Below are 55,490 nucleotides of genomic sequence, written 5' to 3'. Positions count from 1 at the left end.
GTCACCTTCGACATCGACGCCAACGGCATAGTCAACGTCTCCGCGCAGGATAAGGGCACCGGCAAGGAGCAGAAGATCACCATCACCGCCTCCAGCAATATGAGCAAGGACGACATCGAGAAGGCGGTTCAGGAGGCCGAGAAGTTCGCCGAAGAGGATAAGAAGAACAAGGAGGCCGCCGAAACGCGCAACAGCGCCGACCAGTCGGTCTATCAGATTGAGAAGTCGCTTAACGACTTCGGCGACAAGGTCACCGAGGACGAGAAGAAGGCCGTCACCGCCGAGCTCGAGAAGACCCGCGAAGCCCTAAAGGGCACCGACAACGACGCCATCAAGGCGGCGGAGGAGGCGCTCCAGAAGGAGTTCTACAAGGTCGCCGAGCGTATCTACAAGGAAGAGGCCGCGAAGGCGCAGGCCGAGCAGCAGCAGAACGGCGGCGCTGAAGGCGGCGAAGGTCCGCAGGGCGGCGACAACAACTTCACCGACGCCGACTACAAAGACGTCGAGTAATTGCGACTAAACTAACACGAACGGAAGATTGCCGTGGCTGACAAAAGAGATTACTATGAGGTCCTGGGCGTAGACAAGACCGCCGGCGAAGAGGAGATAAAGCACGCCTACCGCAAGCTGGCGAAGAAGTACCATCCCGACCTCAATCCGGGCGACAAGGACGCCGAAGCCAAGTTCAAGGAAGTGAACGAGGCATATTCGATCCTGTCCGACCCGGACAAAAAAGCCAAATACGATCAATTCGGTCACGCCGGCGTCGACCCCAACTTCGGCGCGGGCGGAGGCGGTTTCGGCGGAGGCGGTTTCGCCGACTTCGACCTGTCCGACATTTTCGGCTCGTTCTTCGGCGGAGGCTTCTCCGGCGGCAGAAGGAACGGCCCCGTGCGCGGACGCGACGTCGAGGCCGCGCTCGCGCTCACCTTCGAGGAAGCCATCTTCGGCTGCGAAAAGACCGTTGAAATCGGCAGAGTCGAGTCCTGCGGCGACTGCAAGGGCAGCGGCGCGGCGGCGGGAACGCAGGCGGAGACCTGCTCCGTCTGCCACGGCACCGGCCGCGTGATCCGCCAGCAGCGCAGCGTCTTCGGCATGACGCAGGTGCAGACCGCCTGCGATGCGTGCCGCGGCACGGGCAAGATCATCAAGACTCCCTGCAAGACCTGCGGCGGCAAAGGCAAGGTGCGCCGTCAGCGCAAGATAACCTTCAAGGTACCCGCCGGTATCGACGATAACCAGGTCATCACCCTTTCGGGCGAAGGCGACGCCGGCGCCAACGGCGGCGGCAGCGGCGACCTGAACATCATCATCAGAGTCAAGCCGCATCCGGTCTTCAAACGCGACGGCTACGACCTGCATATCGAGGTCCCCGTGACCTTCGCGCAGGCGGCGCTCGGCGCGGAGCTGACCGTGCCCGTCCCGGACGGCAAGGTCAAGTATTCGATACCCGAGGGGACGCAGAACGGCGACGTTTTCCGCCTTCGCAACAAAGGCGTCCGCAAGCGCGGCTCCGTCGGCGCGAACGGCGACGAATACGTGCACATCAGGGTAGTCGTGCCGAAGAATCTGAACAGAAAGCAGAAGGAGCTTGTCCGTCAGATGGCGGAAGGCATCGGGGAGGAGAACCATCCCGAGCGCGGCGCCTTCAAGAGCAAGTTCAAGGATATCTTCAAATAAAAGCAAACGCGGGACGGCCCGTTTCGGTCCGTCCCGATTGTCATATCCGGAGGTATTATGGAGTATTATCTCGCAGTCGATATCGGCGCTTCGTCCGGCAGGCACGTCCTCGGATCCGTCGAGGGCGGGCGGCTGAAGCTGCGCGAGGTCTACCGCTTCAACAACGGCATGGAGCGGGCCGGAGATCGCCTCGTCTGGAACGCCGAAAAGCTCGTTTCCGAGGTCGTCGAGGGTATGAAGCGCTGCGCTGCGCTCGGCGTGAAGCCGAAGAGCGTCGCCGTCGACACCTGGGGCGTGGACTACGCGCTGCTCGATAAGGATAACGCGCTCATCGCGCCCGTTTACGCCTACCGTGACGGCGGAACGGCGGCAGCCGTTCCCGCGGTCGAAGCGATAACGCCGCCGGAGGAACTCTACGCGCATACCGGCATACAGAAGCAGCCGTTCAACACGGTATACCGGCTTTACGCCGACAAGCTCGCCGGCCGTCTCGACCGCGCGGAGCGTATGCTTATGCTTCCGGCGTATATAACCTACCGCCTTACCGGCGTGATGAAAAACGAATACACCGACGCGACGACGACGGGGCTCGTCAACGCGCAAAGCGGCGAATGGGACGCGGAGCTTATCGAAAAGCTCGGCCTCCCGAAGCGGCTTTTCGGCCCGCTTGCCGAGCCGTGCGCACTTATCGGGCGGCTCTCGCCGGAGATCGCCGAAACGGTCGGCTTCGACTGCGAAGTCGCCGCCGCACCGAGCCACGACACCGCCTCCGCGGTAGCGGCGTGTCCTCTCGGGGAGGGCGACGTCTATATCTCGTCGGGAACGTGGTCGCTAATCGGTGTGGAAACGCCTTCGCCGATCCTGACCGAAGCGGCGCGGAGCGCGAACTTCACCAACGAGGGCGGGGTCGGGCGCCGTTTCCGCTTTTTGAAAAACTACATGGGTATGTGGCTTTTCCAGTGCATCCGCCGCGATATCGGCGAATCGATGACCTACGACGAGATGATGGAGGCCGCCCGCGCCTGCGGCGGACACGCCCGCATCGACGTGACGGACGCCGCGTTCCTCGCGCCTGCGAATATGCTCGAGGCGGTGCGCGCTTTCACCGGCGAGCCGCAAATGGGACTTGACCGCGCGCTGAATATGGTGTATCATTCTCTTGCGGAGTCATACGCCGAGGCGGTTTCGGAAATAGCCGCGATAACCGGCGTCAAGCCGCGCGCGATACGCGTCGTAGGCGGCGGCAGCCGCGACGTTTACCTTAACGAACTGACCGAAAAATACACCGGACTGCCGGTGAAGGCGGGGCCCGTCGAGGCGACCGCCGCCGGCAATCTGCTCTCGCAGATCATCTGCGATAAAAGGATAACTCTCGCGCAGGCGCGTGAGCTTATCGACGGAAAGGGAGAAGACGAATGAGCTATACAGAAGCGAAAGCGAAATACGCCGCGCTCGGCGTCGATACCGAAGCGGCGATGGAAAAGCTGCTTTCCGTCCCGATTTCGCTCCACTGCTGGCAGGGCGACGACGTCATCGGTTTCGATAACGGCGGCGGACTGACCGGCGGCATACAGACTACGGGGAACTACCCCGGCAGAGCGCGTACTCCCGCCGAACTCGCGGCGGATATCGACGAGGTCGTCCGCCTCGTCCCCGGCAGGATGAAGCTGAACCTGCACGCTTGCTACGCCGTCTTCGGCGGCGAACGCGCCGACCGCGACGCGCTGAAGCCGGAGCACTTCGCCTTCTGGGTGAACTTCGCGAAGGAACGCGGGATGGGCATCGACTTCAACCCCACCTTCTTCTCTCACCCGATGGTGAAGGATAACCTGACGCTTTCCTCGCCGGACGAAACAGTCCGCGCGTTCTGGGTGGAGCACGGCAAGCGCTGCCTCGAGATCGCGGAATACTTCGCGCGCGAGACGGGCGAGCCCTGCCTCGTCAACTTCTGGATACCGGACGGCTACAAGGATATCCCCGCCGACCGCATCGGCCCGCGCGAACGCTTCAGAAAGTCGCTCGACGAGATCCTTTCCGTCCCGTACGACAAAGACAAAGTCTTCGTTTCGCTCGAGTCGAAGGTCTTCGGCATCGGGCTGGAGTCATACACCGTCGGCAGCGCGGAGTTTTGCCTTTCCTACGCGGAAAAAAAGGGCATAGTGCCGCTGCTCGACAACGGGCACTACCACCCGACCGAGCTCGTTTCGGATAAGCTTTCGTCGCTGCTGCTTTTCAACCCGCGCATCGCGCTGCATCTGACCCGCGGCGTCCGCTGGGACAGCGACCACGTCGTGCTTTTCGACGACGAAACGAAGGAGATAGCCCGCGAGCTCGTCCGCTGCGGCGGACTTGACCGCGCGTTCATCGCCACCGACTACTTCGACGCCTCGATAAACCGCGTTTCCGCGTGGGTGACCGGCGTCAGAAGCGTCCGCAAGGCGCTGCTGCTGGCGCTGCTCGAGCCGTCCGCGGAGCTGAAGAAGCTGCAGGACGCCGCCGACTTCACCGCGCTGATGGTGAAGCGCGAGGAGCAGAGCGTGCTGCCCTTCGGCGACGTCTGGGAAGAGCTCCTGCGCCGCGCGGGCGTTCCGTCCGACTATCTGACGGAGATAAAAAAATACGAAAAAGACGTTTTGGAGAAGAGGATATGAAGGATATACTTTCCGCGCCGTTCCTGCGCGAGATATGCGAAACGGCCTCGAATATGTACCGCCTCGGCTGGGACGAGCGCAACGGCGGCAATATCAGCATGCTGCTTGACGAAGCGGAGGTCGCCGAATATCTCGACCTAAGCCGCGTTCTGCGCCGCATCCCGACGGGCTTCGACGCGAAGGCGCTCGCCGGCCGGATCTTCATCGTGACCGGCACCGGCAAATACTTCAAGAATATTGAAAAGCAGCCGGAGAAGGACCTCGGCGTGATCCGCATTTCCGCGGACGGCTCCGAAGCGGAGCTTCTCTGGGGCTTCAGCGACGGCGGTAGCTTCACGAGCGAACTGCCGGCGCACCTGATGACGCACGTTTCGCGCCTTGCCGCCGATCCGCTTCACCGCGTCGTCACGCATTGCCATCCGACGAATACCGTCGCGATGACCCGCGTCCACCCGCTCGACGAGCGCTCCTTCACCCACACGCTCTGGGAGCAGTGCACAGAGTGCGTCATCGTTTTTCCGGACGGCGTCGGCGTCATGCCGTGGATGGTCTGCGGCACGAACGAGATCGGCGAAGCGACCGCCGCGAAGATGAAGGAATACCGCCTCGTCGTCTGGGCGTCCCACGGCATTTACGGCACCGGACGCAGCCTCGACGAAGCCTTCGGCCTGATCGAAACGGTGGAGAAGGCCGCGCAGCTCTATATGCTTACCGCGCACCTGCCGATCGTGAACACAATCACGGACGAGCAGCTGAAGGCTGCCGCCGAACGCTTCGGCGTCGATTACCGCAGGGATTTCCTCGATCTGTAAAACCAAAACCCATATAAAAAACCCTCCCGCTTGGGAGGGTTTTTCGTTTTTATCCTGAATCACAAACTCGTTACAAGCTTCGCGGCTACGCGCAGGATGGACAGCGCGTCCGCTACCGTGATCGCGCCGTCGCCGTCGATATCGCCGGCGGCGAGCATTTCCGGCGTCGAAGGCGCGAGCCTCGCCGCGACGCGGAGCACCGAGAGCGCGTCCGCAACGGTGATCTCTCCGTCGCCGTCGACGTCGCCCTTCATCTGCTGCGCGGCGTTTATCGTGAAGGTCAGCGTGACCGCCTTGCCGCCGTTGACGACCGCGAGAACGTGCTCGCCGGGGTCGGAAACGGTTCCGCCGTTATCGAAGGGCGAGCCGTCGAGCGTTCCTTCGCCGACGTCCCAGCTTATCGTTACGGGCGCGTCGTAAACGCCGCCCTGTTCGACTCCGCTGACGACCGGTTCGGCGTCGGCCGAAGCGGCGTAACGGTAGGTGTAGTATTCCTTTTCGGTTTCGTTGCGGAGGTTCGGCGTGGCGGCCGCGAGACAGGTCAGGAGTCCGTCCTCCATCGTGAAGCCGTAAACGGAGAAGTAATCGTGTCCGGACATATTCGGCGTGAAGAAGGTTTCGACGCGGTCTCTGGCGGGGTCGTAGCGGTATATGCCGTCCGGCAACGAGAAATAGAGGTATTCACCGTCGCAGGCGAGGCGGGAGTAGTTGCCGTTCCACGCGGAATACGGGCCAGCCGGCCAAAAGTAGTCGGAAAGGTCGAGAATGTACGTGGACGCGTCGTAATCATAATCATATGAGCAGAGCGCCGCGGCAGTGTTATCGATGTAATACAGTTCGCCGTTGAGCAGGCAGAACTGCGACTGCGAACCGTACCATGAGCGGTTGTTGTAAAGCACGGAAACGGGGGAGACGTCGTAGTCATCCGCGTTGTGCGCGGTGGGATAGGAGGCGTAGAGCTTGTCGCTCGACGAGAGCAGGTTCCAGTGTCCAACTTTGCCGGGAATATCGAAAAGAGGATCGTCCCACGTGGCGTCGACGTGGTATTTCTCGCCGTCGACGATAACTATGTTCCAGGCGTGGAGGAGTCTGTCGGAGGCGCAGGTGTAACTGTTTATCCCGACGTAGTCCAGCAGGTACGAAAGCCCGAGCGTGTAACCCTGACATATCGCCTTGCCGCCCACGAGCGCGCCGTAGGCGTTGTAGTCGTCGTCGGCGTATCTGCCGTTCTCGTAGTCGTAGTCCTCGGAATAGTGGCAGTGGGTTATCAGCCTGTCGTGAACGAGCAGTACCTTCAGAGCTTCCGGCATATCGGGCGTAATGCCCTCGGTGAGCCGTTCGGCTACGGCGTCGCATTCCGCGAGCTGCTCGAGGTATCCGTTTATGTCGGTCTTGTATGAAATGATAAAACTTACGATTTTGCCGCCGGAGACCGCATAGCGCACGTTGGAAACGTGAAACGCCTTCGGGTTATCGGAAATAAAATCGCGGATCATGATCACATTTGCCTGGTTGCTGTCTATGCCGTATGATGAAACGTCAAGCCTTATGCGGCAGGCGGCGAGCGAATCGTTTAAGTATCCGACCAGCTCCGTCAGCTGCTCCTCCGTGATGCCGAGCGAAGAGGCGCGTTCTTCTATGTTGTTTATATAAATACTTCCGTCATACGCCGCAGAGCGCAAGGCGGGAAGCGCCGGCAGCAACGCGGCGCATATCAGGATCGCTATGAACGTTTTGAGTTTTTTCATCTTCGCTCACCCCTCGCACATATCTATACAAATACATTATAGCACATATTCGCGGGCAGTCAAGAGTTAATTCGCGCAAAAACGCGCCGCGTTCGGTTTGAACGCGGCGCGTGTGCGTGCAGGTATCAGAGCACCGAAATCAGCAGGCCTATGTATCTGACCGGCGCGACGTAGCCTTCGAGGAAGCTGAACAGGCGCGGGTAGTTGTCATTGAAAAGCATCATCCCGAGCGAGAAGAGTATCGCCGCAACGACTACCGCGAGCGCGACGACCGTGAAGCCGACCGCCCAGTCGCGGAGCGCGGGATCGCCCTTCTTGCGGAGCGCCCATACCGCGAGGCATATTATCTGCAGCAGAACGGAGGCGCAGATCACCGCGAGGATGACGATGGCGATTGTTCTCGCTTCCGGAGCCCATGATGAAAGCACGAGATTCGGATTCATCGGCAGCAGCGAGCCGGGCCAGATTATCCCGCTGACGAAGAGCGCCAGATAGGTCAGCAGCAGCGGCAGGCAGGAGATGACTATACGCGCGATCCATTTGCCGACGCCGCTCTTCTTTTTGAGCGTGACGGGTGCGGCAGCCGGCGCGGAGTATTCCTGCTGCATCGGCGGCTGATAGACCGGATACCCGGAATACGGTTGCTCGGCCTCGGGAGCGGCAAAGGGCGGCTGCAAGGATACGGGCTCGTCCATAGCGGTTTCTTTGGCGGCTTCGGCCGCTTCTTCTACGGCTCCGGAGACCTCTTCCGCGGTTTCTTCAACCGCTTCCGCGGCGGGTTCTTCGATAACGGGCTCTTCGATAACGGGAGCTTCGGCGACGGGCTCTTCCGCGGCGGGAGCCGCTTCGAGCTGCGCTCCGCAGTTGTTGCAGAAGCGCTGGCCGTCTTCACATTGGTTTCCGCATTTTGTGCAAAACATAACGCATCCTCCGTGTTTTTTTAATATTCATGCGGCGCGGGCCGCGTATTGACTCAGAGTCTGTCGAGCCAGACCGACGCGCTTTCCGTCCAGCCGGTGATCCACGGGATCGCGCGTTCGCGCGGGATATCGACGGCGGGATCGCAGAGCGAAAGCCCGTGATCGCCCTTCGGCAGAATATGCAGCTCGAAGGGTATCTTGTGCGCCGATAGCGCGGAGGCGAAGAGCAGGGAGTTCTCAACCTTGACGCAGGTGTCGTCGGCGGTGTGCCAGATGAACGCGGGCGGCGTCGTGTCGTCGACGGCGTTCTCGAGCGAAAGCCGCGCCATCAGCGCGGGATCGGTCTCCGCCTTGCGTTGGGTGAGGTTCATTATCGAGCCCCACTCGATGAATTCTCCGGTGGAGATGACGGGGTAGGCGAGGATCATCGCGTCGGGACGCGCTTCGCCGTTTTTGAAGCCGAGGATATCGCGCACCTCGGGCGCGTTCCACATCGTGCCGACCGAAGCGGCGAGGTGTCCGCCGGCGGAGAAGCCGCAGACGGCGATCTTATCCGGCATGATATGCCACTTTTCCGCGTTCCTGCGGACAAAGTCGACAGTCCAGGCGGCTTCGAGCAGCTGGGAGGGGAACTCGCCCGTTTCGATTGAGTAGTTCAGCACGAAGGCGGCGTAACCCCTGCGCGCGAACGCGATCGCGATCGGCTCCGCCTCGCGCGGACTGCAGAACCAGTAGCCGCCGCCGGGCAGAACGACGACCGCGGGGCGGGGCAGAGGGTCTTCGGTGCAGGGCTCGGTGACGTACAGATCGACGTAAACGTCGCGGCTGCCCTTAACGAGACCGTATTTTTCATAGTCGATCTGAGGATATACGCGGTCGGTGATCATTGCTCCTCGCTCCTTATCTGAGTAATGTATTCCATGCAGTATTCGTCTTTGCCGGTGAACGCCTCGCAGGCGGTCAGCGCGGCCTTCAGCGAGGGGGAAGCGGCGTCGCAGATGAAGCTGTCCGCGCCGGCTTCCGCGAGCAGCGTCGCGGCGGCGGCGTTCAGACGCGCGCGCTTCGGCAGACCGAAGGAGACGTTTGAAAGTCCGCAGATGACGTGTACGTCCGGCAGCTCGCGGCGCAGCAGGCGCGTCGTTTCGAGCAGCGTCCTGCCGGCGTCGCCGCCCATGGCGACGGACTCCGCGAGCGCGTCGATATAGATGCGCTCGTCGGGTATTCCCGCGGCGTTCAGGCGCGCGCGTATCGCGAGCGCGTTTTCAAGCCGTCCCTCCGCGGTGGAGGGTATCGCGCCGGACCGTATCGGCAGTCCGACGACTCCCGCGCCGTATTCGGCGGCGGCGGGTACGAGCTCCTCCAGCCGCTCGTCGGCGGTGACGGAGTTGATGATCGTTTTTCTGCCGCGAAGGTGCGGCAATACCGCGATTATCGCGGCGGGATTCGGGGAGTCGAGCATGACGTCGCAGTTCGTTTTTTCGACCGCGAGGTCGGCGACGCGGCGGAGCATATCAATCTCGTCCGCGCCGCAGAGCGCGGTGTTTATGTCAAGGCAGGACGCTCCCGCCTCCGCCTGCGCCAGCGCGAGCGCCGCGAGTCTGTCGAAGTCGCGCGCGAGCATCGCCTCGCCGGTGGAGGGGACGGAGCTGTTGAGTTTTTCGCCTACGAGGTAAATCATATCAGTTGCTTCTCCTTGAGCTTTTCGAGCAGCGCGGCGACGATATCGACGCGCTTCAGGGGCGTCATGATATAGAAGCCGCGGCAGTAGGGAGCGGCTTTTTCGGCGACCGAAGCGGCGTAGCGGACGGAGATCTCCGCGGCTTCCCCGCGGCTCTTGTCTTTGAGTTCGGCGATGAGCGAATCGGGGACGTCTATGCCGGAGACTTCGTTTTTCAGGAAGAGCGCGTTTCTGTATCCGGCGACGGGGTATACGCCCGCAAGCACCGGCGCGTCAAGCTCCGCGTGCGCTTTTTTGAGGTTTTCAAGCGCCCGCTCCGAGCCGACCGGCTGGGTGAGGAAGTATTCCGCGCCGCGCGCGGCCTTCTCCTTCGCTCTCGCGAGCTCGGCGTCGAAGTTGGCGGCGCCGATATTCAGCGCGCCGCCTATGCAGAAGGGCGCGGAAGCGAATTCGGCGGAGTTCAGTCCGGCGAGGTAGCCGATAAGGTTATACGAATTGAGGGCGAAAACGCCCTTGCTTTTCATTTCGTCGTTGGAGAGCGGATCGCCGGTCACGGCGAGCACGTTGCGTACTCCCATCGCGTTCGCGGCAAGCAGGGAGGACTTTATCGCGAGGTGGTTCCTGTCGCGGCAGGTCAGGTGCGGCATGACCTCCGCGCCGGTGCGCCAGTGAACGCAGGCGGCGGTCATGAAGCTGTCAGCGCGGGCGCGGGAAAGGGGGTTGTCCGCGAAGGTGATCACGTCCGCGCCGGCGTTTTTCAGCAGCGCGGCCGCGTCCGTGACGTCGGAAAGTCGCGAATCCGCGGGCGGATCGAGCTCGACCGCGACGACGCGTTCGCCGCCGCGAAGCTTCAGCGCGAAGGCGCCCTCCTCGCGCACGGCTCCGGTTTCCGCAGAGGGACGCGCGGGAGCGTTCGGCGCCGGCGCGCTTTTCAGCGCAGCAACGCAGGCGGCGATATGCGCGGGAGTCGTTCCGCAGCAGCCGCCGACGAGCTTCGCGCCGTTGGCGCAGATCTCTTTTATCCTTTCGGCGAAGTAGTCGGCGTTGTCGTTATAGACCGTCCTGCCGCCGACGTCGACGGGGTAGCCGGCGTTTGGCATGACGCAGAGCGGCTTTGAAACGCGCAGTTCGGCGGCGAGCCTTGCGGCGTGCGCCGGACCGCAGACGCAGTTGAAACCGACGGCGTCCACCGCCGGATGCGCCGCGGCCTCCGCGACGAGCGCGGTCAGCGCGTTGCCGTGCCGCGTGAAGCCGTCGGGCGCGGCTCCGAAGCTGACGATGACGCCCGCCTCGGGCAGTTTTTCTCTGACGCGCGTCAGCGCGTCATTGAGCGGATCGAACTCCGCGAAGGTTTCGAAAAGGAAGTTTTCCGCGCCGCGGCGTATGAAGATATCGACGAGGTCGGCGTAGTCCGCCGCAGTTCCGTCGGGGATCGGGCCGATATCCGCGAAGACGGCGGCCTTTCCGGCCGCGGCGGCGTTCGCGCAGCGGATCGCGCCCGCGACGAGCTCTTGAAGCAGCGCTTCGTCCGGGAAATTGACGCGATTGAGCGTGAAGGAGTCGGTCTTTATACCGTCCGCGCCGGCGGCGACGTACTGTCTGTGCAGCGCGATAACGCGCTCCGGATGCCTGACGTTCGCCAGCTCGCATGGGGTGTCCCCGTGGTAAAGGCCGGCGTAGCAGGTTCCGAATGCGCCGTCGAATATGAACGGGCGGTCGGGATAGAGCCGTATCATACGTTGCGTTCCTTCATCTTTCTGTCGATCGTGCGCTTGGCGTCGCGTTCCGCGGCGGCGGCGCGTTTGTCGTAGAGCTTTTTGCCTCGGCAGAGGCCGACTTCGAGCTTCACGCGCCTGCCGGAGAAATAAGCGGAAAGCGGCACGACGGTGAGTCCATCCTGCCGCACGGCGTTGAAAAGCTTCAGTATCTCCCGCTTGTGCATAAGCAGACGGCGGTCGCGCAGGGGGTTCTTGTTGAAGATGTTGCCCTGCTCGTATGGGCTGACGTGCATCCCGACGACGAAAACTTCGCCGCCGCGGAAGTCGCAGTAGCTGTCCTTGAGGTTGCACTTGCCGAGGCGAAGGCTCTTGACCTCCGTGCCGGCAAGCTCTATACCCGCCTCGTAGGTCTCCTCGATGAAATAATCGTGATAAGCCTTCTTGTTGCGGGCGATGAACTTCTGTTCGTTTTTGTCCTTTTTGGCGGTCATATCTCACGCCTCCCCTCGATGGCGCGGGCGATCGTCTCGCCGTCCGCGAACTCGAGCTCGCCGCCGACGGGTATGCCGTAGGCGATGCGGGTGACCTTCGCCCCCAGCGGGCGGAGCAGACGGGATAGATAAAGCGCGGTCGCGTCGCCCTCAACGTCGGGGTTGGTCGCCATGATGACCTCGGTCCCGGGATTCTGCGAAACGCGCGCGAGCAGCTCCTTTACCGTCAGATCGTCGGGGCCGACGCCTTCGAGCGGGGAGATGCTGCCGTGCAGAACGTGATAGAGCCCGCGGTATTCGCCGACCGCTTCGAGCGCGACGACGTCCTTCGGCTCCTCAACGACGCAGATGGTCGCGCGGTCCCGCGAGGGATCGCCGCAGACGGAGCACTTTTCGCCGTCGGTCAGGTTGCAGCATTCGCTGCAGCGGTGGATCTCCGATTTCGCGCTGACAAGACAGTCGGCGAAGCTTTTGACTTTTTCTTCCGGCTGATTGAGCACGAAGAACGCCATTCTCTGCGCGGTCTTGCGCCCGATGCCGGGGAAACGCTCGAAATGCTCGATGAGCTGTTCGAGCAGCGGTGCGTAATACTTCATAGAGTGAAAAACTCCGTTCAGCCGCGAAGGGCGGCGAAAGTTACATAAGTCCGGGTATGCCGAGACCGCCGATGCCGCCGGTGATCTTGCCCATTTCCGCGGCCGCGTCCTCCTCGACGGTGCGTATCGCTTCGTTTACGGCGGCGGCTACGAGGTCCTCGAGCATCTCCACGTCGTCCGGATCGACGACGGAGGGATCTATCGTGACCTTGGTGATCTCCTTTTTGCCGTTGATGTTGACCTTGATCACGCCGCCTCCGGCCGAGGTCTCATACTCTCTTTCCTCGAGCTCGGTCTGAGTCTGTTGCATCTGTTCCTGCATTTTCTGCGCCTGCTGCATGATGTTGCCCATGCCGCCGGCTCCGGGGATTCTCGCTTTCATATTGTAGCCTCCTAATCAAAGAGTTGTTTTAATCTTTCGTCGAGTTCGTCTATCTTGCTGAAGGGCGGTTCCTCCGCGTCCGTCACGACGTTGTAGCGTATGCCGCTCGCGCTGAAAAGCGCGTCGGATATAAGCTTCGTGTTTGAAACGACGCAGTCGGCGGAGGAGTGGATGGTGAAAACGTCGCCTTCTGCATTGCATCTCGAGCCGCTGAGCACGGCGCCGAGCATCGGCGAAGCCTTGCGTATTTCGGGAAGCGCCGCCGCGAGCATTCCGGCCGCGCCTGACGAAGCGGGCTCGGGAACGGGCTCGGGAGCAGGCTCGGGAGCCTTCCCCTCGAGGGGAAGGTGCCCCGAAGGGGCGGATGAGGTGTTGCTGTCTTCCGCAGAGGGCTGCGTTTCTGTAATTCCGAGGATTTCGCGCGAGGAATCCGCCTCATCCTGCGGGACGTCTGCGGAAGGCGTGGGATCCTTCGCTTCGCTCAGGATGACGGGGGGCGCGATTTTTTGCTCGGGCTTGGTTTCGGGTTTCGGCTGCACCGCGGGCTGCGCGGGTTCCGCGCAGACGGCGCCGGAGGCGACGCAGAGCGAAACGAGCAACATCTCCGCCTCCGTCTTCTTGTCGAAGGCGAAGCGCATACGCGCGATTGCGTCGTTGACCGCCGCGACGGAGGACATTATCCTGCCGAGCGTGAAGCGCTTCGCTACGCGTTTTATGCTTTCGAGTCCGGCGGGATCGGTGTTTATCAGAGAAGCGGCGTTATCCGCCGTTTTCATTATGAGCACGTTGCGCAGGGCGGCGAGCAGCTCTTCGCAGAGGCGCTCCGGCTCCTTGGAATCGGCGTAGAGCGCGGCGAGCGCGGAGAGGCATCCGGAAATATCGCCGTCCGCTATCAGCCCGCAGAGCTCGAGCACGCGCTCGCTGCCGGAAAGTCCGACCGCGCGCGCGACTACGGAGGCGTCCACCGTGTCGCTCGCGGCGCGGCAGACGTCGAGCAGGCTTATCGCGTCGCGCATTCCGCCGTCCGCGGCGGCGGCGAGCATGCGCAGCGCGTCGTCGGTAACGGCGAAGCCTTCCGCCTGCGCGATATGCGAGAGGTAGGCGGCGAGGGCTTCGGCGTCGATGCGGCGGAAATTAAAACGCTGGCAGCGCGAAAGTATCGTCGCCGGCAGCTTGTGGACTTCGGTGGTCGCGAGGATGAAGACGGCGTGCTCCGGCGGCTCCTCGAGCGTTTTCAGCAGCGCGTTGAAGGCGCCCGCGGAGAGCATGTGCACTTCGTCGATTATGTATATCTTGTATTTCGCGCGCTGGGGGAGATAGCTTATCTCTTCGCGCAGCGCGCGGATGTTGTCGACTCCGGTGTTGGAGGCGGCGTCGATCTCTATGACGTCGGTCAGCGTGCCGCTGTCAATCGCGCGGCAGATCTCGCATTCGTTGCAGGGGTTGCCGTCCTTGGGCGAAAGGCAGTTGACCGCCTTGGCGAGTATTCTGGCGCAGGAGGTCTTGCCCGTGCCGCGCACGCCGGTGAAAAGATAGGCGTGCGAAATATTGCCGCCGGCGACCTCGTTTCTGAGGGTGACGGTGACCTGCTGCTGGCCGGCGACCTGCGAGAAGTCGGCCGGGCGGTATTTGCGGTAAAGCGCCTGTTTCATACTGCCTCCGTTGGAGAGTTCGTGATGATTTATGAATAAACTGACGCGGGTGTCCCGAAGAAGGACAGCCCTACGGCTGCACGAGACGGGTACCGTTTAATGCTGCTCGGTTCCCCGCCTGACATGATTCGCGGCCGGTCCCCGCAGCGTTCATGCCGCCCTTCTTCGGAACACCCGCTGTCTGTTCCTGCGGATATTTTAACATATCCCGCGCGGATATGCAAGTTTTTTTGCTCCGAAATTGATATTTTTGCGCCGAAAACACAACTAATTATTGAAATATGACCGCCGCCGTTGTATAATTATAATGGTTTATAATTTCGGAATACCATCCGACGCGAACGACGCCTTGTTATCGGACGGCGTTTGCCCAAAACAAAAAGCCGCACCGATACGGCAGAAGGAGAGTAAAAAATGGAAATCAGAGTCGAAAAAGTCGCGCAGAGAAAGCAGAAGCCGGATTACAGCAATCTGACCTTCGGCGATTACTTTACCGACCACATGTTCATCATGAACTACACCGCCGGACAGGGTTGGCACGACGCCAGGATAGTACCTTTCGGCGACATATCCGTTTCGCCCGCGGCGATGTGCCTGCACTACGGCCAGGAGGTCTTCGAGGGCATGAAGGCGTACCACGCCGCCGACGGCAGAACGCTGCTCTTCCGTCCGCGCAAGAACTTCGAGCGCATGAACGTTTCCAACGAGCGCCTCTGCATCCCGCCGATCGACGTCGATTTCGCGCTCAAAGCGCTGAAGGAGCTCATCAAGCTCGACGCCGAGTGGATCCCGCAGGAGCCCGGCACTTCGCTTTACATCCGTCCGTTCATCATCGCGGTCGACCCGCACCTCGGAGTACGCGCCGGTCACGAATACCTGTTCATTATTATTCTCTCGCCCGTCGGCTCTTATTACAAAGAGGGCCTGAACCCCGTCAAGATCTGGGTCGAGAACAAGTACGTCCGCGCCGTCAGAGGCGGCATGGGCTTCGCGAAGACGGGCGGCAACTACGCCGCTTCGCTGAAGGCGCAGGAGGACGCGCACGAGTTCGGCTACTCGCAGGTGCTCTGGCTCGACGGCGTCGAGAGAAAGTACATCGAGGAAGTCGGCGCGATGAACGTCTTCTTTAAGATCAACGGCGAATACGTCACCCCCGCCCTGCAGGGAAGCATCCTGCCCGGCATCACGAGAATGTCCTGCATCGAACTGCTTAAGCACTGGGGCGAGCCCGTCGTCGAGCGCCGCCTTTCCGTCGACGAGCTGGCGGAAGCCGCCGAGAACGGAGCGCTTGAGGAAGCGTTCGGCAGCGGCACCGCGGCGGTCATTTCGCCCATCGGCGAGCTTCACATCGGCGACCGCGCCTACACCATCAACGGCGGCAAGATCGGCGATATGTCCCACAAGCTCTACAAGGAGCTGACCGACCTGCAGTACGGCAGAAGCGAAGACGTCCTCGGCTGGACCGAAGAAGTCAAGCTGTAATCCCCGATACGTAATAACACACTTCAAGGAGACACTTCTTATGGAACGATTTGCGACAGAGAAGGCGCTGCTTTGCTCCGGCATAGCCGAACGCGGCAGGAAGAACCTGCGCCGCTGCATAGCGGAGGCCGAAAAAGCGTCCGGCGACCGCGCCGTTTTGAACGGGCTTCACCGCGCGGTGAACAGCGTCCGCCCCGCGAAGACGAAGCGGACGGAAGGCGCGCTGCCTGAAATCATCACCGTCGCCGCCGGCGGCAGAAAGTCCGCCGACTTCCCGATGCGTGAGGCCGCGCCCTGCGACGGCATCGCGCTCGAGGTCGAGTACGACGGCAGAAGCGGCGACGCGACGCTGACCGTAGGCGTCGGTTCCGACGCCGGATTCTCCTATATCGAGGGCATCGGACTTTCACAGGAGAAGACGACGTTTTGGCTGACTTACGATCTTTTCGTTCCCGCGGTCAGGCGCGCGGAGCGCATCGTCGTCGCGCTTGAGTCCGACGAGGACGTCGAAGTGCGCGTAACGCCGCTCTGCTTCTTCAGCGAGCAGGTAGAGCCGGATCTCCGCACGCCTTACTCCGAGGATCCCGTTACGGAAACGCGCAACGACAGGTTCTATAAGATCGTCGATATAGCGACCGGACGCGCCCTCGCGCTCGTCCCGCGCATAAAGGAGACCGACCTGCGCTGGGAGCAGTCGCTGATCCACACCGACAAGGGACAGCACCTCGCGCTTGAGAAGCGCGCCCGCGACTATACGCAGGAGTGGCAGCTCTATAAGACCGAATACGGCAAATACCACGTTATCAACAAATCCAACGCCAATCATATCCAGCTCGACGAGCATGGCAAGCCCTTCCCGACGGACGTCAATATGAACTGTCCGTCGCAGGATTTCGACCTGCTGCCCGCCGGCCCGGGCAAGTTCTCGATAATAGGCGAGGGCGGCAGGCCACTGACCTGCGAGAACTGCAAGGACGGCGTTTGGGCGCTCTTCGAGATCGCCGAGGACGAATGGGTGGAAACCTTCCGCGACGACTTTGACGGCGAGGAGCTCGACAGGAGCGTATGGGGCGTCTATAACAAAAAGATAAGGCCGGATACCGAGCCGGTCTATTTCCTCGACCGCAAGGAGAACTTTTGGACGGAAGACGGCAACCTCGTCATCCGCACCTCCGGCGACGGATACGACGGCATCCCGCAGACCGGCGCGTATATGGATACGCGCGGGCTCTACGGCGTTACCTACTGCAAGATGGAGATGCGCGCGCGTCTCGCCACCGGCGCGTGGATATGGCCCGCGTTCTGGTCGATGGGCATCGTCGGCAACTGGCCGTACCAGGGCGAGATCGACGTCATGGAGCTCGTCGGCGGAGGCGAACACGGCGAGCTGGACTCCAAGCTCTTCGGCACGCTCCACTGGGCGACCGAGGTCAGCAAGCACATGGAGAAAGGCGTCGACTTCTGCTTCAAGGATTACGAGAATCTCAACGACCGCTACCACACATACGCGGCGGAGTGGGAATACGACCACCTGCGCCTTTACACCGACGATATGCTCTATATGGCGATGCACCTCGACTCCGACGGCAAGAAATGGGGCTTCGGCGACAACCCGCACTACCTCATTCTCAACACCTCCGTCAGAGGCCCCGGTGAAGAGAAGGCGTATCCCGAAACGCCGGCCGAATCGCTCTATTATATCGACTGGGTGCGCTGCTGCAAGCGCGCCGGAGAAGTGACCTGCGCTGCCGAACCGGTCGAAGACGCGAAAGCGCCCGACTACGTCAACGGCGCGGCGCGCGAATGGCTCAACAAGGTCTGCGCCTCTCCGGACGGCAGATACGCCGCCGCCGCGGGGCAGGGCGGAGAGGTCTTCGTCTACGGGCAGCATAAAGACGAGCTGCTCTTCACGCTGCGCGAGCCGGAGGTCGCCGTCGAGGCGATCACCTTCACTCCGGACGGGAGCAGGCTCTGTGTGCCGAACCGCGACGGAGAAATATTCATCTACGACTGCGCCGACTTCACGAAGGCGCCGCTAGTCATCGACGACGCCGGCACCTTCAACGAGTTCGCCGCCTTCACGCCGGACGGCAAGGCCTTCCTCGCCGGCGGCAGAGACACGATCGAGCGCGGCAGGCCGAACGCGAAGGAAAGCCGCGTCCTGCGCCTCTGGGGCGTAGACGGAGCGCTGATTTCAGAAGCCGCGACCGGCAGCGACGTGAGAAACGCCGCGGTTTCCGCGGACGGCAAACTCGCCGCCGCTGTCTGCTCGGACGGCAGCGCGCGCGTTTACGAGCTGCCGCTGCTGACGCAGGTATTCCGCTTCGATAACGAAGACGGCGCCGCGATGCGCGGAGTCGACTTCGCGCCGGACGGTTCCCTCGCTTTCTCCGACGAGGCGGGCAGAATATACCTCTGCGACCTGAAGAAAAAGAAGGTGTGCGCCGCCGGCAAGGTCAACCCGTCCTCTGTGCGCCGCGTGCGCTTCTCACCGGACGGCTCGAGTCTGCTCGCGGTCTGCGCGGATAACTGCGCCCGCCTGTTCGACTCCGCGACCGGAACTCAGTCCGCGACGCTCGGCGGCTTCGCCGAGCTCGTCAGCGAGGCGAAGTTCTCGCCGGACGGAAAGCGCATCGCCGTTTCTTCCTACGACGGCAGCGTCAGACTTTTCGACGGCGACGGAGCTTATCTGACTGCGCTCCGCACCGACAACCCCAAGGGCAGATGGGTCATGGATATTGCCTTCTCCGCCGACGGCTCGCGTTTGTTTGCGGCGATGGGCATTCTGAATACCGACTACTGCGTCTGGAATATTTGACAAGGAGAACGAGATGAGAAGATTTACAGCCGCGCTCCTCGCGCTGATAATGTGTTTATCCTTTGCCGCCTGTTCCGCGAAAGAGGGAGGCGGCAGCGAAAGCGCCGCGTCCTCCGGTGAGGAACAGCAGGTAAAGCCCGTCGACGACAAAGCGCCTCTCGCCGCGAAGATCGCGGAAGCGGAGCCGCTTATCTTCGGCAACGCCGACGAGCAGACGAGAAAATACCTGACCGGCGCCGTGGATAACGCGAAACGCCATTACGACGACCCCGAATGCAAGTCCTCCGATATGGAGAACTCCATCGCCGATATCGGCCGCGCCGTCGCCGCGCTGAAGGACGGCGCGTTCGAGTCCGTCGGGATCCCCGGACTCGCGGCGTTCACCGCCGCGGAACGCTCCGCCGCTCCGGACGGCACCGCCGACGCGGTTAAGTTCACCGGCAGCGCGGCCTCCGACGGAGACCCCTTCGGCGGTGCGCTCGCGAACGCGGAGGGACTGACGTTTCACTTTGAAGCCGCCGCCCCGTCCGGCAGACTTACCGTAACGCTGAAGGCGGGCGAGACCGCCTTCGCCGCCGACCTGCCCGTTCCGGCGCAGGCGTCGGATATCCGCGTTTCATTCGATCTATTCAAGGGCGCGGAGGGAACGTATCTCATCGATGTGCTGCCTTCGATAAACTCGATCGCCTTCGCGGCTGACGGCGAGTGCTACGTATCGAACCTCGCGGCGTACGCCGAAACGCTGGAGACCGCGAAGGGCGGCGTCTACGTCCACACGGCTTCCTCCGTTTCAAACGAAAAGTTCTATAAGATAACCGATTCCCGCGGCACCGTTCTGACCTACGGGCCCGCGATAACCGAGCGCCAGCTCAAATGGGCGGAAACGCTCGTCATGCACGACGATAACCAGGCGCTGACCTTCACCCAGGACGTCGGCGACGACACCCAGCTGTGGCAGATATACAAATGCGCCTCCGGCGCCTACCGCATTGTCAACAAGGGCACCGGCCTCGCGCTGACCACCAACGTCGAGTTCGACCTCTTCATGAAGGAGGCGGATATGACGAACGCCAAGCAGGAATTCGGCGTCAAGCCGCTCGGCGGCGGAAACTTCGCGATAACCTACGCCGACGCCTACTCGCTCGCGACCTTGAGCGCCAAGGCGGTGCTGAAGAAGGGCACCGGCGGCTCTATGAAGCTGACGGAGTACGACTACGGCGCGTGGGAGCTTGTCAAGGCGGACGAGTTCGACGGCGAAAAGCTCGACCGTTCGATGTGGACTCCCGCCGACGGCAAAACGCGCGGCGATACCGAGCCCATCTATTACCGCGACAGCGAGAACAATCACTATATCGAAAACGGCAACCTCGTCATCAAGAGCAAGATCGAGGAATACAAGGGCTACCACGCCACCAGCGCCTCGCTCGAGACCTCCGGCAAATACGGTCAGTCCTTCGGCCGCGTCGACGTCAGGGCGAAGGTCCCGGGCGGCGCGTACATCTGGCCCGCGATCTGGATGATGGGCGCCGAGAGCATATGGCCGCACGACGGCGAGATAGACATTATGGAAAACGGCTGGGTCGACGCCGAGAACAGCACCGAGGAGGGCATCGTCAAGGGGCATAACCTTTACGGAACGCTCCACTGGTTCGGCGACGAGGGCTACCATATGTCGAAGAACTACAACTTCCCGATCTCGCGCGACAAGCTGCTCAGCGACGAATACCACGTCTACTCCGCGGAATGGGATTCCGAGCAGGTGAGGATACTCGTCGACGGGATGCTATATATGACGCTGAACGTCAACAGCGACTCCATGCGCTGGGGCTTCGGCGCTCAGCCGCACTTCCTGATACTGAACACCTCCGTTTCCGGCCCCGGCAACGATCAGCTGCCGGACGGTATGCCGGATACGTCGTATTATTACGTGGACTACGTCCGCTTCTACAAGCGCAGCGGCGAGGTTTCGCAGACCGCGAACTTCTCCGCCGACGCCGGAGCCGCCACCGTGCATAACCTCGGCAGCGACCGCGTCAAGGCTATAGTTACCTCGGCGGACGGCAAATACACCGCCGTCGTCGGCAGAGGCGGCGATATCAAGCTTTACAACGCCAAGAAGTCCGAGCTGCTCGGCGAGATGAAGGGAAAGGGCAAGATCTATACCTGCGCCGCCTTCTCTCCGGACGGCAAGATGCTCGTCGCCGGCTCCCGCGACGGCGTGCTGACTTTCTGCGAGACGGAAGACCTTATCGCGTGGGACGTCGATAACTACCACGTCTACCACGACGCGGTCGCCTTCACCGGCAACGGCGAATACGTCGTCGCCGGCGGCAGGAACTACGACGACCAGTCGAGCTATTCCCGCGCCATGTTCGTCTTCGACGCCTCCGGCAACAAGGTCAAGCAGGTCGATCTCGAGAGCGACATCCGCGCCGTCGCCGCGGCGGGCAACACCGTCGCGCTCGCGCTCGGCAACTCCAAAGTGCAGATTTACGACGCTTCGAGCTTCGCGCTCCGCCACACGCTGACCGGACACACGTCCGCCGTCAGAGGCATAGATCTGACCGCGGACGGCTCCCGCCTCGTCACCTCCGACGAGAACGGCAACGTCATCGTCTGGGACGCCGCTTCCGGCGCCCGCGTAAACAAGATGAAGAACACCCGCACCGCGCCGGTGACGAAGGTGCGCTTCCTTGACGGCGGCAGACGCGTAGTCTGCGCGTCCGAATCGGGAGACCTGCGTATCTTCACCGTTTCCACCGGCAGGCTCTATTCGCTGATGGGCGGCTACGGTTCCCTCGTCCGCGACGTCGACGTCTCCAAGGACGGCAGTATGATCGCCGCCTGCTCCTACGACGGCTCCGTCCGCACCTACCGCAGCGACGGAACGCTGCTTGAAGCGGTCACCGTCGCCGACGACTCGGGGAACTGGGTGGAGAGCGTTTCGTTCTGCTCCGGCAAGCGCGTTATGTTCGGTATGAATCAGCCCGCTACGGGACTTTACGTCATGCGCCTGACGAAGAAGTGACAAAACGGCCGCGGAAACGTTAAGGAGGAACGCCTATGAAAATCGCGCTCGCCATAATGCTTATATGCCTGTTTGCGCTCGGGTGCGTCGCGCTTCCCGCGCCGCGTACTCACGCGAAGGCGGAGGAGAAGCCCGACGCCTACGAGGGCTACGATTTCACGCCGTTTCCGGCGTTTGAACAGTTCGATAAGTCGGAGCTTTCGCAGCTGTATATGACGGGTTTTGATACGCGCACCGCGGACTTCACCGACGAGCTCGCCGGGCAGGGTATCCCGCGCGCGCTGAAGCTCAACGTATTATCGACCGGGCTGAAGGTGGTTTCGACCTCGCGCCACCTGCACGTCAAGGACGAGCTTTTTTACGACGGACTGGCCGACGTCGGCGGCAAGACCTTCAACGGCGGAATTGATATGAGCGCGTACGACGGTTTTATGTTCCGCGTGGACGGCTACGCCGACGACGTGGTCGTGATCATGCGTCATTCGCCCTGCGGCGGTCCATACGGCTTCGAGGGCGATGCGGAGCATCAGGCGATCTACGACCAATACGGCATCGGTCCGTACTACCGCACGTCAACGCTGTTCCCGGATAAGAACGGTTACGTCAAGGTGGAGTTCGGAGTCCTGCACGGCGGCTACGTCTGGTGGGAACAGGGGAGTCTTCGCGAGGAATTCTCAAAGTTCAACTCCATAGACATAATATTCGGCAATCAGAAGATAAACACCGGAGCAACCTATTACATATCCGACTTCAAGTTCTATAAGGAGCCGCCGTCCGGCAGAGGGCTCGATGAGCTTATAACGAAGCTCGAGGAATACGACGCCGACGGCAGTTACGCTTCAGAGCTCGCGACGGCGAGAAACGTTCTCGCGAACGGCACCGAAGCGCAGAAAAAAGAGCAGGTCAGAACGCTGACTCTGCTTCTCAAACCGGTATTGCTCCGCGAGCTTTACGTCAATTCGTATAACTCTATGAAAGACCGCATAACCGCGTCCGGCTACTCGCCGACGTCGGTAACGGGGCTTTACGACGGCATGTTCGTGCGCGACACGTCGATACAGTCGCTGATGCATACCAATCAGGGCGACACCGACCTTTCGCGCCGCCTGCTCAACTACGTCCTCGGGGTATACCGCTACAGCGGCATGGAGTTTCCGACGCATATAATCTCCGACCTGCGAGAAACCGAATACGGCAACAACGCCGGCGCGGGTCCGGGACAGTACAGCGCTCTGATAAAGCTCGGCGGAAGCGCTTACGCCTCGCAGGAGATAAGCGGCGCCGACGCGACGGTGACCTCTGTCGGCGTGTGGATGTCGCGCAGAAGGGGCGCCCGCGGTATGGTAAACGCAGAGCTGAGCCGCGACGGCTTCACCGTCGGAAAGGTGAAGCTCAAGGCCTCGGAGCTGCCCGAGTCAAAGGGCTACGTCGTGTTTGAATTCGGTCTGCCGCTTAACCCCGTCACGACCGGAAACTACACGCTGACAGTATCCGCGCCGGACTCCGACGAAGACAGCGTGGTGTGGTACGGCCGCAAGAATTACAAGGGACTGATAACGAAGGTCAACGGCGTCGCGATAAACGGAGAAGCGTCCTACGAGGCGTTCAAGACGGACGCCAAGTTCTGGAGCGATGAGGCGCAGACGGATACCATCCTCGTGCTCGCGCACGCGTGGTTCGCCTACGCGAACGCGGCTCCGGGAACGCCCGAGGACGCGGAGTTCATCGCGCAGTCCTATCCGATAATCAAGCAGTACGTCAACGCCTACGTTGAAGGCGGCTTCATAGACGGCGAGCTTGATCTCATCCGCAACGACTACCTCGAGCACACCCGCGACGGAAGGAAGTGGGAGTGCTACGACCTGATAACCAACGCCTACGCCTCGCAGGTATTCCACGAATTCGCGGAGTTCGACTCCGCGCTCGGCAACGCCGAAGAAGCGGCGAAGTGGAACGCGCTCTCCGAGCGCATCCGCGGCGGGATCAACGAAACGCTCGTCACCGAGGTCAACGGCAAGCGCGTTTACGCGGAGCTGATCGATATCGCGAACGGCGATAGATTCATCAAGGGTATGTCGTGGGTTAATCTCGCTCCGATCGCGGCCGGATGGTACGGCATGGACGAGCAGATAATGAGGGATACCTTCGCGGCGTACCGCGAGATCGCTTCTGTCAACTACGGCGCGTACCCGATGCTCGACGCCTGCTATTATATGGACAGCGGCCGCTACGGCAACCACGTCATCGGCAAGGGGTATTCGTGGGAACTGATGTTCAGCGCGGCTATAGGCGATACCGCGCGCGTCGACGAAATGACCGAGTTCATGCTCATGAACTCTCCGGCGAGCAATATGTACCCGGAGAGCTGGTGGTACCCGAACAGGTTCTCCGACGTCGGCAACCAGGAGCACTCCTCGTGGATCGCCTACGCGATGGCGACGGTGTATCCGGAGCTGAAGGACGCCGTCCGGCGTCCGGAGGGCGACGTTGACGGCGACGGCGAAGTCACCGTTACCGACGCGCTCGCCTCGCTCCGCATGGCTATCGACCCGAAGGAATACTACGATTCCGAAAAGCGCCTCGCCGATATTGACGGCGACGGCGAAGCGACTGTTTCAGACACGCTGCGCATCATGCGCCGCGCCGCGAAGCTCGCGTAGCTCCGCATATAACAGTTATTCTTCCGCGAAGGCGGATAAAAAATAAAAGGAGTAGACAACAAATGGAAAAGAAAAGCAAATCCAAGCTCATCAGACTTATAATCGCGCTCGTCGTGCTCGGCGCGATCGTCGGCATCGGCTACGCGACAAAGGTCTTCAGCTTCGACTTCAGCGGCGTTGAAATCAGCGGCAAGGTCATAGTCAAGCTGCTCGTTATGATCTTCGGCGTCATCGTTGTCGAATCGCTGCTCGCGTTCATCCTCTCGATCCCGAATCCGAAGAGCCACCGCGCGCGTTCCGTGCTCTCCGTTATCTCCAGCCTGCTGAAATACGTGGCGGCGATAGTCATTATCTGCTGGGGCCTCTCCATTATCGGAGTCAACGTCTCCACGATAGTCGCCAGCGTCGGCATTTTGGCATTGGTCGTCGGCTTCAGCGCCGAGAGCCTGATCGCGGACGTCGTCACCGGCGCGTTCATGATCTTCGAGAATCAGTATAACGTCGGCGATATCGTCGAGATCGACGGCTTCCGCGGCACCGTTACGAACATCGGCATCCGCACCACCTGCATCACCGATCCCGGCGACAACGTCAAGATAGTCAACAACTCCGCGATAAAGACGATCCTCAACCGTTCCGACAGACTCTCCCGCAGCGTCAGCGACATCGCGATCCCCTACGGCACCGACCTCGAGAAGCTCGAGGTCGCCATCCCCGCCCTTATGGAAGAGATCTATAACAACCACACCGATATGATGAAGCTGCCCCCGAAATACCTCGGCGTCCAGCAGCTCGCGGACAGCTCCGTCGTGCTCCGCTTCGTCGTCAACGTCGACGAAAAGGACCTTTACGCCGGAGCCCGCGTGCTCAACCACGATCTGCTTCTCGGCTTCCGCAAGCTCGGCGTCGAGTGCCCGTTCCCGCAGGTCGACGTTCACTCTTATTGATGATTGCGAGTTGATTGAATCGTGAAAAAGTTTTATGACAGCGAGTTTCACTTCTCGCCCGAAGAAAACGAGCTTGCGCGCACAGTCAACGACGTCGAGGAGCTGGCGAATCCGTTTTACGACGACTGCCTGATATCCAAAGAGCCGAAGCGCGTGATATACGACGAATACAAGCAAGGCAGCGGAGCCCTCGCCGACGACCGGAAGGACGGCAGGCGCGCGCGGCTGAAGAAGCTTATGCTTATGCAGGCGGCGTCCGTTCTGGCGATAGTGTCTGTGGTGACCGCCGCCGCGGGCGCGGACCCGCTCGGCAGCAACTCGCTTTTCGGAGGCGGCTCGTCCGTGACTCCGTCGCCCGGCGGTTCCTCGATCGTAACTCCGGTCACGCCTGCCGCGACGGAGGACGACACCGTCTTCCCGACGCTCGGCAATCTCAACCCCGATTTCGCCGGCGACTACGCATGGAGCGGCACCGGAACGGCGAACTCCGAGGAATACGTGCGCTTCTACTCTAAGGGCGACACTCGCTACACCTATCTTGTGATGGGCGGCGCGTGGTCGAAGATGGGCGTCTACGAGGACGACGGCACCTTCAGCCCGAACACCCTCGGCAGCAGCCCGAACGCCGTCTACGATAAGGAGACCAACACCCTCACGCTGACGAATTTCAACGCCTCCGTGCTCGATATGAACCTCATGGGCAACGGCTTCACCGTGAAGCTGGAGGGGGATAACTCCCTCGATCAGCTCGTGCTCTGGGGCGCGATGTACGGCGGCAGCGTGACCTTCACCGGCGACGGCTCGCTCACGCTCGGCAAGGCGGGCGGCGTAAACTACGGCCTGCTTATCAACGGCGAGAACAGCCAGTCCTGCGTCATGGTCAAGAAGGGCGTCAAGCTCGATATCTACGGCACCGACGGCGCGATAATAGTCGGAGACAGCACGATGGATCCCGCGATCTACGTTTCCGATTATCTCACGCTCACCGGCGGCGAGATAACGAGCGTAAAGAACGAGAGAGGCGCCTACGACTGCACCGTGCTCGGTGCGGACGGCAACCCCGCCACCCACGTTACCGTCGAATGACCTGACGGATAATAACAAAAAAGCTCCGGACTCGACTGAGTCCGGCGCTTTTCGTATGCGGTTTTATTCGTAGTCGACGACGTCGGCCCAGCGGTGGAGGAATTCGCGTTCGTCGGCGTTGCCCTTGACGCTCTGCGAAGCGGCGACGATGGGCAGCCATTTCTGAACGTACTGCCTTGCGGTGTCGCTCTTATCGCAGAAAAGGCGCATATACTTCTCCGCGAGCGCATCCTGCCCTTTCAGGCAGAAGAGCAGGTACGTCCGCGCCGCGTCGGCGGAGGCGTTGCCCTGCGTGGCGTGCGACCAGTCGAGGATATACGGCTCGCCCTCCGGCGTGATGATGATATTGGAGGGGCGGAAGTCGCCGTGACAGAGCTTCTTGTGCTTCGGCATCGCCTCAAGGCGCGTGTGAAGCTCGTAGCGCACCGTCGCGGAAAGGTCGGTCTCGCTTATCTTGCGGTTCATCTTGTCTTGCAGCTTATTGAGCAGCGGGCAGGTCTGCGCGTGCATTTTGAGCTGGAGGTCGACGAAAAGCGCGAGGTATTCGTCCTCCTTATCAGGGTGTTCGTCCATAAGCTGCGCGAGCGTTTTGCCCTCGATGAACTGCGAAACGATCGCCCATTTGCCGTCGATGACCGTAACCTCGAGCACCTTCGGTATATTCAGTCCGGTCTCCTCGACGCGCGCCTGGTTGAGCGCCTCGTTGAGGATGTCGGCTTTGGAAAAGTCGCTGTCGAAGACCTTTAAGCAGCGGTCGCCGTCGCGGTAGACCGTCTTGTTTTTTCTGACTGCGATGATCTCGTTAAGGTTCATACGCTCCTCCTTTACGCTTTGGCGCGGCGCGCGGGCTTCTTCGCGCCGGGGGTTTCTTTTTCGGTGAAGTGCCTGCCGTAATAGGCGTTGAGGTACATCTGCTTTATCTCGCTCATGAGCGGATAGCGGGGGTTGGCGCCGGTGCACTGGTCGTCGAACGCCTGCTCGGTCATCTCGTCGAGCCGGTCGAGGAAGTCCTTTTCGTCAATGCCGTAATCCCTGATGGTCGGCTTGATCCCGACTCTCGCTTTGAGGGCGTTGACAGCGGCGATGAGGTTCTCGAGCTTTTCGGAGTCGTTACTGCCGCCGAGCCCGAGCGCGTCGGCGATCTCGGCGTAACGCGCGAGCGCGTGCGGGTGCCCGTACTGCGGGAAGGTGCCCATCTTCGCGGGCGCCTCGGCGGAGTTGAAGCGGAGCACCTCTTCTATCATCAGCGCGTTTGCGACGCCGTGCGCGATATGGTGGAACGCGCCGAGCTTGTGCGCCATCGAATGGCATACGCCGAGGAAGGCGTTGGCGAACGCCATTCCCGCCATCGTCGCGGCGTTGGCCATCTTTTCGCGGGCCTCTACGTCGTTCTGCCCGTCGTCGTAAGCGCGGGGCAGGTACTTGAATATGACCTGCAGCGCCTGCTTCGCAAGGCCGTCCGTGTAGTCGGTCGCCATAACGGAGGCGTACGCCTCGAGCGCGTGCGTGACCGCGTCGATGCCGGAGGCGGCGGTCAGTCCCTTAGGAGCGCTCATGTGGAAATCGGTGTCGATTATCGCCATATTCGGCAGCAGTTCATAGTCCGCGAGCGGGTATTTGACTCCCGTCGTTTCGTCGGTGATGACGGCGAAGGGAGTGACCTCGGAGCCGGTGCCTGCGGAGGTCGGGATCGCGATGAAATACGCCTTTTCGCCCATCTTCGGGAAGGTGTAAACGCGCTTGCGTATGTCGATGAAGCGCATCGCCATATCCATGAAGTCGGCTTCCGGATGCTCGTAGAGCACCCACATTATCTTAGCGGCGTCCATCGCGGAGCCGCCGCCGATCGCGATTATGCAGTCGGGCTTGAAGGCGCTCATCTGCGCGGCGCCCTCCTTTGCGCTCGCGAGTGTCGGATCGGGCGCGACGTTGAAGAAGGTCGCGTGCGCAAGGCCGAGCTCGTCGAGCTTGTCGGTCACGGGTTTGGTGAAGCCGTGCTCGTAGAGGAAAGCGTCGGTCACGATGAAGGCGCGCTTTCTGCCGAGCGTGTTTTTGAGCTCGTCAAGCGCGACGGGCGTGCAGCCTTTTTTGATATAAACCTTTTCGGGAGCTCTGAACCAAAGCATATTCTCTCTCCTTTCGGCGACGGTCTTGATATTCAGCAGGTGCTTGACGCCGACGTTTTCGCTGACGCTGTTGCCGCCCCAGGAGCCGCATCCGAGCGTAAGCGAAGGCGCGAGCTTGAAGTTGTAAAGGTCGCCGATCCCGCCGTGCGAGGAGGGGGTGTTGACGAGCACGCGGCAGGTCTTCATCCTCGCAGCGAAGGCGTCGAGCCGGTCGCGGCAGGCGGTTTCGTCGAGATAGATCGAGGAGGTGTGGCCGTAGCCGCCGTCGGCGATGAGGCGTTCCGCCTTCGCGAAGGCGTCCTCGAGGTTTTCCGCCTTATACATCGCGAGCACCGGCGAGAGCTTTTCGTGCGCGAATTCTTCCGAAAGCTCGACGCTTTCGACCTCGCCTATGAGTATTTTCGCGCCCTCCGGCACCTTGACTCCGGCGAGAGATGCGATCGTGAAGGCGCTCTGTCCGACGATTTTGGCGTTCAGCGAGCCGTTGATGATGATCGTCTTTCTGACCTTTTCGAGCTCGCCGCCCTTGAGGAAGTAGCAGCCGCGGCGCGCGAATTCATCCTTGACCGCGGTGTAGACCTTTTTGTGAACGATGACCGACTGCTCGGAGGCGCAGATCATTCCGTTGTCGAAGGTCTTTGAGTGGATGATGGAATTGACCGCGAGGATAACGTCCGCGCTCTCGTCGATGACCGCGGGTGTGTTTCCGGCGCCGACTCCGATCGCGGGCTTGCCGGAGGAATACGCCGCCTTGACCATTCCGGGGCCGCCGGTGGCGAGGATGATGTCCGCCTCCTTCATCAGCAGGTTGGTCATATCCAGACTCGGCGCGTCGATCCAGTCGATGACGCCCTTCGGAGCGCCGGCGGCTTCCGCGGCTTCGCGGATGAGGCGCGCCGCCTCGGCAGTGCAGTTCTTCGCGCGCGGATGCGGGCTGATGATTATCGCGTTGCGCGTTTTCAGCGCGATCAGGCATTTGAAAATCGCCGTCGAGGTCGGATTCGTGGTGGGGATGACCGCGGCGACGACGCCGAGCGGCTCGGCGACGCGCGTGATCCCGAAGGCGGGGTCGCGCTCGATAACGCCGCAGGTACGGGTGTCCTTATATGCGTTATAGATGTATTCGGCGGCGTAATTGTTTTTGATGACCTTGTCTTCAACGACGCCCATTCCGGTCTCCGCGACCGCCTGCTTCGCGAGCGGCAGCCGCGCCTTGTTCGCGGCGGAAGCGGCGGCGGCGAATATCCTGTCGACCTGCTCCTGCGTGTAGGCCGAGAAGACGCGCTGCGCTTCTCTGATACGCGCTATCGCTGCCTCCAGCGCCTCGACGCTGTCTATGGGAACTCTTTCGTTCTTGCTCATAAGATTTCCTCCGTGGGAATTATTTTACACAACCGTATTATAACCCAAGAAACGCGAAACTGCAACCCGCTGAGGCGTATAATTTAATTTAATATCCGCTCCGCAAATGGACAAAATACACAAAACCGCGCTCCGCTGTTGCGTTTTCGGCAAAAAGGTGGTAAACTGTATAAGTTACAGAATATAAAGCATACCGGAGGTAAACCGCAATGAGCGAATGCACACACGATTGTTCCACCTGCGCGAGCAACTGCGCGTCAAGGCAGGAGCCGCAGGATCTGAAAGAAAAACTCAACGACCTTTCCGAAGTCAAAAAGGTCGTCGGTATCGTCAGCGGCAAGGGCGGCGTCGGCAAATCGCTGGTAACGTCCCTGCTCGCGACGGTAATGAAGCGCCGCGATTATCAGGTCGGCATCCTCGACGCCGACGTTACCGGCCCCTCGATACCTAAGACCTTCGGCATAAAGGGCAGGGCGCAGGGCGACGAAAACGGCCTCTATCCCGCCGAGTCCGCTACGGGCGTTAAAGTTATGTCCGTCAACCTGCTGCTTGAGAACGACAGCGACCCCGTCGTCTGGCGCGGTCCCGTCATCGCGGGCATAGTCAAGCAGTTCTGGTCGGACGTCGTCTGGGGCGACGTGGACTTTATGTTCGTCGATATGCCTCCCGGAACGGGCGACGTGCCGCTGACGGTGTTTCAGTCGCTGCCCGTCGACGGCATTATCGTCGTCACTTCGCCGCAGGAGCTGGTCGGAATGATCGTCGAGAAGGCGGTCAAGATGGCCGGCCTGCTCAACGTCCCCGTGCTCGGCGTCGTTGAGAATATGTCCTACTTCGAATGCCCCGACTGCCACGGAAAACACAGCATCTTCGGCGAGAGCCGCATTGACGAAACCGCGAAGAAGCTCGGCGTCGACACCGTTTCGCGCATTCCGATAAACCCGAAGCTCGCCGCCGCCTGCGACAAGGGCGCGATAGAGCTTTTCGAGGGCGACTGGCTCGACAATATCGCCGACAAGCTGGAGAAGATCTGACCGCTCCGCGAAAGGATTATTTGAAAGCAGGTGAGTTTATGAAAGCATATCTGAAAATAGTATCTCTTATTCTGATGAACTATTTATTAGTTGCGATAGGTGCGGCATTCCATTTTCTCGGTGCAGGCGCATGGATATTTCTGCTTGTCGGTCTGTTTGCACTTGCTTATGCCGATTTTCGTTTTTCGGAAAAACTATCGGGGCTTATAATTTTGTTTTTGAATTTATTATTGTCGAACACTATTGCAATTCAGCTCTCCTATTTGTTATACAATATAACAAATGGTATAAGAGAAGATCCGGAAGGAGATTTGCTCGCTTTAATGGCTCTGTCTGTCGGTATCATTATAACGCTTACGCTTTTCGGTATGGCGTGTTATATAAAGAGCAAAAAGTTGAAAGAAACGGAAAGCAAGGTCGTCATATAAACGTATGCGGTTTTCGCCAAGATAGAAACCGGCTGACAATTCTACGCATAAAGAGGTTGCTATGAGCAGAAAAGTTGAAGAGAGCGCCGCGGCGAAGCGGCTGCTGGAATACGTCAAATACCACACGACGAGCGACGAGGACAGCGAAACGTCGCCCTCGACCGCGCGGCAGTTCAAGCTTGCGGAGGCGCTGCGCGACGAGCTTATCGCGCTCGGCGTTTCAAACGTGCGCATAAGCGAGTATTGTTACGTTTACGGCGAAATACCCGCCTCCGCCGGCTGTGAAAACGCGCCCGCGATCGGCTTCATCGCGCATATGGACACCTCGCCGGACGCTTCCGGCGAAAACGTCCGCCCGCGCGTGTGGGAGGACTACGACGGCGGCGACGTCGCGATAGGGAACGGACTGACGCTTTCCGTCCGCGACTTCCCGCACCTGAAAGGGCTGGCGGGGCGCACGCTGATCACGACTGACGGAACGACGCTGCTCGGCGCTGACGACAAGGCGGGAGCCGCCGAAATAATGACGCTCGCCGAGCGCGTTTTGAAAGAGAATATCCCGCACGGGAAGATCTGCATCGGCTTCACGCCGGACGAAGAGGTCGGCAGAGGGCCGGATCACTTCGACGTCGAGGGCTTCGGCGCGGACTTCGCCTACACCGCGGACGGCGATATGGAGAACTGCATCGAGTTCGAGAATTTCAACGCCGCCGCGGCGAAGGCCGTCTTCACCGGCAAGAGCGTGCATCCCGGCACGGCGAAGAACGTTATGGTCAACGCCGCGCTGCTCGCTACGGAGTTCAACGCCGCGCTGCCGAAGGGGCAGACGCCGGCGGATACCGAGGGCTACGAGGGCTTCTGGCACCTGACCGATATGCAGGGCGACGTTTCGTCCGCCGTGCTGCAGTACATAATCCGCGATCACGACGCGGCTTCTTTCGCCGCCCGCGTGAAAACGCTTGAAAGTATAGCCGCCGATATGAACGCCCGCTACGGCGAGGGAACGGTCAAGCTGACCGTCCGCGAGCAATACCGCAATATGCGCGAGCGCATCGAGCCGTGCATGCACCTGGTCGAGAACGCTGAAGCGGCGATAGCGGAGGGCGGTATGACGCCGGTCCGCAAGCCCGTCCGCGGCGGCACGGACGGCGCGCGCCTCTCCTTCATGGGCCTGCCGTGCCCGAACCTCGGCACCGGCGGAAACGCCTTCCACGGCCCCTACGAGCACGCCACGGTCGAGGGCATGGACGCCGCCGTCTGCACGCTGGTCGGCATAGTGAAACGCTACGCCGCGTTAAAAAAATAGAACGCCGGATATACGCAAAAAAGCACCCCGCGAGGGAGACACTTCGTAAGGAAGTGCCTCCTTCACGTTTGAACACGAGATAATTGACCGCGCTAGGCAGCAATGGTACAATGATCGAAACAAATCGGGATTTATCTTAGAGATAATTGATGGACGAGAATTACCAGAATATATGACAATGAATAAGGGGAAGATATGTGGCTGATCATGGCGGCTTTGTCCGCGCTCTTTGCCGGACTTACGGCGATACTTGCGAAATGCGGGATCAAAAAGACTGATTCAAACGTGGCGACTGCTCTGCGGACGGTCGTTGTACTCCTTTTTGCCTGGATCATGGTGTTTATCGTTGGCTCTGCTGGAACAATCACGGAAATATCGGCAAAATCTATTATCTTCTTAATTCTGTCCGGCCTTGCGACAGGAGCCTCGTGGATCTGCTATTTTAAAGCCCTGTCCGTCGGCGATGTGAACAAGGTCGTTCCCGTCGATAAATCCAGCACGGTTCTGACAGTGCTTATCGCAATCATCCTTTTCAGTGAGACAGAACATCTGGTGGTCAAGCTGATCGGTACTGCACTTCTTGCGGCAGGCGTGTTTCTGATGATCGAAAAGAAGAAAACTGAAGCAAAGGACACAAAGCGCACGTGGCTGCCCTACGCAATCGGTTCCGCTGTTTTTGCTGCCCTGACCTCTATTCTGGGAAAGATCGGCATAACGGATGTAGAATCAAATCTCGGGACGGCGATCCGTACAGGTGTTGTTCTTGTTATGGCTTGGCTGATCGTCTTCGTTAAAGGCAAAGGTGCTGAACTGAAAAATACTGATTCCAAAGAACTTGTATTCATAGCTCTGTCCGGGATTGCCACAGGCGCATCATGGCTCTGTTACTATTACTCCATACAGAACGGAGTCGTCAGCGTTGTCGTACCGATCGATAAGCTCAGCATTATCGTTTCCGTCGCTTTTTCCTATTTCGTATTCAAAGAAAAGTTGAGCAGAAAGGCGCTTGCCGGGTTGATTCTGATCGTTGTCGGCACTTTGGCGATGGCGATCTGGGCATAGGAAACAAATATCAACAAATTCCGGTTTGCCGAACAGGCCTTCTGTTGTCCGAAGTTATAACGAGCATCGGATTTGCCCCACAAAAACCAAGCGTCAAAACAGGCGTGACCGCAATGGTCACGCCTGTTTCATATCCTTTTGAGCCGGGTGATGCCTCCTCAAGGCAACATCCTTATGAAGTGTCTCTTGAGGGGTGCTTTTTTTGACGCCGTGATTCAGTTTTTGACCTTCTCGAGTATCTCCCGCGCGACGAAGACGCCGCTGGCGGATGCGTGCGAAAGCGAGTGGGTGACGCCGCTGCCGTCGCCGATTATATAGAGGCCGTCGTATTTCGTTTCGAGCTTCTCGTTCAGCTCGACCTCCATGTTGTAGAACTTGACCTCGACTCCGTAGAGGAGCGTGTCGTCGTTCGCGGTGCCGGGCGCGATCTTGTCGAGCGCGAAGAGCATCTCGATAACGCCGTCGAGTATGCGTTTGGGGAGCACGAGCCCGAGGTCGCCGGGCTCAGCCTTCAGCGTCGGCGTGACGAAGCATTCGTCGATGCGCTTCTGCTTGCTGCGCCTGCCGCGCATCAGGTCGCCGAGCCGCTGGACTATAACGCCGCCGCCGAGCATATTCGAGAGGCGCGCAATCGATTCGCCGTAGCCGTTGCTGTCTCTGAACGGGTCGGTGAAATGCTTTGAAACGAGCAGCGCGAAGTTGGTATTCTCCGTCTGCTTGGCGGGATCGTTGAAGCTGTGACCGTTTACCGTCACTATGCCGTTGGTGTTCTCGGTGACGACTATGCCGTGCGGATTCATGCAGAAGGTGCGGACTTTATCCTCGTATTTCTCGGTGCGGTAGACGATCTTGCTTTCGTAGAGGTCGTCTGTGATATGCGAAAACAGCGTCGCGGGCAGCTCCACGCGGACGCCGATGTCGACGCGGTTGGACATCGTGGGGATATCGAGCTCGCGGCAGACCTGCTCCATCCACTTGCTGCCGCTTCTGCCGACGGAGACTATGCAGCGGCCGCACTCGAACTCTTTGTCCGCGGTCGTCACGCGGAAACCGCCGTCCGCGGCTTCGATGTGCTCGACCGGCGTTTTGAAGTAGAAGTCGACGCGCTCGTCGAGATACTTATAGAGGTTTTCCAGAACCTTATAGTTGACGTCCGTGCCGAGGTGGCGGACGGAGGCGTCGAGCAGCTTCAGCTCGTTCTGGGCGCATATCTTTTTCAGCTGCGTATTCGCGGTGGAGTAGAGCTTCGTGCCTTCGCCGCCGTAGGCGAGGTTGATGCCGTCGACGTACTTCATCAGTTCGATGGCCTTCTCCTTGCCGATATACTCGTGCAGCGTGCCGCCGAAGTCGTTGGTGATGTTATACTTGCCGTCGGAGAAGGCGCCCGCGCCGCCGAATCCGCTCATTATCGAGCAGTTCTGGCATCTCACGCAGGTCTTGACCTTGTCGCCGTCGATGGGGCAGCGGCGCTTGCTGAGCACGTTGCCCGCCTCGAAGACGGCGACCTTCAGCTCCGGGGCGTTCTTTACCAGCTCGTAGGCGGAGAATATGCCGCCCGGTCCCGCTCCGATGATTATCACGTCATATTTCATATTTGTTTGCTCCTTTCGGGAACGAAGATTATTACGTTTATTCCGCGATGACTCCGTCGCGGATGCGGATGGTCACGTCGGCTTTCCTGCCGATCGCCTCGTCGTGTGTGACTATTACGACGCAGTAGCCGCGGTCGTGCGCGAGCGAACGGAGCAGCTCGAATATCTTGGCGCTGTTGTCCTCGTCGAGATTGCCGGTCGGCTCGTCAGCGAGAAGCACCTTCGTTTCCATGCCGAGCGCGCGGGCTATCGCGACGCGCTGCTGCTCGCCGCCGGAAAGCATCGCGGGGAAGCGGTCGAGCACGTCCGCGGGAAGCCCGACGCTTTCGACGAGCTCAGCCGCGCGCTCCTTCGCCTCGGCGGGCTTCATTCCGCGCAGCTCCATCGGATACATTACGTTCTCCGATACCGTCAGCAGAGGGAAAAGCCGGAAGTCTTGATATATGACGGAGACCTTTTCTCGGCGGTACTTCTCGAGGTCGGCCTCGGACGTCGGCACGCCGTCGCATACGATCTGTCCGGACGTCGGCAGATCGAGGCCCGCGATGAGCGAAAGCAGAGTGGTTTTTCCGCTGCCGGAGCGCCCCATAAGCGCGTAGACCTTGCCCGAGTCGAAACCGCAGGAGATACCGTTGATCGCGTCTACGGTGCGGTATTTGTTTTTATATGAATATCTGACGTCGTTAAGTTCGATAATGCTCATTTCATCTACTCCTTTGAAGACAGAAGCCCCATAAGCTTCGTTTTGCCGATCATACGCACCGAAACGGCGCAGCCGGCGAGATAGCATACGGCGAACGCCGCCGCGGCTGCCGGCGGGAGCCAACCTCCCGCGTTGAAAACGGGGATCGCGGCGGCTCCGATAAGCGTGCCCGCGCCGCAGAGCAGCGCCTGCTCGAAGAAGAAGGATGAGAATATGCGTTTTCCGTTCGCGCCGAAGCCGCGCATCAGCGCGAACTCCTGCTTCCTGCCGTTTATCAGCAGCCACGAAATGACGAATCCGCACACGGCGACAAGCGCCGCGATGACCGCCATCATGACCGTGCCGGTCGTAACGTATCTGCCGAGCGTCTCGGTCAGCCGGACGAAGCCGGCGTCGTTGAGCACGAGCGTCAGGCGTATCCGCCCGAGCTTGCCGACGCGGCTGAAGCCGGCGTCATAAAGCGTTTTTCTGACCTCGTCGAGTCCGCTCGCGGAGGTGAAGGTGAAGCGGCAGGTCGAGAGGGTTATCTGCGAGTAGTAATAGTAGTCCAGCGGATCGTAGTTCGCGGGCGGCGTGTAGTAGTTGTAGTAGCTGTAGCTCGGCCCGGGATGCTCCTCAGGGTCGTATTCGCCGAAAAGCGCGTCCGGCGGCAGCGCCCACGCGAGCGGAACGTATATCTGCGCCCTGCCCGTCTGCTTGTATATACCGACGACCTTCAGCGACTGGCCGAGCTCGGAGCGGTATCCGAAGGCGTCCTCGAGGAAGGTCACGCTGAAATCGTCGCCGGCTTTGAGCCCGTGCGCCTTCGCGAAGCCGTCGCCGACGACTGCGGGGATGGTGTAGTCGTCGAATTCATAGACGACCTCGCCCGTTTCGGCGACTGCCTTCTTCGGCCCGCTTCGGTAATGCGACAGGAACGGCTCGTACTTATCGTCGGCGAGGAAGCTTTCGTCCCAGCCGTCGAGCCATTCGACGACCGGCTCGGAGTAGTAGAAATCCTTCGCACCCGCGAGGGCGTTCACCGCGGTTATATCCGGCTGCGTCGCGATCCAGTCCTCGCGCTGCTCTATGCCGAAGGAGGTGTGGGAAAACGGCGGCTCCTCGGAGGGTATCCAGTAGCGGAACGGTTTTGAAACGTAAACGCCGTCGACGTTGTCGAGCGCGAGCAGAGAGCGGACGTTTTCGGGAGAAATGATGAGTCCGGAGTACCAGCGGCCGTTCGTGCTTACGGCGTTTCCGGTGATCGTCATACCGTTATAGGCGGCGTCGAGCTCGTTTCGCCAGCCCTGATACATGCCGGAGAGGAAAACGACCGTGACGGTCAGCACCGCGGCGACCGCGGGAACGATAAGCGAACGCATACCGCCGCGTTTAATCGAGAGCGCCGCGAAGCGGATGCTTCCGCGTCCGGCGGCTGAAGTGCGGCCGCTCGGAACGCGCACGCGGCTGCTGCCGCGGTCGAATGTTCCCGCGCGGTAGGCGCGCCGCATGAATATCAGACAGAACGCAAGCGAGAGCAGCATCATACCCGCCCATGCCGCGAGCGTCGGGAGAACGGAGCGCGGCGCGGAAAGTTCGACGGTTTTCCTTACGCCTATCGCGGTTTCGCTGTAAAGCAGGGGAGAATCCGCGCCGGATAACGCCGTTCGCGTCACGGCGGAGTATATGACCGGCAGCGTGAAGTGTCCCGCGGCCGCGCCGAGCAGGGAAGCGGACGCGGTTATCAGCAGCGCGCCGGAGAGCAGCCACGCGGCCACGGAGCGGCGCGGCGTCCCGAGCGAGACCATTATCTTCACGTTTCCGTCCTGTCTTCCGACGAAGAGAAAGGCGAAGAAAAGCAACACCGTTACCGCGCCTACGGAGCATACGACGGCTACGTCGGCGGCGGTCGCTATAATCGATTCGAGCGGCCTGACCGCGTCGGAGTAGCCCTGATCGTAGACCGTCAGGCGCACGCCGGAGGGCAGGGAAGCGGAGATGCGTTCCGCCGTCTCCTGCGCGGAGGCGTTGTCGAGCCGCAGCGTGCCGAGACGGTAGCCGAAAAGCGGCGAGCCGAAGCCGTCGCCGACCGCCCATATCCTGCCGGAGAAATCGTCCGACCAGTTGGTTATCCCCGCCACGCGCAGCGTCTTTTGTACCGGCGCGACGTCGAGATCATAGCGCGAATCCTCCGCAGAGGTCAGCAGCGTGACGTGTATCTCGCCGCCGGGCGAAAGGTCGAGGGCGTAAGCGATATTCGGTGTGATTATACACGAGTCCCTGTCTTCGGGCGAGGGGATCTCGCCGCGCTCCGCGTAGACGAGCCCCTGATGGAACTCGTAAAGGTCGTTCACGTCGTCGGCGCTGTCGAGCACAAGACAGTTGTTGAGTGTGTTATAGAGCTCCGCGGTCTGCGCGAAGATCGCCGGTTCCGTGCCGTCGCGGAGCGCGAACGGCGAGCCGTCGTATCCCTTAATCGAAACGACCTCGAAGCTCGCGATGCCGTTATACGGCTCAACCGAGTTTTTCGGCAGGAAGACGCCGTGCGCGATATAGCTTTTGCCCTTCTCGGGGATGAAATCGAGCTCGCCGGGGATGAGGTTGACGAGTCTGTTCTCCTTGAAGTCGGCGGCGTAAAGCACCTCGCTGACGCGCGCGGAGTAGTATGAGATCGCGCTTTTGTCCTCGCGCGGAATGATGACGCCGACGAGATTGAAATTCTCGTCATATTGACAATTGTTTTCGTCAAGTGGGTATTCTTCGCCGTTTTCCGTCAGTATATAAGCTCTGCTGATATAGTCGCGATCCTGAACGACCTCGAATTCGCCCTCGTAGCCGAAGAGCTCGCGCGGCACGTCCGCAATGGGTATGAAGTTATATACCTCGCGATAGACCGGATTGCCGATGCCGCTGAGCACGACGACTCCGTAATCGGCGTATTTCGACGACGTGCTCTTGTTCGTGAAGCCGTCCGCGAAGACTATGTCCGAGCGCGTTTCCGTCCAGTCCTCGACGCCCTCCGGCAGCTTGCCGAAAAACGCCCCGACGTTTTCGGCGGCCGCCCTTGCGAAAGGATCGGCAGCGTTTTCGTCGGGGTAGTCTCCGCCCATGTATTCGAGCAATCCTACGGAGCGGTACGCGTCGTTGCAGCGGTCTATTATCTTCCCGCTGTATGAAAGCACGCCGAGCGACAGTACGAGCGAAAACGTCAGCGCGGTTATCAAAATGAAAAACAGCGCCGTGCGCCCGCGCGCTCTTATATTCGTATTGATTCCGTTTCTGAAAATCATATCTCGAGTTCCTCCGTTCCTTTAAGAGACTCGGAAAACGGGATAATATTACAATTCGCCGTTGCCGTTGAAGAATGCGTTACGGCGTCCGGCGCGCGGGGTTATCTCTGTCTTGCAAGAGAGCCGCTCTCGAGCTTTGTGTATTCCTTATCGAGATAGAGCTTGTGGTCGGCGCGCTGCTGGCACTGCTGGAAGGTGTCGCCGCCGGCGCGCAGCTCGTCGAAGCCGATCCCGACGCTGATGTTGTACGGAATATTCTGCACGGCGGAGCCGAGCTCGATCTGAGCGCGTATCTCGGCGGGGAGGTTCTCGATGTCCTTCTCTGAGCCGGGGTGCATGATGAGTATGAATTCGTCGCCGCCGTAGCGCCCGAGGAAAAGTGGGAAGTTATAGCGCTGCGTGGCGTTGCGGAGCGCGTCGGAAATTATCCTCAGCGCGCGGTCGCCTTCGGCGTGACCGTAGGTGTCGTTGATGCCCTTGAAGTCGTTTATATCGAGCATCATGACGTAGGTCCTGCGCCCCTCCTTGCGGAGGTTCGGCTGCGAAACGTAGCGGAGCAGCTGCCCGCGGTTGTTGAGCTGCGTCAGCGGGTCGGTGGAGATGCGCTCGTCCATCTGCTGGATGTAGAATACCAGCATGAGTATCGCGCAGGCGAAGCAGAATATCGGGGTGGTCGTCAGCGCCAGCAGTTGCACGGCGCTGCCCGCGATGACTATCAGCGGGAAGAAACCGACGGATACGTGCTTTTTCATTTCGATCGGGTTATCCTCGATCTTTATCTTCCGTACCGAGAAGACTATGACCACGACTATGTAGATGAACGGCACCGCGACGAGGAAGATATCGAACGCGGGCATGGTTTCGAGGTTCTCGTCTATCAGCACCTGAGGCGCGGCGATATAGGTCGCGATAAGCGCGGCGGTGGACAGGATCAGGGGGAGCATAATGCCGAATATGGTTCCGCGTCTGTCTCTGTCGACGACCTCCTCGACCGCCATGACGAAGCGCAGCCACAGGTAAGTCATCGCCGCCATGATAAGGCAGTTGGCGAAGTTGGTCACGAAGACCGAGAAGTGCGTCTTCGGAATAATTCCGGAGTCGACTCCCGCCCAGACCGAGTCGGAGACGAAGTAGAGCATGAACGCTATAAGCGCTCTGTCGAACTTGATCTGCTTTTCCTGACGGTCGATGCTGGCAAGATCGTGCGCCAGCATGATGCCGAAGATTATCGCGCATATCACGTTGGAAACGGTATAGTAAAGGAAATACTGTTGAGGCACGTTTATCAGCTCCTTTCGCGTTGGACGGGACGGGGGTTTTCGCTTTACAGGATCTCGCGCAGGGCGCGGATATAGGACGGGTTGCTGCCGCAGCAGCCGCCGACGTAGCTGACGTATTCGAGCGCGGGCTCGACCTCGCGCACGAAGGTCGCCGCGTCGTACTCGGCGGCGGAGCTCCCGTCGGAAGCGGAGATCGGCTTGCCCGCGTTGGGCTTGAAGACGAGCGGCAGGTCGGTCTTCTCCGCGAATTCGCGTATGACCGGCAGCGCGAGGTCGGGCCCGAGCGAGCAGTTCATACCGATTGCGTCAATGCCGAGGGGCGTCAGGACGTCGATGACCTGCTGAACGGTGTTGCCCATTATCGTGCGGCCGACCTTCTCGAAGGTCATCGTGCAGTAGACGGGTACGTTATACTGCTTCGCGACGGTCGTAGCGATGCGCATCATTTCCAGATCCATAAAGGTCTGTATCATGATGCTGTCCGGCTTTTCCTCCATGCCGGAGCCGATATGCTCCTCGTATATCTCGCGGCACTCGGTTTCGGAAAGCTCGCCGTACGGCTCGAGCAGCGCGGAAAGCGGCCCGACGGAGAGCGAGACCTCGGCTTTGCCGCCGACGGCTTCGCGCGCGAGGCGCACTCCCGCCTTGACGATCTCCGGCGTCGTGTAAGCGGACGAACGCTTGACGGCGGGACCGTTCGCGCCGAAGGTGTTGGCGAGAATGATCTGCGAGCCGGCGTCGAGGTATTCCGCGGCCAGCTCTTTGACTATCTCCGGATGCTCTATATTATAAGTCCATACGGGTTTTTTCGGGAAGCCGTATTTGTCGGCCTTTTCCCAGAGACTTGTTCCTACCGCTCCGTCAAGGAGCACGATATCCTTTTTCATAAGTATCACCTTTTGGATATGTCGGGAGCGCGGAGTCAATACAGCTTCGCGCCGGCGGGGATGTGTGGGTCGACCTGGAGCAGATGCAGCTTCTCCTCCTCGCCCTCCTTGTGGACAGCGCTGATGAGCATGCCGCAGCTCTCGATGCCCATCATCGGGCGGGGCGGCAGGTTGACTATCGCGATGCAGGTCTTGCCGATAAGCTGCTCCGGCTCGTAGAAGGCGTGTATGCCGCTGAGTATCGTGCGCGGAGCGCCGGTGCCGTCGTCGAGGGTGAACTTCAGCAGCTTCTTGCTCTTCGGCACCGCCTCGCATTCCAGCACCTTCACGGCGCGGAAATCGCTCTTCGAGAAGGTCTCAAAGTCGACGAAATCCTCAAACAGCGGCTCGATCACGACGTTGGAGAAGTCGGGCTTCTCGGCGGAAATGATCGGCGCTCCCTCGATCGCGGGAGCGGCTTCGTTCGCTTCGGAGCCGGCGGTTTCGCTCCTGTTCTGCTGGTCGAGCGGCTTCATCGTCGGGAAGAAGAGGACGTCACGGATGGAGGGGCTGTCCGTCAGCAGCATGGTGAGACGGTCGATGCCGTAGCCGATGCCGCCGGTGGGGGGCATACCGAGCTCAAGCGCGTTGAGGAAGTCCTCGTCGGTGTGGTTCGCCTCGGCGTCGCCGGCGGCGGCGAGGGAGTCCTGCGCCCTGAAGCGCTCGCGCTGGTCGATCGGGTCGTTCAGCTCGGAGTAGGCGTTGCACATCTCCCAGCCGTTGACGTAGAGCTCGAAGCGTTCGACGTAGTCGGGCGCGCCGGGCTTGCGCTTCGTCAGCGGCGATATCTCGATCGGGTGGTCCATGACGAAGACGGGCTGTATCAGATGCTCCTCGACGAACTCGTCGAAGAAGATGTTGAGGATGTCGCCCCTCTTGTGATGCGGCTCGTAGTGCACGTCACGCTCGTCGGCGATCTTCTTCGCCTCTTCGTCGCTGAGCCCGGAGAAGTCGACGCCGGCGTACTTCTTGACGGCTTCGAGCATCGTTATGCGCGCGAAGGGCTGCGAGAAGTCGATCTCGTGCTCGCCGAAGGTGAACTTTTCGCTTCCGCAGACCTCGCGGGCGAGGTGGCGGAACATATTCTCGGTCAGGTCCATCATGCCGTGGTAGTCGGTGTAGGCCTGATAAAGCTCCATAAGGGTGAATTCGGGGTTGTGCCTCGTGTCGAGCCCCTCGTTGCGGAAGACGCGTCCGATTTCGTAGACGCGTTCGAGTCCGCCGACGATGAGGCGCTTTAAGTAAAGCTCGAGCGAAATGCGCAGCTTGACGTCGAGGTCGAGCGCGTTGTAGTGCGTTTCAAACGGCCTCGCGGCGGCGCCTCCGGCGTTGGAGACGAGTATCGGCGTTTCTACCTCGATGAAGCCCTGCGCGTCGAGGTAGCGGCGTATCTCGCTTATGATGCGCGAACGCTTGACGAATGTCTCGCGCACGTCCTGATTCATCACGAGGTCAACGTAGCGCTGGCGGTAGCGCAGGTCGGTGTTCGTCAGCCCGTGGTACTTCTCGGGCAGCACCTGCAGACTCTTGCTCAGCAGCGTGAAGCTCTCGGCGTGTACGCTTATCTCGCCCGTCTTCGTGCGGAAGACGAAGCCGGTAACGCCGACTATGTCGCCGACGTCGTCCTTTTTGAAGTCGGCGTAGGCCTCTTCGCCGATCGAGTCGCGGGCGACGTAGACCTGTATCAGCCCCTTGAGGTCCTGCACGTGGCAGAAGGACGCCTTGCCCATTATGCGGCGGCTCATCATTCTGCCGGCGATCGAGACGGTCTTGCCCTCGAGGGCGTCGAAGCCGTCGCGTATCTCGCTGCTGTGGTGGGTGACGTCGAACCTCGTGATGAGGAAGGGGTCCTTGCCGGCCGCCTGCAGCTCCGCGAGCTTCGCCCTGCGTATGGCGACCTGCTCGCTGACGTTTATTTCGGAACGGTCAAATTCGTTTTCGTTCATAACAGGGTTTCCTTTCGCTTGTGAAAAAAGTCAAGCCGCAGGGAATACCTGCGGCCCGGATGCGGTAGTCGTTGCGAATGCCGCTGAAGACGTTGCGGAGAGCCCGCTTACTTGCTGATGCTCTTGATCTTGTACTTCAGCAGGCCCGCGGGCGCCTCGACCTTGACGGTGTCGCCCGCCTTGTGCCCCATAAGAGCCGCGCCGAGCGGGGACCTGTCGGAGATCTTGTTGTCCATGGGATCCGCTTCCGCCGAGCCGACGATGGTATATTCTTCGGTTTCCTTCAGCTCGCAGTCGGTGACCTTGACGATGGAGCCGATGGTGATGACGTCGTCGCTGATATTTTCTTCCTCGAAGATCTCGGCGGTGGCGATGGCGGCTTCGAGCTCCTTGATCTTGGCTTCGACCATGGCCTGCTCGTTTTTCGCCTCGTCGTATTCGCTGTTTTCGGAGAGGTCTCCGAAGGAGCGGGCGACCTTGATCTTTTCGGTAACTTCCTTGCGTTTTTCGGTAATGAGGTACTCGAGCTCTTCCTGAGCCTTTTTGAGTCCTTCTTTGGTGCGAATCGCTGACATTGTATCATCCTCTTTCATATCGGTATCCTGTTTCGGATACCATTCTGTATATTATACAGAAATATTATGTGGATGTCAATAGAAAAACCCGCGGAAAATTAAAAATACGGGGCGAAAAACGCCCCGTATCTTCAATCGGTCAGTTACTTGTTCTTTCCCTTGAAATACTTATCCGAGAATTTGCCGCCGAGGCGCTCGATGAAGAGCTCGCGCGCCGCTTCGACGGAGCCCTTTTCGATATCCGCCTTGTTCAGCAGCACCGCGTTGTTGTAGGTGAAGTAGATATAGAACGCATCGTCGGTCTCATACACCTTGCTTATCTGGTCGAAACCCAGATAGGTCTCGGTCGTGTCAGTGCCGTTGTCGCTGAAGACGTATGCGCCTTCGGGCGAGAGGCGGATGATGTTGACCAGGGAGTGAAGCTGCGTCTGTGTGTTCCAGTGCAGGAGCAGCTGCTTTTTCATCATGCGGTTCATCAGCGGCGCCCAGAACGCGCCGAGCACGATCATGCCGGCGGCGAGTATCAGCGACGGGGTGAACTGGAAGCCCGTTTCGGATTTCAGCAGTCTGTCGACCTGCAGCGCGCCGATGACGATACCGGCGATCACGAGCCCGATGGAGTACATCAGGTTGCGGGTCGAACGCTTGCCGCGGACGTTGATGTGGAAGAGGTTGAACTTGCAGAAGAGGTCTTCGTCATAGGCGACGGCGGCCTCGACGACCGCGTCGTGCGAGGTGATGAGCTTGACAGGAACGCTCGTGCGGCGCGCTTCGAGGTAGTAGCGCTTGTCGTCGGCGGCGCCGATCGAGAACGCCTTGCGCGGCAGGATGCCTCCGGAGATTATGTCGCGGAAGAGTCCCTCCTTGGAGATGCCGTCGAAGATGAAGCCGACGGTCCCGTTCTCCTTGCAGAGCGCCTTCAGCTCCTCCTCGCCGTGGATGTAGTCGCACTTGCCCTCGCCGTAGTCGTCGATATAGTTGTCGATAAAGCGCTGCAGCGTGCCCGCCGTGACGGCGCAGGAGGGCTCGGTGAAGACGGCTTCGCCTTCGCCGCCGGCGTGGAAGAAGCGCACCTTCTGGCCTTCGCCTTCGGCGGAGGTCTCTTCGCGGAGCGCGCCGAGGAACTTCTCGACGTCGACCCCCTTGACGACGCGGTATATCGGCTCGAACTCGAACGCGTCGGAACGTATGTTTATCAGCTCCGCCATCGCGTAGCGCGCGGGATGCTCCGCGGCCTCGGCGTCGGTCAGCTTGCCCTTGAGCTTTTCGTACGCCTCCTTCGCGGCGACGAGGGAATGGTTGCCGTCGGCGACGACGAGCAGCAGCGGCGCGGCGTCGGGGTCGGTGCCGTATTTGTCGGAGACGTATTTCTTCTCCGCCATCGAGGCGAGAACGCCGTCGATGCGCTCGGCTTCTTCGGCGGAGACCTTCCAGCCGGCGATGTGTCCGCCGTGCTCCGGCAGGTCGAAGTCGTAGAGCTTCTCGAATTCCGCCTTCTTCGCGGCGAGCGGCTCGATGAGCTGCTTTTCAGCGTCGTCGGCGAAGATCACGAGGTGACTGACCTCGCCGGGGGATTTCTCCCTGACCGTCACGCGCGGTGGTACGCGCTCGAAGACGGTTTCCTCGGAGGCGCGAACGAGCGTTTCCGCGTAGCGGGAGGGCTCGTACTGCTCGAGGTCTACCGCGCCGAGTATGCCGCAGCGGGTCTTTCCGTTTTTAAGCCCGCGCTCGACGTAGATGTAGCAGTCGGGGTATTCGGCCATGAGGTCGCCGCCGAGGTATTCGCTGAAGCGGCGGCGTATTTCGCCCGCCTTTTCGGCGACGTCGGCGCCGGCGAGCTCGGCTTCGGGCAGGATGAGGTTGAGCGCGGAGGGCGCGTCGCCGCGCGCTTCGCGCGCGTTTTTCCAGTATTCCGGCTCGGAGGTGTACTGATCGCAGGCGATGACCGCCCATTTTTGCAGGTCCGCGTCCTTCGGGATGAGGAAGTCGGCTTTTTTGAAGGGGTTGATGCTCATATCCTTCTCCGTTCCGCCGCAAGCGGCAGTTAATATCAAATACGGGACTATTATAACAGAATAATAACGGTTTGGCAATAGAAAAAAGAAAACCGTCCGCGGCGGCGGACGGTTTTGAACGATATTGTTTTGCGGCGGCGCCGAAGCTCCGCGTCAGACGATGAATCTCTCCAGCTCCGCGGGAATGTCGGCGCGGTCGGCGGAGATCGTCAGCGTGTACTGCGTGAGGGTGTCTTCGGAAAGCGCGCCGAGGCGCTCGATGAACGCGGCGAGCTCGGCGAAGTCCTTGCCGCCTATCTTCATGCAGTTGTCGACGAAAATCTTGGTCGTGTCGTAGTTGGCGGCGTTGGTGCCGGCGATGAAAGCGTAAAGCTGGTCGTAGCCGTTGATGCCGTAGTCGTCGCTGTCGATCAGCTTGACGTTGGGCTTCAGATCGTAGGTGAGCTTCGCGGACTTCTCGATGCATACGATGTGGCCGTGCTCCTCGCGTTCGGCGGCGTTGATCTCCTCGATCAGGCGCTTGGTCTTGCCGCTTCCTTTTTTGCCGACTATCAATCTTATCATAACGGATCACTCCTTTGTTGCTTGATGATTATATTATACATTATCATCGGGAGCTTTTCAAGGGGTTTCACCCTAATTTCTCAATCTTTTGTTCAAATCTTCACGAAGCTCCTCGAAACCGGGCTTGCCGAGCAGCGCGAACATATTCTTCTTATAGCTTTCCACGCCGGGCTGGTCGAAGGGGTTGACGCCGAGCATGTAGGCGGAAATGCCGCACGCCTTCTCGAAGAAGTATACCAGCGCGCCGACGTTGTATTCGTCGAGCTTCTCGACGCGGATGACTACGTTCGGGACGCCGCCGTCGCAGTGGGCGAGTATCGTGCCCTGCTGCGCCATGCGGTTGACGAAGGAGACCTTCTTCCCGTTGAGGAAGGCGATGCCGTCGTTGCTCGCGCCGAGGTCGTAGTCGGTCGCGGAGTTCTCTATCGACAGGACGGTCTCGAACATGATGCGCTGGCCGTCCTGGATATACTGTCCCATCGAATGCAGGTCGGTGGAGAAGGCGCAGGCGGCGGGGAAGAGACCTCTGCCTTCCTTGCCCTCGCTCTCGCCGTAAAGCTGCTTGAACCATTCGGCGAACATCGTCAGCCGCGGCTCGTAGCTTACCATTATCTCAATGCTCTTGCCGAGGTTGAGCATCGCGTAACGCGCGAGCGCGTACTCCTCGGCCTGCGTGCCGACGCCACGCTGCGCGTTGGCGGAGTCGGCGGCGCCGCGGAGCAGCTCGTCGATATCGCAGCCGGCGACGGCGATCGGGAGCAGTCCGACTGCGGAGAGCACGGAGAATCTGCCGCCGACGTCGTCCGGAACGACGAAGCTTTCCCAGCCCTTGCGGTTAGTCAGCTCCTTCAGTGCGCCGCGCGATCTGTCGGTGGTGACGAAGATGCGCCTGTCGGCGGCGGTCCCGTACTTCTCCGTCAGCAGGCGGAAGAAGGCGCGGAACGCAACGCCGGGTTCAGTCGTGGTGCCGGATTTGGAGATGACGTTGATGCAGAAATCCTTGTCGCGGCATATGTCGAGCAGCTCGTTGAGCGCGTCCGCGCTGACGGAGTTGCCGGCGAAGTAGATCTTCGGCCCTTCGCAGAGCTCGTTGTGGTAGGTTCCCTTAATCGCCTCGATGACGGCGCGCGCTCCGAGGTAGGAGCCGCCGATGCCGATGACGACGAAGACCTCCGCGTGCTCTCTGATGCGTTCGGCGGCGGCCTTTATGCGGCGTACCTCGTTTCTGTCGTAGTTGAAGGGGAGCTCCTGCCAGCCGAGGAAACCGTTGCCCCTGCCGATGCCGCGTTCGAGCGTGGCGACGGCGTCGTCGCCCTCCGGACGGAGCCTTTCGATGAGTCTTTTCGCTTCATCGCCGATGAAGGTAAGGTCGGTCTTGATCATTTTTACCATCCTTTGCTTTTGAGAATTATATCAGAGCATTATAAACTTTTTCAGCAGCTCCAGCAGGCAGAAGCCGTAGCCGCGTTCCTCGACCGTTTCGGCCGCGTATATGCCGGAGGAATAGACGGTCTCGCCGCCCGCGGTCCAGATCAGCGCGCCGATCTCGTCGCCCGCCTCGACGGGCGCCTCGAGATATTCGGGGAGCTCTGCCGTGCATTCCGGCCGTTTTGAAAAGGACTTTTCGACGAGCAGGCTTTTCGGAATAACGGCGTCCGCGGCGACCTGCTCCTTCACGCCGCCTCTGACGGCGACGGGAGGTATTTCGGGCTTCTCCAGCGGGAGCAGGCGGTAGTTCGCGAAGCCGTAGTTCAGCATCGCCTTCGCGGCGTCGAAACGCGCCGTGCCGGAGGAGCTGCCGAGCACGACGGCGATCAGCTGCATCCCGTCGCGCTTCGCGGCGGCGGAAACGCAGTATTTCGCGCCGTCTGTGGAGCCGGTCTTCAGCCCGTTCGCGCCTTGGTAAAAGCGTATCAGCTTGTTTGTGTTCGTCAGCCCGAATTCGCCGCCGCGCACTGAGTCGGTCCATATGGTCGAATAGTCGAAGATAAGCTCGTGTCCGAGCAGCTCGCGGCTCATCAGCGCGATATCGTAGGCGCTGCTGTAATGCCCCTCCGCGTCGAGCCCCGTGCAGTTGACGAAGTTCGTGTCCGTCATTCCGAGCTCCGCGGCGCGGCGGTTCATACGCGCGACGAACTCGTCCTCGCTGCCTGCGACGTGCTCGCCGAGCGCAACGCAGGCGTCATTCGCGGAAGCGACGACGACGCTTTTGAGAATATCGCGCAGCGGCATCTGCTCGTTTTCGCGCAGGTATATCTGGCTGCCGCCCATCGAGGACGCGTGCGTACTCACGGTAACGGTATCGTCGAGCGAGATCTCGCCCGCCTCGAGCGCCTCGGCCGCGAGCAGCACGCTCATTATCTTCGTGACGCTCGCCATCGGCATCCGTTCGTGCTCCGCGCGGGCGTAAAGCACCTCGCCGCTCTCGTATTCCATCAGCAGCGCGGCGCGGCAGTCGAGCGCGAGGTCGGGGTAATCCCGCGCCTGCGCGAACGGGACTCCCGCGTTCGCGAGCAGCAGCGAGAGAAATACCGCCGTCAGTTTTTTCAACATATATATCCTCTCCTTTCGGTTTCAGAGAATATATATGCCGGCGGCGGCCCCGCTAACACTATTCGACCGCGAACGGAGCCATGCTTTCCGCGAACGCCGGATCGTCGGTGTAGGCGAGCAGGTCGAGCGGCTGGGAAAGGTCGAGGCTGAATATGCCCATGATGGACTTGCCGTCCACGGTGTAGCGTCCGCCGGAAAGGTCGACTGCGAAGTCGCAGCGGCTCACGGCGTCGACGAAGGCTTTCACGTCGTTGATTGTCGTCAGCGCGATCTTGATTCTTGTCACGGTAGGCGCCTCCTTTGCGCGGGCGGGTGATTCCGCCCTCCTGATGATAAAATTATACCGCATTTTGTCCCCGCGTTCAAGATGCAGTTGAAAAATATCCGCAAAAGATGTATAATCATTTGCGGTGATATTTATGAGGTACAAGATCGTCACTCTCGGCTGCAAGGCGAATCAGTACGACAGCGCGTATATGTCCCGGCTGCTCACCGCGGCGGGACACGTTGCCGTAAGCGAGTCGCCGGAGCTTTGCATAATCAACTCCTGCACCGTCACCGCGATCGCGGACGGCAAGAGCGGCAAGGCGCTGCGCCGCGCGCGGCGCGAAAACCCCGACGCCGTCATAGTGCTGACCGGCTGCATGGCGCAGACGCGCGAGGACGCGGCCGCGGCCTTCCCCGAGGCCGATATGATAATCGGGATAACCGAACAGCGCGACATAGTCCGCCTGCTCGACGGGCATTTGAAAAAGGGCGGCAGAAGCGTCCTCGTCGGCGAGAACAACGGCGGCGTTTCTTCGTTTATAGAAGCGTTCCCTGCGCACTCCCGCGCCTTCCTGAAGATCGAGGACGGCTGCGACAACTTCTGCGCCTACTGCGTAATACCCTACGCGCGCGGACGCGTGCGCTCAAAGCCGGAGGATGCGGTGCTCGACGAGATCGCCACGCTGACCGACGGCGGCTACAACGAGCTGGTGCTGACCGGAATAAATATGTCCGCCTACGGCAGGGACTTCGGCGGCAGCTTCCTCGGGCTGCTGAAAAAGATAGGGGAGCAGGGGAAGGCGAAGCGCGTGCGCGTTTCGTCGATAGACCCTAACCTGCTGACCGACGAATTCATAGAAGCGGCGGGGAAGATGGACTTCCTCTGTCCGCACTTCCACCTTTCGCTGCAGAGCGGATGCGACGCGACGCTCGCCCGTATGGGCAGGCGGTACACGACGGAGTTTCTCGCCTCGGCGGCGGAAAAGCTACGCGCCGCGATCCCGAACGTGCAGTTCACCGGCGACGTGATCGTCGGCTTCCCCGGCGAGACGGAGGAGGAATTCGCGGCGACCTGCGAATTCGTCGGGCGGCTGCGTCCGCTCGATCTGCACGTCTTCCCGTATTCGCGCCGCAAGGGCACCCGCGCCGCGTCGATGCCCGATCAGGTGCCGCAGGAGATCAAGCGCCTGCGGAGCGAAAAGCTCATCGCGCTCGTGAACGCCATCCGCGCCGAAGTCATAGCGGAAGCGGAAAAGCGCCCCTTGAGCGTGCTTTTCGAGACGGAAAAGGGCGGTGTTTTCGAGGGCTTCTCGCGCGAGTATATCCCCGTGAAACGCAAGGGCGCCTACCGCTGCGGCGAGGTCTTCGACGTCGCGCCGGAGGCGTGAAATGAATAATAAATGAAGAAAGCCGCGATGCGTCTGCATCGCGGCTTCGTTTTTGAGTTTAATCGTCCGGCGGGGGCTGGAAGCCGCTGTCGCTTTCGGAAGATTCGGGCGGCGTCGGGGGTTCGGGAGGCGTCTCGGAGGAGCTTTCCGGCGGGGTCTCGGCGGAGGAGGAGCTGTCCTGCTGCGCCTCGGAGGAGGACGGGATATCCGGCTCGGAGCTGTAGCTGCTGTCCGGAACGTCCGCGGAGCTTGTCTCCGTTTCGCTTCCGTCGTTTCCCGCGCCGTTTCCGGCGCTGCTCGAGCTCCTTCTTCTGCGCGAAGAGGACGAGCCGGCGCTTTCCCTGCTGCTCTCGCTTCGGACGCTGCTTTCGTCGCCGCTTTCGTCGGTCCGGCTCGCGCTTGTCGTGTGACTCGAGAAAACGTAGCCGCCGGGGACGAAGTTGCCGCCGTCGTCGCCGCCGTCGGAAGTGACGGTGGCAAGCAGCGAGAAGACCGTCACGAGCACGACGAATACGCCAACCGCCGCCAGCGTAAGAACGATCTGGCGGTGTTTTCTCGCGGCCGCGCCGGCGTCGTCGGCGTTACCGAGCGTGCCGCCGCAGTATATACACACACGGCTCCTGTCGGGAAGCTCGTTCCCGCAGAAGGGGCATTCTCGCATTATCACGCGGCTTCTCCTTCTCTTTCCGGAGGGGTATTATTTTGCATAGTCGACGGCGCGGCTTTCGCGCACGACGTTGACCTTGATCTGACCGGGATACTCCAGCTCTTCCTCGATCTTGGCGGCTATCTCGCGGGCGAGAAGCGTCATCTGATCGTCGCTGATATCCTCGGGGCGTACCATAACGCGCACTTCGCGTCCGGCCTGGATGGCGAAGGTCTTTTCGACGCCCTTGAAGGAGGAGGTGAGCTCCTCGAGGCGTTCAAGACGCTTTATGTAGTTCTCGAGGTTCTCGCGGCGCGCGCCCGGTCTGGCGGCGGAAATGGCGTCCGCGGCCTGAACGATGAACGCCGTGACGGTCTTCGCCTCAACGTCGCCGTGGTGGGCGGCGATGGCGTGGACGACCTCGTCGCTCTCGCGGTGCTTCTTGGCGAAGTCGACGCCGAGCTGGATGTGGGAGCCCTCGAACTCGTGGTCGAGCGCCTTGCCGATGTCATGCAGCAGGCCGGCGCGCTTGGCGAGCATGACGTCGCTGCCCATTTCCGCGGCGAGCGCGGCGGAGATGTTGGCGACCTCGATGGAGTGCTTCAGCACGTTCTGGCCGTAGCTGGTGCGGTAGCGCAGACGGCCGATGAGCTTGACGATCTCGGGATGTATGCCGTGGAGGCCGAGGTCCATAACGGTCTTCTCGCCCTCCTGCTTGATGGTGGCTTCAACGTCGCGGCGCGCCTTCTCGACCGTCTCTTCGATGCGGGCGGGATGGATGCGGCCGTCGGAGATGAGCTTCTCGAGCGACTGGCGCGCGATTTCTCTGCGCACCGGCTCGAAGCAGGAAATGGTTATCGCCTCGGGCGTGTCGTCGATGATGATGTCGACGCCGGTCAGCGTTTCGATGGCGCGGATGTTGCGGCCCTCGCGGCCGATGATGCGGCCCTTCATGTCGTCGTTGGGAAGCGGCACGACGGAGACGGCGGTCTCGGCGACGTAGTCGGACGCCATCTTCTGCACCGCCACGGAAAGCACCTCGCGGGCGAGGGATTCCTGCTCGTCGCGCAGGTTCTCCTCGTACGCGCTGATGCGGACGGCCTTCTCGTGAACGAGCTTGTCTTCGAGAGTCTGGAGCAGGTATTCCTTCGCCTTATCGGTGGAATAGCCGCTGATGCGCTCGAGCATTTCGAGCTGAGCCTTCTTGACCTGCTCGACCTCGGCGTTCTTGGCGTCGAGATTGGCGAGCTTGGCGTTGAGGGATTCCTCCTTGCGCTCGAACTGCTCTATCTTCTTGTCAAGGGACTCTTCCTTCTGGACGATGCGCTTTTCCTGCCGCTGAACTTCGCTTCTTCTTTCGCGGAGCTCTCTGTCGGCTTCGTTTCTGTTCCTGATGATCTCTTCCTTAGCCTCGATTACCGCTTCCTTCTTTTTGCTCTCCGCGGTCTTCAAAGCCTCGTTGATGATGCGCTTGGCTTCGTCTTCGGCGTATCCGATCTGCTGTTCGGCGCTCTTTTTGCGGTAGTTGAAGCCCAGCCGCCACGCGATGACGCCGAGGATGACGCCGCCGGCGACAAAGCCTATCGCAGCGTATAGCCACTGCATTGTGGTTCCTCCTTTTTTGTTGTTGCCGTATTAAAACCGGCTCAGTAATGTTTGGATTTTATGAAAGTTTTTATCACGGGAGCGGACGTGAAAATACGCTTTTTCCCGATTATATATAAAAATATTCATAACATACACACCTATCATACTCCATATAGCACGGGTTTGTCAAGATAATTTGTCTGCGTGTGTGAGTTTTTTGTGCAATACTCCACAAAATGCAAAAAGGTATTTACTTTTCCGGCCGACTTTGGTATAATGCTTGCAATATGAGATAAAAGAGGGAGAGCGCGCTAACGTGCTCCTGCACATATCCGCAATTTAGGAGATGAAGAAATGTACGGTCAGGATAAGTTTTACGCTCCCGCCGCGCGCAGGAAAGAGATAAAGGAAAACCGCTTCTACACCGAATGCCTCGAGCCGCCGGAAAGCATAAAGGCGATAGTCGAGAACAGCGCCGACAAATTCGGCGGCAACAACGCCTTCGGCATCCGTATCGGCGAAGGGAAGTTCAGATATATCACCTTCCGCGACTTCAAGGCGCAGATCGACGCGCTCGGAACGGCGTTCATCGAGCTGGGTCTGAAGGGCAAGCACGTTGCCGTCATCGGCGAGAACAGCTACGAATGGTGCCTTTCGTGGATGGCGGTAGTCTGCGGCACCGGCGTCGTCTGCAACCTCGACAGGGAGCTTTCGATAGAAGAGCTCACGACGCTGCTCGAGAAGGGCGACATCAGCGCCGTCGTCTATTCCAACGACGTCAAGGCGAAGATGGAGGAACTGCGCAAGATCCGCGGCGACGTGACCTATATCTGCATGCAGGAATCGGAGACCGACCCCTGCCTGCCGAAGCTTATACAGCGCGGCGCGACCGGCATCCTCGCCGGCAACCGCGAGTTCGTGGACGCCAAGATCGACCGCAACGCCTTCGCGGTGCTGCTTTTCACCTCCGGGACCTCCGGAATGGCGAAGGGCGTTATGCTCTCGAATAAGAATATATGCTTCGACATCTGGGCTATGGACCAGAGAAACGACCTGCAGCCGGACGACACCTTCCTTACCTTCCTGCCGCTGCACCACATCCTGCAGTGCAGCCTTAGCTTCGTGCAGCCGGTCTACGCGGGCTGCTGCAACTATTTCTCGCGCGGCATCCGCTATCTGCTGAAGGACCTGCAGGAGGTCAAACCGACGATGTTCTTCGCCGTGCCGCTGATCGTTGAGACCTTCTATACGCAGATAATGCTGAAGATAAAGCAGAAGCGCGGCGGAACCATGGCGCTCGACGCGGGCATCCTCGCGACGAAGGCGCTCGGCGCCGTCGGCGTGAATCTCGAGAAGCGCCTGTTCAAGCAGGTGCACGAGGCTTTCGGCGGCAAACTGCGCTTCCTTATGTGCGGCGCGGCTCCGCTGCTCCCGATCGCGCAGACGACCTTCCGCAACATGGGCGTAACGATCGGCACCGGCTACGGACTGACCGAGACCTCGCCCGTCAACACCTCCGAATACCGCGACGTTTACCGCCCCGGCTCCTCCGGCCCCGCGCTCACGGGAGTCAGGATCAAGATCGACAACCCCGACGAAAACGGAGTCGGCGAGATCTGCATCAAGGGCGACAACGTCATGCTCGGCTACTACAAGGATCCTGAAGCGACCGCCGCCGTTATGAAGAACGGCTGGTTCCACAGCGGCGACCTGGGCTACCTCGACAAGGAGGGCTGGCTCTTCGTCACCGGCAGAGAGAAGAACGTCATCGTGCTGAAAAACGGCAAAAAGATCTCCCCCGAGGAGATGGAGACCGTGCTGACGAGGGAGCTTTCGATCCTCGAATGCATCGTCGAGGGCGAGGAGAACCCCGTAACGAAGGACGTCGCCATCGTCGCCACGATCGTGCCGGACTACGAAAGCATCAAGCGCCTGAACCTCTGCGATCCGGACAACGCCTTCGCGGTCGAGAAACTCGTCGCCGCGGACGTCGAGAAGGTCAACAAGACGCTTGTCGGCTACAAGCGCATCACCAAATGGGTTATCCGTCGGGAAGAGTTCGAGAAGACCACTACCCGCAAGATAAAGAGATATAAAAAGTAAGAACAGAGGTGTAACCATGGATAATTTTGAAAAGATCAAGCAGATACTTATCGACGAGATAGGTATCGAAAAGGACAAGATAATGCCCGCCAGCGACCTTCGCGACGACCTGCATTTCAACTCGCTGGAGTTCGCGCAGCTCGCCAACTCCGTCGAGGAGGAGTTCTCCGTCTCCATCCCGGACGAAGCGCTCGAGGACGTCCGCACGATCCAGGACATCCTGGACCTGCTGGATAAGTAAAAAGCGAGAATCAAACGGAAAGACCGGCCAAAGGGCGCGCAAATTAGGGATAAGTCGGGTTTTGAACGGCTGTTTCCCGCCCATGCTTCACAAAAAACAGCGGTCATACATCAAGTATGACCGCTGTTTTGTTGTTTTGCCTGAACGATAAACATCTCGTTCAAAACT

General features: G+C 60.3%; 43 protein-coding genes and 1 other RNA gene. 18 read left to right on the top strand and 26 right to left on the bottom strand.

Features of this window, described 5'->3' with window-relative positions:
* The 5 genes from J5441_02715 to rhaD form a co-directional block, all read left to right on the top strand.
* Positions 1–510, top strand: a 510-nt coding sequence (locus J5441_02715) for an Hsp70 family protein (protein MBO4934066.1), incomplete at its 5' end; no start/stop codon positions are given.
* Positions 511–543: 33 nt separating this feature from the next.
* Complete coding sequence (gene dnaJ, locus J5441_02710; protein ID MBO4934065.1) at positions 544–1,680, top strand: molecular chaperone DnaJ; 1,137 nt, start codon at positions 544–546, stop codon at positions 1,678–1,680.
* A 57-nt stretch (positions 1,681–1,737) separates the two neighbouring features.
* Positions 1,738–3,099: a rhamnulokinase gene (locus J5441_02705; GenBank protein MBO4934064.1), complete on the top strand. Its 1,362-nt coding sequence runs from the start codon at positions 1,738–1,740 to the stop codon at positions 3,097–3,099.
* Positions 3,096–4,331, top strand: a complete 1,236-nt coding sequence (locus tag J5441_02700) for an L-rhamnose isomerase (protein ID MBO4934063.1) — start codon at positions 3,096–3,098, stop codon at positions 4,329–4,331. Before J5441_02705 ends, J5441_02700 begins: the two co-directional genes overlap by 4 nt.
* Complete coding sequence (gene rhaD, locus J5441_02695; protein ID MBO4934062.1) at positions 4,328–5,143, top strand: rhamnulose-1-phosphate aldolase; 816 nt, start codon at positions 4,328–4,330, stop codon at positions 5,141–5,143. Before J5441_02700 ends, rhaD begins: the two co-directional genes overlap by 4 nt.
* 59 nt (positions 5,144–5,202) lie before the next feature.
* On the opposite strand, the gene J5441_02690 is transcribed toward rhaD, so the two are convergent.
* The 10 genes from J5441_02690 to ffs form a co-directional block, all read right to left on the bottom strand.
* Positions 5,203–6,891: a hypothetical protein gene (locus J5441_02690; GenBank protein MBO4934061.1), complete on the bottom strand. Its 1,689-nt coding sequence runs from the start codon at positions 6,889–6,891 to the stop codon at positions 5,203–5,205.
* Positions 6,892–7,016: 125 nt separating this feature from the next.
* Positions 7,017–7,811, bottom strand: a complete 795-nt coding sequence (locus J5441_02685) for a zinc ribbon domain-containing protein (GenBank protein MBO4934060.1) — start codon at positions 7,809–7,811, stop codon at positions 7,017–7,019.
* 53 nt (positions 7,812–7,864) lie between these two features.
* Positions 7,865–8,698: an alpha/beta hydrolase gene (locus tag J5441_02680; protein MBO4934059.1), complete on the bottom strand. Its 834-nt coding sequence runs from the start codon at positions 8,696–8,698 to the stop codon at positions 7,865–7,867.
* On the bottom strand, positions 8,695–9,489 hold the full coding sequence (locus J5441_02675) for a dihydropteroate synthase (protein MBO4934058.1): 795 nt from the start codon (positions 9,487–9,489) through the stop codon (positions 8,695–8,697). The genes J5441_02680 and J5441_02675 overlap by 4 nt, the downstream gene beginning before the upstream one ends.
* Entirely contained in the window at positions 9,486–11,225 is a 1,740-nt protein-coding gene (locus tag J5441_02670) for a bifunctional homocysteine S-methyltransferase/methylenetetrahydrofolate reductase (protein ID MBO4934057.1), read from the bottom strand. Before J5441_02670 ends, J5441_02675 begins: the two co-directional genes overlap by 4 nt.
* Positions 11,222–11,698: an SsrA-binding protein SmpB gene (gene smpB / locus J5441_02665; GenBank protein ID MBO4934056.1), complete on the bottom strand. Its 477-nt coding sequence runs from the start codon at positions 11,696–11,698 to the stop codon at positions 11,222–11,224. The genes J5441_02670 and smpB overlap by 4 nt, the downstream gene beginning before the upstream one ends.
* Positions 11,695–12,294: a recombination protein RecR gene (recR, locus tag J5441_02660; GenBank protein ID MBO4934055.1), complete on the bottom strand. Its 600-nt coding sequence runs from the start codon at positions 12,292–12,294 to the stop codon at positions 11,695–11,697. The genes smpB and recR overlap by 4 nt, the downstream gene beginning before the upstream one ends.
* A gap of 40 nt (positions 12,295–12,334) precedes the next feature.
* Positions 12,335–12,676: a YbaB/EbfC family nucleoid-associated protein gene (locus J5441_02655; GenBank protein MBO4934054.1), complete on the bottom strand. Its 342-nt coding sequence runs from the start codon at positions 12,674–12,676 to the stop codon at positions 12,335–12,337.
* 11 nt (positions 12,677–12,687) lie between these two features.
* Complete coding sequence (gene dnaX, locus J5441_02650; GenBank protein MBO4934053.1) at positions 12,688–14,328, bottom strand: DNA polymerase III subunit gamma/tau; 1,641 nt, start codon at positions 14,326–14,328, stop codon at positions 12,688–12,690.
* A 66-nt stretch (positions 14,329–14,394) separates the two neighbouring features.
* An RNA gene (gene ffs, locus J5441_02645) (signal recognition particle sRNA small type) lies at positions 14,395–14,481 on the bottom strand.
* Positions 14,482–14,742: 261 nt separating this feature from the next.
* Between ffs and J5441_02640 the strand changes: the two genes are divergently transcribed.
* The 6 genes from J5441_02640 (at position 14,743) to J5441_02615 (ending at position 26,349) form a co-directional block, all read left to right on the top strand.
* Positions 14,743–15,810 carry a branched-chain amino acid aminotransferase gene (locus J5441_02640; protein MBO4934052.1) on the top strand — a complete coding sequence of 356 codons (1,068 nt, stop codon included), beginning with the start codon at positions 14,743–14,745 and terminating at the stop codon, positions 15,808–15,810.
* Positions 15,811–15,850: 40 nt separating this feature from the next.
* Positions 15,851–18,628, top strand: coding sequence for a family 16 glycosylhydrolase (locus tag J5441_02635; GenBank protein MBO4934051.1), 2,778 nt, complete (start codon positions 15,851–15,853; stop codon positions 18,626–18,628).
* 13 nt (positions 18,629–18,641) lie between these two features.
* Entirely contained in the window at positions 18,642–21,656 is a 3,015-nt protein-coding gene (locus tag J5441_02630; GenBank protein ID MBO4934050.1) for a family 16 glycosylhydrolase, read from the top strand.
* A gap of 35 nt (positions 21,657–21,691) precedes the next feature.
* Positions 21,692–24,316 carry a hypothetical protein gene (locus J5441_02625; GenBank protein MBO4934049.1) on the top strand — a complete coding sequence of 875 codons (2,625 nt, stop codon included), beginning with the start codon at positions 21,692–21,694 and terminating at the stop codon, positions 24,314–24,316.
* A gap of 62 nt (positions 24,317–24,378) precedes the next feature.
* A complete protein-coding gene (locus J5441_02620; protein MBO4934048.1) occupies positions 24,379–25,263 on the top strand; it encodes a mechanosensitive ion channel in 885 nt (294 codons plus the stop codon).
* 21 nt (positions 25,264–25,284) lie between these two features.
* Positions 25,285–26,349 carry a hypothetical protein gene (locus J5441_02615; GenBank protein ID MBO4934047.1) on the top strand — a complete coding sequence of 355 codons (1,065 nt, stop codon included), beginning with the start codon at positions 25,285–25,287 and terminating at the stop codon, positions 26,347–26,349.
* Positions 26,350–26,412: 63 nt separating this feature from the next.
* Here the strand turns inward: J5441_02615 and J5441_02610 are convergent, their stop codons facing one another.
* Entirely contained in the window at positions 26,413–27,162 is a 750-nt protein-coding gene (locus J5441_02610) for a phosphotransferase (protein ID MBO4934046.1), read from the bottom strand.
* A gap of 11 nt (positions 27,163–27,173) precedes the next feature.
* Positions 27,174–29,837: a bifunctional acetaldehyde-CoA/alcohol dehydrogenase gene (gene adhE, locus J5441_02605; GenBank protein ID MBO4934045.1), complete on the bottom strand. Its 2,664-nt coding sequence runs from the start codon at positions 29,835–29,837 to the stop codon at positions 27,174–27,176.
* A 209-nt stretch (positions 29,838–30,046) separates the two neighbouring features.
* On the opposite strand from adhE, the gene J5441_02600 reads away from it, so the two are divergent.
* The 4 genes from J5441_02600 to J5441_02585 all read left to right on the top strand — a co-directional run bounded on the left by J5441_02600 (position 30,047) and on the right by J5441_02585 (position 33,667).
* Complete coding sequence (locus tag J5441_02600) at positions 30,047–30,871, top strand: Mrp/NBP35 family ATP-binding protein (GenBank protein ID MBO4934044.1); 825 nt, start codon at positions 30,047–30,049, stop codon at positions 30,869–30,871.
* Between the two features lie 38 nt (positions 30,872–30,909).
* Positions 30,910–31,299: a hypothetical protein gene (locus J5441_02595; GenBank protein ID MBO4934043.1), complete on the top strand. Its 390-nt coding sequence runs from the start codon at positions 30,910–30,912 to the stop codon at positions 31,297–31,299.
* A 61-nt stretch (positions 31,300–31,360) separates the two neighbouring features.
* Positions 31,361–32,605 (top strand): peptidase T, encoded by a 1,245-nt coding sequence (pepT, locus tag J5441_02590; protein MBO4934042.1) that lies wholly within the window; start codon positions 31,361–31,363, stop codon positions 32,603–32,605.
* A 195-nt stretch (positions 32,606–32,800) separates the two neighbouring features.
* Positions 32,801–33,667 (top strand): EamA family transporter, encoded by an 867-nt coding sequence (locus tag J5441_02585; GenBank protein ID MBO4934041.1) that lies wholly within the window; start codon positions 32,801–32,803, stop codon positions 33,665–33,667.
* 215 nt (positions 33,668–33,882) lie between these two features.
* Here the strand turns inward: J5441_02585 and J5441_02580 are convergent, their stop codons facing one another.
* The 12 genes from J5441_02580 to J5441_02525 form a co-directional block, all read right to left on the bottom strand.
* The gene (locus J5441_02580) at positions 33,883–35,259 is read right to left on the bottom strand and encodes an FAD-dependent oxidoreductase (protein MBO4934040.1); all 1,377 of its coding nucleotides are present in this window, start codon (positions 35,257–35,259) and stop codon (positions 33,883–33,885) included.
* Between the two features lie 37 nt (positions 35,260–35,296).
* Positions 35,297–35,962, bottom strand: coding sequence for an ABC transporter ATP-binding protein (locus J5441_02575; protein MBO4934039.1), 666 nt, complete (start codon positions 35,960–35,962; stop codon positions 35,297–35,299).
* Positions 35,963–35,967: 5 nt separating this feature from the next.
* Complete coding sequence (locus J5441_02570) at positions 35,968–39,231, bottom strand: hypothetical protein (GenBank protein ID MBO4934038.1); 3,264 nt, start codon at positions 39,229–39,231, stop codon at positions 35,968–35,970.
* Between the two features lie 101 nt (positions 39,232–39,332).
* Positions 39,333–40,511 (bottom strand): GGDEF domain-containing protein, encoded by a 1,179-nt coding sequence (locus tag J5441_02565; GenBank protein ID MBO4934037.1) that lies wholly within the window; start codon positions 40,509–40,511, stop codon positions 39,333–39,335.
* A gap of 44 nt (positions 40,512–40,555) precedes the next feature.
* Positions 40,556–41,398 carry a homocysteine S-methyltransferase family protein gene (locus tag J5441_02560; protein MBO4934036.1) on the bottom strand — a complete coding sequence of 281 codons (843 nt, stop codon included), beginning with the start codon at positions 41,396–41,398 and terminating at the stop codon, positions 40,556–40,558.
* Positions 41,399–41,433: 35 nt separating this feature from the next.
* Complete coding sequence (gene lysS, locus J5441_02555) at positions 41,434–43,383, bottom strand: lysine--tRNA ligase (GenBank protein MBO4934035.1); 1,950 nt, start codon at positions 43,381–43,383, stop codon at positions 41,434–41,436.
* A gap of 107 nt (positions 43,384–43,490) precedes the next feature.
* Entirely contained in the window at positions 43,491–43,958 is a 468-nt protein-coding gene (gene greA, locus J5441_02550; protein MBO4934034.1) for a transcription elongation factor GreA, read from the bottom strand.
* 143 nt (positions 43,959–44,101) lie between these two features.
* Entirely contained in the window at positions 44,102–45,973 is a 1,872-nt protein-coding gene (locus J5441_02545; protein ID MBO4934033.1) for a DUF1015 family protein, read from the bottom strand.
* A 153-nt stretch (positions 45,974–46,126) separates the two neighbouring features.
* Positions 46,127–46,537, bottom strand: a complete 411-nt coding sequence (locus J5441_02540) for a hypothetical protein (protein ID MBO4934032.1) — start codon at positions 46,535–46,537, stop codon at positions 46,127–46,129.
* A gap of 72 nt (positions 46,538–46,609) precedes the next feature.
* On the bottom strand, positions 46,610–47,929 hold the full coding sequence (locus tag J5441_02535; GenBank protein MBO4934031.1) for a glucose-6-phosphate isomerase: 1,320 nt from the start codon (positions 47,927–47,929) through the stop codon (positions 46,610–46,612).
* Between the two features lie 21 nt (positions 47,930–47,950).
* Complete coding sequence (locus tag J5441_02530) at positions 47,951–49,090, bottom strand: D-alanyl-D-alanine carboxypeptidase (protein ID MBO4934030.1); 1,140 nt, start codon at positions 49,088–49,090, stop codon at positions 47,951–47,953.
* Positions 49,091–49,148: 58 nt separating this feature from the next.
* Positions 49,149–49,376: an HPr family phosphocarrier protein gene (locus J5441_02525; protein MBO4934029.1), complete on the bottom strand. Its 228-nt coding sequence runs from the start codon at positions 49,374–49,376 to the stop codon at positions 49,149–49,151.
* A 133-nt stretch (positions 49,377–49,509) separates the two neighbouring features.
* On the opposite strand from J5441_02525, the gene mtaB reads away from it, so the two are divergent.
* The gene (gene mtaB, locus J5441_02520; GenBank protein MBO4934028.1) at positions 49,510–50,745 is read left to right on the top strand and encodes a tRNA (N(6)-L-threonylcarbamoyladenosine(37)-C(2))-methylthiotransferase MtaB; all 1,236 of its coding nucleotides are present in this window, start codon (positions 49,510–49,512) and stop codon (positions 50,743–50,745) included.
* Between the two features lie 58 nt (positions 50,746–50,803).
* Here mtaB and J5441_02515 read toward each other — a convergent pair whose 3' ends face one another.
* Both J5441_02515 and rny read right to left on the bottom strand, forming a co-directional pair.
* Positions 50,804–51,412, bottom strand: a complete 609-nt coding sequence (locus J5441_02515; GenBank protein ID MBO4934027.1) for a zinc ribbon domain-containing protein — start codon at positions 51,410–51,412, stop codon at positions 50,804–50,806.
* Positions 51,413–51,442: 30 nt separating this feature from the next.
* Complete coding sequence (rny, locus tag J5441_02510) at positions 51,443–52,996, bottom strand: ribonuclease Y (protein MBO4934026.1); 1,554 nt, start codon at positions 52,994–52,996, stop codon at positions 51,443–51,445.
* A gap of 336 nt (positions 52,997–53,332) precedes the next feature.
* Between rny and J5441_02505 the strand changes: the two genes are divergently transcribed.
* Complete coding sequence (locus tag J5441_02505) at positions 53,333–55,081, top strand: AMP-binding protein (GenBank protein ID MBO4934025.1); 1,749 nt, start codon at positions 53,333–53,335, stop codon at positions 55,079–55,081.
* A 16-nt stretch (positions 55,082–55,097) separates the two neighbouring features.
* Positions 55,098–55,322 carry an acyl carrier protein gene (locus tag J5441_02500; GenBank protein ID MBO4934024.1) on the top strand — a complete coding sequence of 75 codons (225 nt, stop codon included), beginning with the start codon at positions 55,098–55,100 and terminating at the stop codon, positions 55,320–55,322.
* The last annotated feature ends 168 nt before the right edge of the window (positions 55,323–55,490 follow it).

The sequence above is a fragment of the Clostridia bacterium genome (assembly GCA_017620395.1).
Taxonomy (GTDB): domain Bacteria; phylum Bacillota; class Clostridia; order Oscillospirales; family RGIG8002; genus RGIG8002.
Note: the sequence above shows the minus strand (reverse complement) of the source record. Positions and strands in the feature narration are given on the sequence as shown.

What these genes read in the sequence shown, in the direction of transcription:
- J5441_02570 (MBO4934038.1), bottom strand. Translation starts at nt 39,231, where the DNA reads ATGATTTTCAGAAACGGAATCAATACGAATATAAGAGCGCGCGGGCGC.
- J5441_02585 (MBO4934041.1), top strand. Translation starts at nt 32,801, where the DNA reads ATGTGGCTGATCATGGCGGCTTTGTCCGCGCTCTTTGCCGGACTTACG.
- J5441_02640 (MBO4934052.1), top strand. Translation starts at nt 14,743, where the DNA reads ATGGAAATCAGAGTCGAAAAAGTCGCGCAGAGAAAGCAGAAGCCGGAT.
- J5441_02500 (MBO4934024.1), top strand. Translation starts at nt 55,098, where the DNA reads ATGGATAATTTTGAAAAGATCAAGCAGATACTTATCGACGAGATAGGT.
- dnaX (MBO4934053.1), bottom strand. Translation starts at nt 14,328, where the DNA reads ATGAAACAGGCGCTTTACCGCAAATACCGCCCGGCCGACTTCTCGCAG.
- J5441_02635 (MBO4934051.1), top strand. Translation starts at nt 15,851, where the DNA reads ATGGAACGATTTGCGACAGAGAAGGCGCTGCTTTGCTCCGGCATAGCC.
- J5441_02680 (MBO4934059.1), bottom strand. Translation starts at nt 8,698, where the DNA reads ATGATCACCGACCGCGTATATCCTCAGATCGACTATGAAAAATACGGT.
- J5441_02560 (MBO4934036.1), bottom strand. Translation starts at nt 41,398, where the DNA reads ATGAAAAAGGATATCGTGCTCCTTGACGGAGCGGTAGGAACAAGTCTC.
- greA (MBO4934034.1), bottom strand. Translation starts at nt 43,958, where the DNA reads ATGTCAGCGATTCGCACCAAAGAAGGACTCAAAAAGGCTCAGGAAGAG.
- J5441_02580 (MBO4934040.1), bottom strand. Translation starts at nt 35,259, where the DNA reads ATGAAATATGACGTGATAATCATCGGAGCGGGACCGGGCGGCATATTC.
- J5441_02625 (MBO4934049.1), top strand. Translation starts at nt 21,692, where the DNA reads ATGAAAATCGCGCTCGCCATAATGCTTATATGCCTGTTTGCGCTCGGG.
- J5441_02505 (MBO4934025.1), top strand. Translation starts at nt 53,333, where the DNA reads ATGTACGGTCAGGATAAGTTTTACGCTCCCGCCGCGCGCAGGAAAGAG.
- rny (MBO4934026.1), bottom strand. Translation starts at nt 52,996, where the DNA reads ATGCAGTGGCTATACGCTGCGATAGGCTTTGTCGCCGGCGGCGTCATC.
- adhE (MBO4934045.1), bottom strand. Translation starts at nt 29,837, where the DNA reads ATGAGCAAGAACGAAAGAGTTCCCATAGACAGCGTCGAGGCGCTGGAG.
- J5441_02670 (MBO4934057.1), bottom strand. Translation starts at nt 11,225, where the DNA reads ATGATACGGCTCTATCCCGACCGCCCGTTCATATTCGACGGCGCATTC.
- rhaD (MBO4934062.1), top strand. Translation starts at nt 4,328, where the DNA reads ATGAAGGATATACTTTCCGCGCCGTTCCTGCGCGAGATATGCGAAACG.
- J5441_02610 (MBO4934046.1), bottom strand. Translation starts at nt 27,162, where the DNA reads ATGAACCTTAACGAGATCATCGCAGTCAGAAAAAACAAGACGGTCTAC.
- smpB (MBO4934056.1), bottom strand. Translation starts at nt 11,698, where the DNA reads ATGACCGCCAAAAAGGACAAAAACGAACAGAAGTTCATCGCCCGCAAC.
- mtaB (MBO4934028.1), top strand. Translation starts at nt 49,510, where the DNA reads ATGAGGTACAAGATCGTCACTCTCGGCTGCAAGGCGAATCAGTACGAC.
- J5441_02620 (MBO4934048.1), top strand. Translation starts at nt 24,379, where the DNA reads ATGGAAAAGAAAAGCAAATCCAAGCTCATCAGACTTATAATCGCGCTC.
- J5441_02535 (MBO4934031.1), bottom strand. Translation starts at nt 47,929, where the DNA reads ATGGTAAAAATGATCAAGACCGACCTTACCTTCATCGGCGATGAAGCG.
- pepT (MBO4934042.1), top strand. Translation starts at nt 31,361, where the DNA reads ATGAGCAGAAAAGTTGAAGAGAGCGCCGCGGCGAAGCGGCTGCTGGAA.
- J5441_02690 (MBO4934061.1), bottom strand. Translation starts at nt 6,891, where the DNA reads ATGAAAAAACTCAAAACGTTCATAGCGATCCTGATATGCGCCGCGTTG.
- recR (MBO4934055.1), bottom strand. Translation starts at nt 12,294, where the DNA reads ATGAAGTATTACGCACCGCTGCTCGAACAGCTCATCGAGCATTTCGAG.
- J5441_02545 (MBO4934033.1), bottom strand. Translation starts at nt 45,973, where the DNA reads ATGAGCATCAACCCCTTCAAAAAAGCCGACTTCCTCATCCCGAAGGAC.
- J5441_02600 (MBO4934044.1), top strand. Translation starts at nt 30,047, where the DNA reads ATGAGCGAATGCACACACGATTGTTCCACCTGCGCGAGCAACTGCGCG.
- J5441_02675 (MBO4934058.1), bottom strand. Translation starts at nt 9,489, where the DNA reads ATGATTTACCTCGTAGGCGAAAAACTCAACAGCTCCGTCCCCTCCACC.
- J5441_02685 (MBO4934060.1), bottom strand. Translation starts at nt 7,811, where the DNA reads ATGTTTTGCACAAAATGCGGAAACCAATGTGAAGACGGCCAGCGCTTC.
- lysS (MBO4934035.1), bottom strand. Translation starts at nt 43,383, where the DNA reads ATGAACGAAAACGAATTTGACCGTTCCGAAATAAACGTCAGCGAGCAG.
- J5441_02705 (MBO4934064.1), top strand. Translation starts at nt 1,738, where the DNA reads ATGGAGTATTATCTCGCAGTCGATATCGGCGCTTCGTCCGGCAGGCAC.
- J5441_02595 (MBO4934043.1), top strand. Translation starts at nt 30,910, where the DNA reads ATGAAAGCATATCTGAAAATAGTATCTCTTATTCTGATGAACTATTTA.
- J5441_02700 (MBO4934063.1), top strand. Translation starts at nt 3,096, where the DNA reads ATGAGCTATACAGAAGCGAAAGCGAAATACGCCGCGCTCGGCGTCGAT.
- J5441_02540 (MBO4934032.1), bottom strand. Translation starts at nt 46,537, where the DNA reads ATGATAAGATTGATAGTCGGCAAAAAAGGAAGCGGCAAGACCAAGCGC.
- J5441_02575 (MBO4934039.1), bottom strand. Translation starts at nt 35,962, where the DNA reads ATGAGCATTATCGAACTTAACGACGTCAGATATTCATATAAAAACAAA.
- J5441_02630 (MBO4934050.1), top strand. Translation starts at nt 18,642, where the DNA reads ATGAGAAGATTTACAGCCGCGCTCCTCGCGCTGATAATGTGTTTATCC.
- J5441_02530 (MBO4934030.1), bottom strand. Translation starts at nt 49,090, where the DNA reads ATGTTGAAAAAACTGACGGCGGTATTTCTCTCGCTGCTGCTCGCGAAC.
- J5441_02655 (MBO4934054.1), bottom strand. Translation starts at nt 12,676, where the DNA reads ATGAAAGCGAGAATCCCCGGAGCCGGCGGCATGGGCAACATCATGCAG.